The 54,823-nt window shown below is 54.4% G+C and carries 62 protein-coding genes, 1 pseudogene and 2 other annotated features (1 of these 65 cut by a window edge); of the genes and pseudogenes, 19 read left to right on the forward strand and 44 right to left on the reverse strand.

The window, feature by feature from the left end:
- Positions 1-162: 162 nt before the first annotated feature.
- The 16 genes and pseudogenes from AC3WJN_RS16505 to AC3WJN_RS16580 form a co-directional block, all read right to left on the reverse strand.
- Positions 163-582, reverse strand: coding sequence for a hypothetical protein (locus tag AC3WJN_RS16505; RefSeq protein WP_007785265.1), 420 nt, complete (start codon positions 580-582; stop codon positions 163-165).
- 108 nt (positions 583-690) lie between these two features.
- The gene (locus AC3WJN_RS16510) at positions 691-1,038 is read right to left on the reverse strand and encodes a hypothetical protein (protein ID WP_007785263.1); all 348 of its coding nucleotides are present in this window, start codon (positions 1,036-1,038) and stop codon (positions 691-693) included.
- A 225-nt stretch (positions 1,039-1,263) separates the two neighbouring features.
- Positions 1,264-1,833 (reverse strand): manganese catalase family protein, encoded by a 570-nt coding sequence (locus AC3WJN_RS16515; RefSeq protein ID WP_005827166.1) that lies wholly within the window; start codon positions 1,831-1,833, stop codon positions 1,264-1,266.
- Between the two features lie 20 nt (positions 1,834-1,853).
- The gene (locus AC3WJN_RS16520; protein ID WP_007785261.1) at positions 1,854-2,120 is read right to left on the reverse strand and encodes a spore coat protein CotJB; all 267 of its coding nucleotides are present in this window, start codon (positions 2,118-2,120) and stop codon (positions 1,854-1,856) included.
- Positions 2,110-2,352 (reverse strand): spore coat associated protein CotJA, encoded by a 243-nt coding sequence (locus AC3WJN_RS16525; RefSeq protein WP_007785259.1) that lies wholly within the window; start codon positions 2,350-2,352, stop codon positions 2,110-2,112. The genes AC3WJN_RS16520 and AC3WJN_RS16525 overlap by 11 nt, the downstream gene beginning before the upstream one ends.
- 150 nt (positions 2,353-2,502) lie before the next feature.
- Positions 2,503-4,056 (reverse strand): hydantoinase/oxoprolinase N-terminal domain-containing protein, encoded by a 1,554-nt coding sequence (locus AC3WJN_RS16530; protein WP_007785257.1) that lies wholly within the window; start codon positions 4,054-4,056, stop codon positions 2,503-2,505.
- Positions 4,053-5,150 (reverse strand): S-methyl thiohydantoin desulfurase family protein, encoded by a 1,098-nt coding sequence (locus AC3WJN_RS16535; protein WP_007785255.1) that lies wholly within the window; start codon positions 5,148-5,150, stop codon positions 4,053-4,055. The genes AC3WJN_RS16530 and AC3WJN_RS16535 overlap by 4 nt, the downstream gene beginning before the upstream one ends.
- A 31-nt stretch (positions 5,151-5,181) precedes the next feature.
- Positions 5,182-6,498, reverse strand: coding sequence for a cytosine permease (locus tag AC3WJN_RS16540; protein ID WP_007785252.1), 1,317 nt, complete (start codon positions 6,496-6,498; stop codon positions 5,182-5,184).
- Between the two features lie 33 nt (positions 6,499-6,531).
- On the reverse strand, positions 6,532-7,116 hold the full coding sequence (locus AC3WJN_RS16545) for a TetR/AcrR family transcriptional regulator (RefSeq protein ID WP_173595748.1): 585 nt from the start codon (positions 7,114-7,116) through the stop codon (positions 6,532-6,534).
- A gap of 157 nt (positions 7,117-7,273) precedes the next feature.
- A complete protein-coding gene (locus AC3WJN_RS16550) occupies positions 7,274-8,314 on the reverse strand; it encodes a 2-hydroxyacid dehydrogenase (protein WP_007785246.1) in 1,041 nt (346 codons plus the stop codon).
- Between the two features lie 20 nt (positions 8,315-8,334).
- Positions 8,335-9,189 carry a class II fructose-bisphosphate aldolase gene (locus tag AC3WJN_RS16555; RefSeq protein ID WP_007785244.1) on the reverse strand — a complete coding sequence of 285 codons (855 nt, stop codon included), beginning with the start codon at positions 9,187-9,189 and terminating at the stop codon, positions 8,335-8,337.
- 29 nt (positions 9,190-9,218) lie between these two features.
- Positions 9,219-9,977 carry an SDR family NAD(P)-dependent oxidoreductase gene (locus AC3WJN_RS16560; RefSeq protein WP_007785242.1) on the reverse strand — a complete coding sequence of 253 codons (759 nt, stop codon included), beginning with the start codon at positions 9,975-9,977 and terminating at the stop codon, positions 9,219-9,221.
- A gap of 14 nt (positions 9,978-9,991) precedes the next feature.
- Positions 9,992-11,506: an FGGY-family carbohydrate kinase gene (locus AC3WJN_RS16565; protein WP_007785239.1), complete on the reverse strand. Its 1,515-nt coding sequence runs from the start codon at positions 11,504-11,506 to the stop codon at positions 9,992-9,994.
- A gap of 21 nt (positions 11,507-11,527) precedes the next feature.
- Entirely contained in the window at positions 11,528-12,790 is a 1,263-nt protein-coding gene (locus tag AC3WJN_RS16570; RefSeq protein WP_007785236.1) for a PTS galactitol transporter subunit IIC, read from the reverse strand.
- Between the two features lie 146 nt (positions 12,791-12,936).
- The gene (locus AC3WJN_RS16575) at positions 12,937-13,515 is read right to left on the reverse strand and encodes a glycerol-3-phosphate responsive antiterminator (protein WP_007785234.1); all 579 of its coding nucleotides are present in this window, start codon (positions 13,513-13,515) and stop codon (positions 12,937-12,939) included.
- Between the two features lie 240 nt (positions 13,516-13,755).
- Positions 13,756-14,006, reverse strand: a pseudogene (locus tag AC3WJN_RS16580) (EAL domain-containing protein); the annotation flags it as partial.
- Positions 14,007-14,266: 260 nt separating this feature from the next.
- On the opposite strand from AC3WJN_RS16580, the gene AC3WJN_RS16585 reads away from it, so the two are divergent.
- On the forward strand, positions 14,267-14,836 hold the full coding sequence (locus AC3WJN_RS16585) for a hypothetical protein (RefSeq protein ID WP_327953536.1): 570 nt from the start codon (positions 14,267-14,269) through the stop codon (positions 14,834-14,836).
- Here AC3WJN_RS16585 and AC3WJN_RS16590 read toward each other — a convergent pair.
- The 6 genes from AC3WJN_RS16590 to AC3WJN_RS16615 all read right to left on the reverse strand — a co-directional run bounded on the left by AC3WJN_RS16590 (position 14,807) and on the right by AC3WJN_RS16615 (position 19,388).
- Positions 14,807-15,133 (reverse strand): LytR/AlgR family response regulator transcription factor, encoded by a 327-nt coding sequence (locus tag AC3WJN_RS16590; RefSeq protein WP_007785227.1) that lies wholly within the window; start codon positions 15,131-15,133, stop codon positions 14,807-14,809. The genes AC3WJN_RS16585 and AC3WJN_RS16590 overlap by 30 nt on opposite strands.
- 167 nt (positions 15,134-15,300) lie before the next feature.
- On the reverse strand, positions 15,301-16,044 hold the full coding sequence (locus tag AC3WJN_RS16595) for a thermonuclease family protein (protein ID WP_005827149.1): 744 nt from the start codon (positions 16,042-16,044) through the stop codon (positions 15,301-15,303).
- Between the two features lie 191 nt (positions 16,045-16,235).
- Positions 16,236-16,517 carry a zinc ribbon domain-containing protein gene (locus AC3WJN_RS16600; RefSeq protein ID WP_338136633.1) on the reverse strand — a complete coding sequence of 94 codons (282 nt, stop codon included), beginning with the start codon at positions 16,515-16,517 and terminating at the stop codon, positions 16,236-16,238.
- A gap of 398 nt (positions 16,518-16,915) precedes the next feature.
- On the reverse strand, positions 16,916-17,314 hold the full coding sequence (gene tnpA / locus AC3WJN_RS16605) for an IS200/IS605 family transposase (protein ID WP_025843694.1): 399 nt from the start codon (positions 17,312-17,314) through the stop codon (positions 16,916-16,918).
- Positions 17,315-17,762: 448 nt separating this feature from the next.
- Positions 17,763-18,812 carry a MerR family transcriptional regulator gene (locus AC3WJN_RS16610; RefSeq protein ID WP_007785224.1) on the reverse strand — a complete coding sequence of 350 codons (1,050 nt, stop codon included), beginning with the start codon at positions 18,810-18,812 and terminating at the stop codon, positions 17,763-17,765.
- A gap of 135 nt (positions 18,813-18,947) precedes the next feature.
- Complete coding sequence (locus AC3WJN_RS16615; protein WP_005827142.1) at positions 18,948-19,388, reverse strand: CBS domain-containing protein; 441 nt, start codon at positions 19,386-19,388, stop codon at positions 18,948-18,950.
- A 176-nt stretch (positions 19,389-19,564) separates the two neighbouring features.
- Between AC3WJN_RS16615 and AC3WJN_RS16620 the strand changes: the two genes are divergently transcribed.
- Both AC3WJN_RS16620 and ftsW read left to right on the forward strand, forming a co-directional pair.
- On the forward strand, positions 19,565-19,909 hold the full coding sequence (locus tag AC3WJN_RS16620) for a YugN family protein (RefSeq protein ID WP_005827140.1): 345 nt from the start codon (positions 19,565-19,567) through the stop codon (positions 19,907-19,909).
- A 70-nt stretch (positions 19,910-19,979) separates the two neighbouring features.
- Positions 19,980-21,149 carry a putative lipid II flippase FtsW gene (gene ftsW, locus AC3WJN_RS16625; RefSeq protein WP_007785222.1) on the forward strand — a complete coding sequence of 390 codons (1,170 nt, stop codon included), beginning with the start codon at positions 19,980-19,982 and terminating at the stop codon, positions 21,147-21,149.
- 53 nt (positions 21,150-21,202) lie between these two features.
- Here the strand turns inward: ftsW and AC3WJN_RS16630 are convergent, their stop codons facing one another.
- On the reverse strand, positions 21,203-21,538 hold the full coding sequence (locus AC3WJN_RS16630; protein WP_005827135.1) for an Asp23/Gls24 family envelope stress response protein: 336 nt from the start codon (positions 21,536-21,538) through the stop codon (positions 21,203-21,205).
- 74 nt (positions 21,539-21,612) lie between these two features.
- Positions 21,613-23,241: a thiamine pyrophosphate-binding protein gene (locus AC3WJN_RS16635; protein WP_007785220.1), complete on the reverse strand. Its 1,629-nt coding sequence runs from the start codon at positions 23,239-23,241 to the stop codon at positions 21,613-21,615.
- Positions 23,242-23,389: 148 nt separating this feature from the next.
- Between AC3WJN_RS16635 and sleB the strand changes: the two genes are divergently transcribed.
- Positions 23,390-24,157, forward strand: coding sequence for a spore cortex-lytic enzyme (gene sleB, locus AC3WJN_RS16640; RefSeq protein WP_007785218.1), 768 nt, complete (start codon positions 23,390-23,392; stop codon positions 24,155-24,157).
- Positions 24,158-24,225: 68 nt separating this feature from the next.
- On the opposite strand, the gene AC3WJN_RS16645 is transcribed toward sleB, so the two are convergent.
- Positions 24,226-24,486 (reverse strand): hypothetical protein, encoded by a 261-nt coding sequence (locus AC3WJN_RS16645; protein WP_005827129.1) that lies wholly within the window; start codon positions 24,484-24,486, stop codon positions 24,226-24,228.
- Positions 24,487-24,657: 171 nt separating this feature from the next.
- On the opposite strand from AC3WJN_RS16645, the gene cax reads away from it, so the two are divergent.
- Positions 24,658-25,701 (forward strand): calcium/proton exchanger, encoded by a 1,044-nt coding sequence (gene cax, locus AC3WJN_RS16650; RefSeq protein WP_005827127.1) that lies wholly within the window; start codon positions 24,658-24,660, stop codon positions 25,699-25,701.
- Between the two features lie 87 nt (positions 25,702-25,788).
- On the opposite strand, the gene AC3WJN_RS16655 is transcribed toward cax, so the two are convergent.
- The 5 genes from AC3WJN_RS16655 to AC3WJN_RS16675 form a co-directional block, all read right to left on the reverse strand.
- Complete coding sequence (locus AC3WJN_RS16655; protein WP_035317422.1) at positions 25,789-27,129, reverse strand: sodium-dependent transporter; 1,341 nt, start codon at positions 27,127-27,129, stop codon at positions 25,789-25,791.
- Between the two features lie 56 nt (positions 27,130-27,185).
- Positions 27,186-27,435 (reverse strand) — a binding site (T-box leader).
- A 39-nt stretch (positions 27,436-27,474) separates the two neighbouring features.
- Positions 27,475-27,715 (reverse strand) — a binding site (T-box leader).
- 103 nt (positions 27,716-27,818) lie between these two features.
- Positions 27,819-28,100, reverse strand: a complete 282-nt coding sequence (locus AC3WJN_RS16660; protein WP_005827123.1) for an Fpa/YlaN family protein — start codon at positions 28,098-28,100, stop codon at positions 27,819-27,821.
- 93 nt (positions 28,101-28,193) lie between these two features.
- Positions 28,194-29,126 carry a glutaminase A gene (gene glsA / locus AC3WJN_RS16665; RefSeq protein WP_005827121.1) on the reverse strand — a complete coding sequence of 311 codons (933 nt, stop codon included), beginning with the start codon at positions 29,124-29,126 and terminating at the stop codon, positions 28,194-28,196.
- A gap of 107 nt (positions 29,127-29,233) precedes the next feature.
- The gene (locus AC3WJN_RS16670) at positions 29,234-30,403 is read right to left on the reverse strand and encodes a MalY/PatB family protein (RefSeq protein WP_007785210.1); all 1,170 of its coding nucleotides are present in this window, start codon (positions 30,401-30,403) and stop codon (positions 29,234-29,236) included.
- A 203-nt stretch (positions 30,404-30,606) separates the two neighbouring features.
- Positions 30,607-32,136 (reverse strand): AbgT family transporter, encoded by a 1,530-nt coding sequence (locus tag AC3WJN_RS16675; protein ID WP_005827117.1) that lies wholly within the window; start codon positions 32,134-32,136, stop codon positions 30,607-30,609.
- A gap of 277 nt (positions 32,137-32,413) precedes the next feature.
- Here AC3WJN_RS16675 and AC3WJN_RS16680 point away from each other — a divergent pair, with 277 nt between their 5' ends.
- Positions 32,414-32,917, forward strand: a complete 504-nt coding sequence (locus AC3WJN_RS16680; RefSeq protein ID WP_005827115.1) for a hypothetical protein — start codon at positions 32,414-32,416, stop codon at positions 32,915-32,917.
- Between the two features lie 161 nt (positions 32,918-33,078).
- Here the strand turns inward: AC3WJN_RS16680 and AC3WJN_RS16685 are convergent, their stop codons facing one another.
- Together AC3WJN_RS16685 and AC3WJN_RS16690 are read right to left on the reverse strand one after the other, a co-directional pair.
- On the reverse strand, positions 33,079-33,216 hold the full coding sequence (locus AC3WJN_RS16685; protein WP_005827113.1) for a sporulation histidine kinase inhibitor Sda: 138 nt from the start codon (positions 33,214-33,216) through the stop codon (positions 33,079-33,081).
- A 275-nt stretch (positions 33,217-33,491) separates the two neighbouring features.
- Positions 33,492-34,703 (reverse strand): ornithine--oxo-acid transaminase, encoded by a 1,212-nt coding sequence (locus AC3WJN_RS16690; protein WP_007785208.1) that lies wholly within the window; start codon positions 34,701-34,703, stop codon positions 33,492-33,494.
- 278 nt (positions 34,704-34,981) lie between these two features.
- Here AC3WJN_RS16690 and AC3WJN_RS16695 point away from each other — a divergent pair, with 278 nt between their 5' ends.
- Both AC3WJN_RS16695 and AC3WJN_RS16700 read left to right on the forward strand, forming a co-directional pair.
- Positions 34,982-36,322 (forward strand): sigma-54 interaction domain-containing protein, encoded by a 1,341-nt coding sequence (locus AC3WJN_RS16695; RefSeq protein WP_237716668.1) that lies wholly within the window; start codon positions 34,982-34,984, stop codon positions 36,320-36,322.
- Between the two features lie 216 nt (positions 36,323-36,538).
- The gene (locus AC3WJN_RS16700) at positions 36,539-37,972 is read left to right on the forward strand and encodes an amino acid permease (protein ID WP_007785204.1); all 1,434 of its coding nucleotides are present in this window, start codon (positions 36,539-36,541) and stop codon (positions 37,970-37,972) included.
- Between the two features lie 307 nt (positions 37,973-38,279).
- Here the strand turns inward: AC3WJN_RS16700 and AC3WJN_RS16705 are convergent, their stop codons facing one another.
- The gene (locus AC3WJN_RS16705) at positions 38,280-39,497 is read right to left on the reverse strand and encodes an MDR family MFS transporter (protein WP_007785202.1); all 1,218 of its coding nucleotides are present in this window, start codon (positions 39,495-39,497) and stop codon (positions 38,280-38,282) included.
- A 133-nt stretch (positions 39,498-39,630) separates the two neighbouring features.
- Between AC3WJN_RS16705 and AC3WJN_RS16710 the strand changes: the two genes are divergently transcribed.
- A complete protein-coding gene (locus tag AC3WJN_RS16710; protein WP_005827103.1) occupies positions 39,631-40,515 on the forward strand; it encodes a LysR family transcriptional regulator in 885 nt (294 codons plus the stop codon).
- A gap of 5 nt (positions 40,516-40,520) precedes the next feature.
- On the opposite strand, the gene AC3WJN_RS16715 is transcribed toward AC3WJN_RS16710, so the two are convergent.
- Positions 40,521-41,189 (reverse strand): phosphatase PAP2 family protein, encoded by a 669-nt coding sequence (locus tag AC3WJN_RS16715; protein ID WP_005827100.1) that lies wholly within the window; start codon positions 41,187-41,189, stop codon positions 40,521-40,523.
- Positions 41,173-41,637: a YaiI/YqxD family protein gene (locus AC3WJN_RS16720; RefSeq protein WP_005827098.1), complete on the reverse strand. Its 465-nt coding sequence runs from the start codon at positions 41,635-41,637 to the stop codon at positions 41,173-41,175. Before AC3WJN_RS16720 ends, AC3WJN_RS16715 begins: the two co-directional genes overlap by 17 nt.
- A gap of 73 nt (positions 41,638-41,710) precedes the next feature.
- Between AC3WJN_RS16720 and AC3WJN_RS16725 the strand changes: the two genes are divergently transcribed.
- Positions 41,711-42,037, forward strand: coding sequence for a hypothetical protein (locus AC3WJN_RS16725; protein ID WP_026557037.1), 327 nt, complete (start codon positions 41,711-41,713; stop codon positions 42,035-42,037).
- 76 nt (positions 42,038-42,113) lie between these two features.
- On the opposite strand, the gene AC3WJN_RS16730 is transcribed toward AC3WJN_RS16725, so the two are convergent.
- Positions 42,114-43,043, reverse strand: a complete 930-nt coding sequence (locus AC3WJN_RS16730) for a S8 family peptidase (protein WP_007785198.1) — start codon at positions 43,041-43,043, stop codon at positions 42,114-42,116.
- A gap of 191 nt (positions 43,044-43,234) precedes the next feature.
- On the opposite strand from AC3WJN_RS16730, the gene AC3WJN_RS16735 reads away from it, so the two are divergent.
- On the forward strand, positions 43,235-43,474 hold the full coding sequence (locus tag AC3WJN_RS16735; RefSeq protein ID WP_007785196.1) for a stage VI sporulation protein F: 240 nt from the start codon (positions 43,235-43,237) through the stop codon (positions 43,472-43,474).
- 89 nt (positions 43,475-43,563) lie between these two features.
- On the opposite strand, the gene AC3WJN_RS16740 is transcribed toward AC3WJN_RS16735, so the two are convergent.
- The 3 genes from AC3WJN_RS16740 to rnz form a co-directional block, all read right to left on the reverse strand.
- Positions 43,564-43,653 (reverse strand): YjcZ family sporulation protein, encoded by a 90-nt coding sequence (locus AC3WJN_RS16740; RefSeq protein ID WP_007785194.1) that lies wholly within the window; start codon positions 43,651-43,653, stop codon positions 43,564-43,566.
- Between the two features lie 130 nt (positions 43,654-43,783).
- The gene (locus tag AC3WJN_RS16745; protein ID WP_025848460.1) at positions 43,784-44,440 is read right to left on the reverse strand and encodes a YczE/YyaS/YitT family protein; all 657 of its coding nucleotides are present in this window, start codon (positions 44,438-44,440) and stop codon (positions 43,784-43,786) included.
- A 327-nt stretch (positions 44,441-44,767) separates the two neighbouring features.
- Complete coding sequence (gene rnz / locus AC3WJN_RS16750) at positions 44,768-45,727, reverse strand: ribonuclease Z (RefSeq protein ID WP_007785190.1); 960 nt, start codon at positions 45,725-45,727, stop codon at positions 44,768-44,770.
- A 126-nt stretch (positions 45,728-45,853) separates the two neighbouring features.
- Between rnz and AC3WJN_RS16755 the strand changes: the two genes are divergently transcribed.
- Genes AC3WJN_RS16755 through AC3WJN_RS16765 form a run of 3 tightly spaced genes read left to right on the forward strand, consistent with a single transcriptional unit; the run spans position 45,854 to position 48,442 of the window.
- The gene (locus AC3WJN_RS16755; protein WP_005827085.1) at positions 45,854-46,846 is read left to right on the forward strand and encodes an ABC transporter substrate-binding protein; all 993 of its coding nucleotides are present in this window, start codon (positions 45,854-45,856) and stop codon (positions 46,844-46,846) included.
- A gap of 5 nt (positions 46,847-46,851) precedes the next feature.
- The gene (locus tag AC3WJN_RS16760) at positions 46,852-47,655 is read left to right on the forward strand and encodes an ABC transporter ATP-binding protein (RefSeq protein WP_005827083.1); all 804 of its coding nucleotides are present in this window, start codon (positions 46,852-46,854) and stop codon (positions 47,653-47,655) included.
- Positions 47,636-48,442, forward strand: a complete 807-nt coding sequence (locus tag AC3WJN_RS16765) for an ABC transporter permease (protein WP_005827080.1) — start codon at positions 47,636-47,638, stop codon at positions 48,440-48,442. Before AC3WJN_RS16760 ends, AC3WJN_RS16765 begins: the two co-directional genes overlap by 20 nt.
- Before the next feature lie 90 nt (positions 48,443-48,532).
- On the opposite strand, the gene AC3WJN_RS16770 is transcribed toward AC3WJN_RS16765, so the two are convergent.
- The 3 genes from AC3WJN_RS16770 to AC3WJN_RS16780 form a co-directional block, all read right to left on the reverse strand.
- A complete protein-coding gene (locus AC3WJN_RS16770; protein WP_007785186.1) occupies positions 48,533-48,922 on the reverse strand; it encodes a VOC family protein in 390 nt (129 codons plus the stop codon).
- A gap of 170 nt (positions 48,923-49,092) precedes the next feature.
- Positions 49,093-50,055, reverse strand: a complete 963-nt coding sequence (locus tag AC3WJN_RS16775) for a tetratricopeptide repeat protein (RefSeq protein WP_007785184.1) — start codon at positions 50,053-50,055, stop codon at positions 49,093-49,095.
- A 98-nt stretch (positions 50,056-50,153) separates the two neighbouring features.
- Positions 50,154-50,528, reverse strand: coding sequence for a hypothetical protein (locus AC3WJN_RS16780; protein ID WP_005827074.1), 375 nt, complete (start codon positions 50,526-50,528; stop codon positions 50,154-50,156).
- A gap of 174 nt (positions 50,529-50,702) precedes the next feature.
- Between AC3WJN_RS16780 and AC3WJN_RS16785 the strand changes: the two genes are divergently transcribed.
- Positions 50,703-51,140, forward strand: coding sequence for a DUF2621 domain-containing protein (locus tag AC3WJN_RS16785; RefSeq protein ID WP_007785178.1), 438 nt, complete (start codon positions 50,703-50,705; stop codon positions 51,138-51,140).
- Between the two features lie 152 nt (positions 51,141-51,292).
- Entirely contained in the window at positions 51,293-51,538 is a 246-nt protein-coding gene (locus AC3WJN_RS16790) for a hypothetical protein (RefSeq protein ID WP_005827069.1), read from the forward strand.
- Between the two features lie 90 nt (positions 51,539-51,628).
- On the opposite strand, the gene AC3WJN_RS16795 is transcribed toward AC3WJN_RS16790, so the two are convergent.
- On the reverse strand, positions 51,629-52,237 hold the full coding sequence (locus AC3WJN_RS16795) for a DUF502 domain-containing protein (RefSeq protein ID WP_025848451.1): 609 nt from the start codon (positions 52,235-52,237) through the stop codon (positions 51,629-51,631).
- Positions 52,238-52,334: 97 nt separating this feature from the next.
- Between AC3WJN_RS16795 and AC3WJN_RS16800 the strand changes: the two genes are divergently transcribed.
- The 3 genes from AC3WJN_RS16800 to AC3WJN_RS16810 are packed head-to-tail and all read left to right on the forward strand — an operon-like array spanning position 52,335 to position 54,134.
- Positions 52,335-53,180: a sulfurtransferase gene (locus AC3WJN_RS16800; protein WP_025848449.1), complete on the forward strand. Its 846-nt coding sequence runs from the start codon at positions 52,335-52,337 to the stop codon at positions 53,178-53,180.
- Positions 53,177-53,968, forward strand: coding sequence for a DUF817 domain-containing protein (locus tag AC3WJN_RS16805; protein ID WP_005827063.1), 792 nt, complete (start codon positions 53,177-53,179; stop codon positions 53,966-53,968). The genes AC3WJN_RS16800 and AC3WJN_RS16805 overlap by 4 nt, the downstream gene beginning before the upstream one ends.
- On the forward strand, positions 53,955-54,134 hold the full coding sequence (locus AC3WJN_RS16810; protein WP_129552215.1) for a hypothetical protein: 180 nt from the start codon (positions 53,955-53,957) through the stop codon (positions 54,132-54,134). Before AC3WJN_RS16805 ends, AC3WJN_RS16810 begins: the two co-directional genes overlap by 14 nt.
- Positions 54,135-54,389: 255 nt before the next feature.
- Here AC3WJN_RS16810 and AC3WJN_RS16815 read toward each other — a convergent pair whose 3' ends face one another.
- Positions 54,390-54,823, reverse strand: the 3' portion of a protein-coding gene (locus tag AC3WJN_RS16815) for an AraC family transcriptional regulator (RefSeq protein ID WP_081414681.1). The gene runs 1,510 nt beyond the window's last position; only the last 434 of its 1,944 coding nucleotides appear in the window; its start codon lies off the right edge, out of view — the gene reads right to left on this strand; the stop codon is at positions 54,390-54,392.

Here is a 54,823-nt window from a genome sequence, read left to right on the forward strand (position 1 = left end):
GCAAGCGATCTCGTATCCGACGCTCGTCATTGCCTTGCCTGACCAACAGGCGCAAGTCAAAGTGCAAATGCGCTAATGAAAAAAGCCGACAAATCGAGTGCCATTGGCGCTTTTCTGTCGGCTTTTTTCTATGGAGTCTGACCACTTAGGCTTGGACGCGAATCAAGGCTTGACCTCGATGTTGAAGCGCTCGGATACTCCATACGACTCGTGGTTGTTGTGGGCCAATTCGACCGTAATCTCGTGCTTGCCACTCGGGATGTCTTTCAAGACATAGCTTGCTTCAAACACTTTTGCGATTTTTTTCCCATCCAGGTACAGATGGACATGGCCTTCTCCCTGCTTGTTTTCTTTTCCCATGTTCTCCAGAGAAAAGGTAAAGTTGGTGACAGCCAGCTTGAGTTCCAGGTCATCTTGCGTGAGCGTATGCGTAACCTGGAGCGTAGGCGCAGCCTGGTGAGCCTGCGGCTGTTCTACCATGACATTCGTCTGTGCATCGTTTTTCGCATAGACGAACCACTCGACGAGCGCCGCGATGGCAATCAGCAGGAACAAGCGGAAAATCAATCGTTTGGTTTTCACCGAAAACGGCTCCTTTCCAAATTCAGTCATCCCACATTGTGCCCTGAAACAGGCCATTTATTCGCCGCGCTCTGAACCCGGTGCTCTTGAGGGGATTGACCGCAGCGATTAATGTTGCGGCTGGCTTCCGTATCCTTGTGTTTGTTGCTGCAAAGACAGCGGGACATTTGAGACGGATTGATGGACAGACAAACCCGCCTGCCTGCAAATGTTGGCGATTTGCTGCATTTGTTGAATGGCGATGTCATGTCCTTGAAGTGCTGTCTGAATCATATGTGCCGCTTGATGCTCTCTTTGCGCAATTTGTTCGAGCGCCATTGCATTTTTTTGTTCTTGCTGCAAAAGCTGTTGATACTGGGCTGATGCTTGTTGTGTCTGCTGGATCAGTTGCGCAATGAGCTGCTCGCATTTGGCCAATTGTTGTGCGATTTGATTATTGTTTGCAAAGGGATTCATTGGAAGCCTCCATTCCACTGCTTTTGTTTATGGACAAACTTATCATGTTTTCCCTGGTCGATGTTTATTCTCCAAAATTGGCTTGATCCGGTACATAATCACTTTCCCCTTCGTGAAAAGGAAAGATGCGATGTTGACCTTGCCCGTTATCGTGGATGTTTAACAAAAAAAGAGAGCTTTTCGCTCTCTTTTGCGTTCTTAGTCGTCTTCCCGCTGGCTGTTTGCTTAAAAAATCGTCTTGCGGCCTTGTTCTTCCTTCAAAATCTCCACGGCTTCACGGAAGCGCAAGGAGTGGACGATTTCTCTTTCGCGCAAAAATTTCAGACTGTCCTGCAAATCCACATCGTCTGTCATGTCGATCAGCCATTGGTACGTGGCCCGCGCTTTTTCCTCTGCGGCGATATCTTCATACAGGTCGGCGATCGGATCGCCCTTGGCCGCGATGTAGGTTGCCGTCCACGGCACGCCTGCCGCATTGTTGTAAAACAGCGCTCTGTCGTGGTTGGCGTAATGGGCGCCAAGCCCGGCTTCTTCCAACTGCTCGACAGTCGCGTCTTTGGTCAGCTTATACACCATCGTCGCAATCATTTCCAGGTGGGCAAACTCTTCCGTGGCAATGTCTGTCAAGAGACCGATTACTTTGTTCGGGATCGTGTAGCGCTGGTTCATGTAGCGCAGCGCTGCTGCCAGCTCTCCGTCTGCCCCGCCGTACTGCTCGGTCAAATATTTTGCCATTTTCACGTCGCACTTGCTGACGCGAACCGGATATTGCAGCTTTTTCTCATAAATCCACATCGGTTATTTTCCCCTCATTTCTACACTTGCCATGGCCAAGGCTCGTCATTCCACTGCCACGGATATCCGGAATAGCTGCGTCCGAACCCTTGCAAGGGGCCGTACAACTTTTCATACTCATTCGCCAGCGCCCAGCGCTTTTCCGTGAGCTGGTTGAACTGCTCTATCGCGTTCATATCGGTAGGATGCGTATCGAGATACAGATTCAGCTCGACCAGGACGAAATCGATCTCTTGCAGCCTTTGCAACAGAGCGTAGTATTCTTTTCCTCGTTGTTCAGGTGCCATGGGAACCCCCTCCCCCTCTTCCTAAGTGATCCATCCTCGGGTCGTACGGGCTGTACAGAGACGGCCACAATACACCCGTGCGCAAAGCTTCGGCTGGAGAATTTTGGGGCAAATCAGGGGGCTGGAATGTGATAAACAATTGTGGCGGCACCGAGTATGTTTTCACCCGAATCGGCGGGCAAGGATCGTATGGACTTACGTAGGGAAACCAGTTACGTGTTTGCGGGTACAAGCAGGATGCCCTCCTCCATGTGATTTTTCCGGTTTGTCATGAATACGATATGCCACCTACCCAGAAGGCGTGATAAATGTCCCGGAATGCAAAAAAACAGGAGCCTGTTGTCAGCTCCTGTTTTTGCTCGTCATGCGATCAGCTTTGTGGTCATGCCTGCAAAAGCCCTGCCGCTTTTACGCGAATCAACAAGGCATTCCCCGGCAAATACGCCAACGGGATGTCTTCCATATGAACGATTTCCAATGACTGCGGATCAGCTCCTGCGGCAATTGCCTCGCGAATCGCTCCGGCTTTTGCATCCGCCAGTGCTGCTTCTCTCGTCTGCTCGTCCAGCGCGTATATTTTTTCGATTTGCCCGCTGACTTGACCGAGCGCCGCTCCGATCGCATTCGCTGCGCCAAAATGTTTCGGCCTGATCACTTCCGAGACGCCTTTCATCTGATCAGGCAGCAAGACGCTGCCGCCGCCGACGAGAATGACAGGGACCGGAGTCGGGCTCGTCTTCATCCGATCAATCGCATCCTCCACGGCTGCGACCAATTGAGCGTCTACCTGCTGGCAAAAAGCCCGGTCGATGCCTGCTACTTTCGCCCCCGGCCAGTCCAAGCGGCCCATGACGACTGCTACATCTGTCGCGGTCATCGTATCCCCGCCGACGATCAATGCCCGATTGCGCAACTGGTAGCCTACGCTGTCCGGACCAAGCTTGATTTCCTCGCCGGATCGGCGAACAATCGTGCCGCCTCCGATTGCGACGGAGAGAATGTCCGGCATGCGGAAATTGGTACGAATCCCCCCGATGTCGACGGCAAGCGAAGACTGACGTGGGAAACCGTTGATCAGAACGCCGATATCCGTCGTAGTTCCGCCGACATCGACGACCAGCCCGTCTTTTCGCCCGGACAGATGAGCCGCGCCGCGGATCGAGTTCGTCGGACCGCAAGCGATCGTCAAAATCGGGTAGCGAATCGCATACACGAGCGACATCAATGTCCCGTCATTTTGTCCGAAAAAGATTCCCGCATGTTCAATCCCGTTTTTGCCGAGCGCCTCGCGGAAACCTTCTGCCACCATTTTTGCCGTCTGGATGAGGGCTGCGTTCAAGATCGTCGCATTTTCCCGTTCCAACAGGCCGATGCTGCCGATCTCATGCGACACGGAGATCGAGATAGATTCGCCCAGCTCTTCGCGGACGATGTGCGCCACCCGCTTTTCCTGATCCGCATTGGCCGGAGAAAAGACGCCGGAAATCGCAATCGTCTCCACGTCGCCTTTCATCGAGCGGCAGGCGCTGCGGATTTCTTCCTCGTCCAAAGGAACGATTGTCCGACCGTCGTATTCGTATCCGCCAGACACCATATGCCAGTTCTCGCCTACGGCGGCCCGCAAGTCTTCCGGCCAGCCCATCATCGGCCGAACGGCTGTCGTGGCTGGCTTTCCGATGCGGATGGTGCCCACGCGGTTTAAGCGCTTGCGTTCTACAATCGCATTGGTGCAATGCGTCGTTCCGAGCATGGCGTACCGAACATGCTGCGGATTGACTCCGCTTTCGGCCACAACGCGGCGCAGCGCTTCGTAAATACCCGAGCTGACATCTGCTGTGGTCGGCGATTTCACCTCGTGGACGACTTGCAGCTGTTCATCCAGCAGCACCGCGTCTGTATTCGTCCCGCCTACGTCAATTCCAATCCGGTAGCTCATGCCTTTTCCCCTCTCTTTGCAACCAGTTGTTCCACAGGCACATAGTCAAAATCGTACCCGAAGTAGCGCGGCCCCACTGTCTCGATGCCTTTGGCCGTCCGCCATTTGGCATGGCACGGGAATGCCACAATCGAGACGCGCGCGCCGTATTTCAAGCCTTCTGTCGTGATCGGCATGCCTGTCTCTTTGTCCAGGACAGCGAGCAAGTCAGGCGTGGTCGCAAGCGGTTGACCGTTTTCCAGCGCGACGAGGTGCTCGTTTTGAAAGCCGAGAATCATTTGGCGTCCGCGATCGTGGTCGATCCCGTCAAAAGTCGCCTGGCCTTTTGTAAAGCCGCTGTCTGTCCGGCGGCTAATGTCGACGGTTTTGCCCGCAAACAATTCAAATCCGCCAAGCTTGTCCAGAAGCATACGCACCGGGCTCGTCTCCTGGCTGCGCGCGGTGCGCAACAGGGCGCCGATCTCCTGCGCCAAGGTCAGCGTGCCTGGAATGGCGCTTTGTTTCACCTGTTTGCCCGACAGCGGATAGTCGCACATCGCCGCAGAGCCGCCCATCTGGATGGTCACGCTGCGCGCGAACCTCTCCGACATGACGCCGTCTACCGGATACATCACGATCCCGTTGCCGCGCTCATCTGTCATCGCGGTTGGAGCCGGAGCCAGTCCGTCCAGGTAAAAGGTGACCATTTGCGCCTCCGGAAAAGCTCTGCCCATCGCATCTGCATCGAGGACGGGGATGCCTTTTTCCGCCGCAACGACCAGCGGAATGATCGAGTTGACCCCGCCGACCTCAATCGGCATCGTTACCGCCACCTTTTTCCCCAACGCTTGCTCGATAAATTCGAGGGCTTGCGTCACCATGCCTTCCGCCGGAATTTTCTCCACCATGACCGTAGGTGCCCCGATCATGCTGGAAGGCACGACGAGCGCGTCGTCGTCCAGCTCATCTACCGTCATGAGCGGAATCGGGCCGTACTTTTCAATCGCCTGCAACGCCATCATTTTGCCGATGTACGGATCGCCGCCCCCTCCTGTTCCCAAAACGGCTGCGCCTGCTGCAATGTCCTCGATCGCTTGTGCGTCAATGTATCTCATGCGTATCTTCCTTTCTGCGTGTACGTGTGCATTATCCTTTTGTGGCTGCTTCCTCGGCTTGTTGCTTCCTGCGGCTGGCTACTCCAAAAGCAACCTGGAACAACACGCCGCACAAAAAGCCGTCGAGCGCCGGAACCGTCGTCAAATGAAACAACCCCAAGCCATCGGGAGCCGCCGTTGTGCAGTAAGCGATGAACGAAGCGAGCAGCCACGACACCAGCGAGCGGGCAATCAACATGCGATGCGCTTTGTCAAAAGCAAAAGCCGCACGGTTGACGAAGTAATATTCGGCGATGCAAATTCCCCCGACGGGCGCAATCAGCATCGTGATGAACGACAGGAACGTAATAAACCGATCGTAAATGCCCATGTAGGCAAGAGCCGTGGCAAACAGGCCGGCAATCAGCGTAATCCATACCTTGGGCGTTTTGCTGAAGACGACGGAAAAGCCGAGCGATGAGGAATACAGGTTGCTCGTATTCGTCGTCCACTGCGCGAGCGTGATGACCAAAATCGCGGGGATGCCCAACCCGAGCGCCAAAAAGATCGTCGTCAGGTCGCTCGTGCCCATCGCTTTCGACAAAATGATCGCCACGACGATCATGAAGCTGTTGCCGACAAAAAAACCGACGAACGAGGCGAGCATCGCATCTTTTCGCGTCCGCGCCCATCTGGCAACGTCAGGCGTGATAATCGTCCCGACGACGAAGATGCCGATTACGAGCGAGACAGCCATCCCGAAGGACAGCGGCTCTCCGGACAACCCAGTCTGCGCCATTTGCGAAAACGGATGATTTTGAATAGTCAAAACAATAGAAGTAACAATTAAGATGACCATTAGCGGAACAGCCCAGGAGCTGAGCTTTTCCAATGCTCGATAGCCGTATATGGCGGTAGACATCATGAGCAGTCCGCCAATGACCGAGAGAACTGCCTGGTCCATTTCAATGCCCAAAACGGAAGAAAGCGCTGTCTGGGCATTTTGGGCAAAAAATCCGGCCTGTACGCCAAACCAGCCCAGCAAGGAAATGCCGATGATGGCGGAAATCAGGCGCGCCCCGTACTCCCCGAAGGCGTAGCGGGTAATCATCGCAGTCGACAAGCCAGTGGCTGCGCCCATGTAAGCACATACGGCCCCCATGATCCCCAAAAGCAAGGAGCCGAGCATAACCGCCCAGATGGCGTCCCAAAAATTCATTCCAGAGCCAAGCTGCGCGCCGAGCAGCATTGATGAGATATCAATGCCGATGGCGATCCAGACGAGGCTGAGCGGAACCCACCCTTTTCGCAAGGCGAGTGGGACCGGCTCGCGTTCGTAGTCGTTTTTCTTGTTGTTCGCCTCTTCCATGTCATCTAACCCCCAGGTTCGGTATCTGTCTTTTTATGATCCGGCGATTCCACTCCAGAACAGCTTCCAGATGTTTTGCAGCTTGTGCTCAAACTTCGACTCGTCATAGTAGAGCAATTGCAAAAACAGTCCATCCATCAGGCACAAAAAGCCGTCCAACAGATCGTCAAGCGGACGGTCTGCGATTGCGCCCGCCGCGATTCCTTCCGCAAGCAAAGCGCGGATTTCCTGCGTCAGCATCTCCTCTGTCGCGCCGAAGCGTTCTTTCAGCTTGTCCTCAAGCGACGCAGGCGGAAACATCATCGCGCGTTTGTAAAAAATCGTCTCTTCTTCCTGGCTGACGTGATACGTAAAGGCGCCGCGCAAAATCTGGTACAGCCGCTCTTCCACGGTGCCGTCCTGCGCTTGTTCAATCGCGCTTTTGACCGAGTGGTAATGGTTGGACAAAACATCTTCGAAAATCGATAAAAACAAGTCTTCCTTGCTGCCAAAAAACGCGTACACGGCCGGAGTTGTCACCCCGACTTCTTTTGTAATGGCCGACAGCGGCGTCCCTTCATACCCGCCCTTGGCAAACTGGGTCAGGGCAACTGCCTTGATTTTGTCTCTCGTCGTCATGGATACCCCCCTTTTGTTTGTGTGACACTTTTACTTAATGATCGTTAATTAAGTTAATCTTATAGCGAATCGTCTGACAAGTCAATCCTTTTTCTCGGTGAAAAAACAAAGCCTTTGCTCGCGGCGAAACCGATGAGCAAAGGCTTTTGGAAGCTTGTTACAGTTGAGGTAATACTTCGTTTACAACAGGGACGTTCCGCTCTTTGCGGACGATGTTGGCCAAGTAGCCCGCCATCTGTTTCGGACTGTTCGTGAAGGCATCGCGCGTACTGCCCGCCATGTGCGGTGTAATGGTCACATTGTCGAGATGCAACAACGGATCATCCGCTGCCAGCGGCTCATTGTCAAACACGTCCAAAGCGGCTCCGGCAATCCGGCCTGCTTGCAGGTATGCCACCAATGCTTTTTCATCAATCAGCCCGGAGCGCGCCGTATTGATCAGAACTGCGTTCGGCTTCATTTGCGCAAGCTCGTGCTCCCCGATAAAATGCTGAGTCTTTTCTGTCAGCCGCAAATGCAAGGAAACGATATCGGCTTGCTGCAACAGTTCGTCGAGCGCCACTTTGCGATACGGAGCCGGCACTTGCTCGATGTACTCATCGTACACGAGAATCTCGCAGCCCATGGCGGTGAGAAATCCGGCGATCAACTGACCGACATTGCCGTATCCGATCAGGCCGACTTTTTTTGCAAACAGCTCGGGAATCGCTTCGCTGTTCGGAAAAGACTTTCGCCATTCCGCTTGCTTGAGCGCAGCGTGGGAACGGGCGATGTTGCGCACCTCGGAAAGAATCAGGCCAAGCGTAAACTCCGCTACGGCGCGGGCATTTCGGCCTGGCGTATTCAGGACGCTAACGCCGCGCTCTTTGGCAGCCTCAATCGCGACGTTCTCGGTGCCGCCGCGCAAAATTCCGATGACTTTCAGCTTGCTTGCCGCCGCGATCACTTTCGCAGAGACGGGGGCAAATTGAACGACAAGCACGTCATATTGCTCGATTCCGGCAAAGACGCTGTCTGGCATGGTCACCGCTTCCGGCCCGTGCAGCTCCACCGCCAGATTGTCTTTTTGCAATTCTTCCAGCGAGTTGTGCTGCCATTCCCGCACCTCTACCTGAAAACCGAGCTTTTCCAACTCTTGCAGTCCTTCTCCCATCTCGCGGGAAGGAATAAACCGATCGGCAATCGCCAAAACTTTCATCTCTCTCACTCCTATATCTCTTACGCTCTGCCCAGAGAACCTAGCATGCGAATTTTGTGTTCTACCGTTTGCTCCAGCTCCTGCTTGATCGGAAGGAACATCTCTTCCGGCAACGGGTCGATTCTGGTCATTTCAGCGGCAGCCCGCTTCACGCCTTTTGCCATCGCAATCCGGCAATCGGCGTACAAGTTTACTTTGCTGATCCCGTGTTTGACCACTGCTTGCACTTGGGCATCCGGCGTTCCCGAACCGCCGTGCAGGACGAGCGGAACCGGGCTTGCTTGGTTGATTTCCTGCATTCTTTCCACGTTCAGGTTCGGCTCTGCCGTGTAGACACCGTGCGCCGTCCCGATGGAGACAGCCAAGGCATCGACACCTGTTCGCTCGACAAACTCAGCCACCTGATACGGCTCTGTCAGTTTCGACTCTGTGCCGTACGCGCCGCCCAGCTCGTTTCCGCCCACATGTCCCAGCTCAGCCTCTACACTGATTCCGTGCGGGCGAGCCAAGTCTGTCACTTGCCTGGTCAGCGCGACATTGTCGGCAAACGGCAGACTCGACCCATCGATCATCACCGAAGTAAAGCCGTAGCGGATCGCTTCCTGGACGAGATCGACGTCCATCGCGTGATCCAGGTGCAAAACGATCGGGATGTTGTAAAAAGGGGCGACTGCCTTGATGTATTCCGCCAGGTAGACGAACCCTTTCGGCTCTCGCAGGTTGTGCTCCAGGCACATCAGGATGACGGGCGATTGCAGCCGCTCCGCCGTATCGAGAATGGTACGCACCATAATATCGCCTACGCAGTCAAAAGCCGGAACGGCGTATTGATTTTTTCGTGCATCGTTTGCTACTTCACGCAGTGTGGTCAACATCTTGCTTCCTCCTATCCTCTCTCGTGCTTCTATCTCATCAACATGCCGCCAGTGGCGTCCATCGTGGCTCCGGTGATGTAGTTCGCTTTCTCGGAGACGAGGAAAGCGGCGATATCCGCGATTTCTTCCGGTTTGGCCACCCGTCCCAGCGGAATCCGGCTGACGTAGTAGTCTTTTTTCTGTTCCAGATCGGCCTTGATCATATCCGTCTCCACAATGCCGAGCGCGAGCGCATTGACATTGATTCCTTGCTTCGCCACCTCGCGGGCAAGCGAAATCGTGAACGCAACCACTCCTGCTTTGCTGGCGGCGTAGTGCGCATGACCTGTCGTCGAGCCGTGGAAAGCAGCCTGCGAAGTCACATTCAAAATTTTTCCTCGGCGGTTTTCAGCGAGCAAATGATTGACGAAGCTTTGGCAGGTGAGAAACACCGACGTCAAATTGACATCCATCGTGTGATTCCATTCTTCCAGGGAAATGTCGGTCACCCAGTTTTTCGGCCATACGCCTGCATTGTTGATCAAAATATCCACGCTGCCAAATGCGGCGGTCGCTTCAGTCATCAGTCGGTCGCAGTCTGCCTTTTGGCCGAGATCGGCCTGGATGGCGATGCACTCGCCGCCTTGTTCCCGGATCAGTTCGACTACTTCATTTGCACTGTCTGCGCTGCGGTTGTAATTGATGATGACTTTTGCGCCCTCTTCCGCCAACGCCAAGGCAATCGCCCGGCCTACGCCCCTTGAGGCTCCGGTAATAATCGCGCTTTTTCCTTTGATGCCAAAATCCATGTCTGCTCCATCCTTCACGAAAGTTTTTTCCACAACGGCTGCAATGCTTCCAGCACTTCCAAATACGCCTGGTACTTTTGCTCGTAGATGTCTCTATGTTGTTCTTGTGGCGTGTACGTTTTGCTGACTTTCACCATCGACTCTGCCGCTTGCGAGAACGAATCGAAGTGCTTCGTTGCCACCCCGGCGCAGATGGAAGCGCCAAGCGTTCCCTGCTCTGTGCCTTCGACCACCTCGACAGGCAGCTGCAAAACGTCAGCGAACATTTGCATCCACTCTTCCGACCTCGTGGCCCCTCCCGCCAGGCGCACCGCCTTTGGCCGGGAGCGGTGGACGAGCAGCTTGTCGATATGCTGGCGGTGACCGAACACGACTCCTTCGTACAAGGCTCTGACCATATGCGCTTTGGTGTGCCAGCCATTCAGGCCGATAAAGCACGCTTTGGCGTTGGCGTCCACGTTGGAGCCGAACAAAAACGGAAAGAAGACGATGTGGGAATCTTCCGGCTTCGTGCTTGCTACCATCTGGTTGCACAGCTCATACACGGTAATGCCCTGCTTGAGCGCCGCGTCGTGTTCCTGGCTGAAAAATTCGTTGGTGAACCACTCCAGATTGCTCGCCGAAGTCGGACTGCCCTCCAGCGTCAGCCAATAGCCGGGGATGCAATAGATGGACGTCATGAACAACGCTTTGTCGACGACTGGCTCTTTCGTGATGTATTCGTTGATGCTCCATGTGCCAGCTACGACGCACAATTTATCCTCATCGGTGACGCCAGAGGCAATCGCCGACGCATCGATGTCGAACAATCCCCCCGCTACAGGTGTCCCTACCGCCAGCCCGGTTTCTTTCGCCGCCTGCTCCGTCACATAGCCGCAAATGTCAGCGGAGTATTTGACGGGCGGCAGCTTTTCCGCGATGCCTTGCAAACCAAATTCGGCGAGCAGTTCATCGTCGTAGGATACATCCTTGATGTTGAACAGGTTGGTGCCGGAGATGTCCGTCACCTCTGCATACGCTTCGCCTGTCAGCCGATAGCGGATAAAGTCTTTGCACATCAAAATCCAGCGTGCCCTTTCCAGCGCTTCGCGTCTGTTCGCTTGCAGCCAACCCAAGAGCGCCACAGGCTGGCCTGTCCAGATCGATTGCATCGTCTTCGGCAGGACGCGTTCCGCCGTTCCGTCCTGATACCACTGCTCGACAAGGTGCTTGGCGCGGGTATCCGTCGAGACGATGCCGTTGCCAACCGGCTTTCCTGCTGCGTCGACGAGGTACAGTCCGTTGCCGTGTCCCGTGACAGCCACGCCCGCCACTTCTTTAGGATCGATGCCCGACTTTGCCAGCACCTCTTTTATGACGGACACATTCGCTTTCCACAGTTCTTCCATGTCTCTCTCGGTATGGCCAGGCTGTGGCATGATCATGACGGTCTTTCTGCTGGAAACCGCCAGCTCCCGTCCGTCCACCGTGTAGACAGCTGCTTTCGTGACTGTTCCTCCGTTGTCAATCCCAATCAAAAATGGTGCCACGTTCTCTCCCCCTTACTGGTTTCATGCAAAAATTGAAGCTAGTTTGATGAGAATCCAGCCGAGCGGAGTCGTTGCTCCCCCGACCAGGTTGGCCAACTCGGTTGTGGCGCTGACACCCTCAGGCAGCGAAACATGGACGAGATTCGCAGCGGTTGTGTACAGCGGCGCAATGCTTGTTCCCGCGTACAGCACGAACGCGACCATGACCAGCCCTGAGACGAACAGACGAACGAGATTCTTTTTCAAATACGGTGCCGCCATCGGGATCAAGAACACGAGCGAAGCCAGATCGACAAAAGGCAGCACTTTGTTGCCAGGCAACAAAATCGCGAGGACCAGCGCCCCGGGAATGAGCAGCAGCCCAGTAGCCAGCACAGCCGGATTGCCGATCAAGAGAGCCGTATCCAAGCCGATGTAAAACTCGCGGTCCGGGAAACGCTGTTTCAAAAACTGTTCCGCCGCCTGCCGCACGATCTCCAGCCCTTCGACCAGCACGTTGATCATCGCAGGCAAGAGAACCATCACCGCCGCTACTTGAATGCCGAGTGTCAAAATTTCCGCAATTCCGAACCCGGCAAGGATGCCGAGCAACACCCCGAGAATCGTACCAAGCGTGAGCGGTTCGCCCATCACGCCGTATTTTTTGGTGATTTCCTCCGGATCGGCCTTGATGTCCCGCAAACCGGGAATTTTCTCGATGATCCAGTTCACCGCGATGCCGATGGGCACGTAAATCGCCGATGTGGCATGAGCAAAGGAGACGCCTTTCAAGTCGAACTCTTTCTGGATTTTCGGCGCCGTAATGTCCGCAATCACAATCGCGATCAGGAAGTGAATGAGTGCAGCGATCGTGCCAACTGCGATGCTGTTAGTTGCCGCATACACGACACCGCCTGTCAGCATGAAATGCCAATAGTTGAAAATGTCGATGTTGACTGTCTTTGTCCATTTCAACATTAGCAACAAAATATTCAAGAGAACAGCACTGAAAACAACGATCGGGACAATCGGCGTCCCCCAGCCAATTGTCGCACCGACAGGCCAGCCCGGGTCAACGACCGTCAGCGACAGGCCAAAGCGACTTACCATCGCTTCTGCTGCCGGGCCCAGCGTTCCCAATAACAGGCCGATTACGAGGTTGATGCCGACAAACCCGATCCCTACCAGCATCGCTGCCTTGAAGCCTTGCCCGACTTTCACCCGAAAGATCATCGCCAAAATAAAGAAAATAATCGGCATCATAACAGATGGGCCCAACTGGATCAAAAACTGAATGACCGCCATTCGGTTGCCTCCTTTGATTTGTTTTTCGCTTTGCCCTTGCACGCTCGTTCGCTGCACCACCCCCTTTCCAAAACAAAAAACCCTACACAGAGTTAGCGCCTTTTCGCACTAACTCTCTGTAGGGTTTCGCATCTACACATAACCCGTTAACGTATTTTGTTGTCGCGTATGTTCCAAAGTTCACGCTTGCTTGTTGTCACACCGTTGATTCCGGCTGCGAACAGCTCGTGAACGACTTCTGCCGAATCGATAAAGCCACCTGCGAGAATCGGGACATTTTTCACGGCGCGGAACTGGTTCACAAACTGCTTGGCAAAAGGACCCGGGAGAATCTCAATCGCATCGAGTTCGCTCATTTCAAGACCCTTCAAGCCGTTTTCCAGCGAGCGCGAGTCGAGCAAAAAGAAGCGATGAATCCCGATCAGGCCGACATCTTTTGCCCGATTGACGATCTTGGCATTCGGGGAGATGAGTCCGTCCACCTGAAACAAATCTTTGAGCAGCTTGATGCCGATTTGGTCTTTGTTCAACCCGCCGATCAAGTCTACGTGCACAATCACTTTTTTCCGCGCTTCGTGGCACTTTTGCGTCAAGCTCTTCAGATTGCCGATATGGACATCCGAGAGCAGGATGATGGGCGCCTCACTCTGCAATGCAAACTGAAAATGGCGCAGGTCCCTGACAGAAGGAATTGTGACGTGATTAGAAAAAAATGCATTCGCCATCTGGGAGGCCCTCTTTTGACATTTCGTTGTTGATTGTTAATTAAAGCGCTTTCGCCATTATTTAATAACAGAATTTTTGGTTTGTCAACCGTCTGTAATAAAAATCTTCCCACTTTTCTGCCCACAACCTTCGCCCCGTAAAAATCGAGGCCAACCCGAAATCACAGGTTGGCCCAAAGCGCACGGCAAACGCCCTCGTCGAAGTTTTTGCCGCTGAAAAGAAGCCGCCTGCCAGCCCAGCTACTTGCGACTGTCCAGAAGGCGCGAAGGCATGAAAAACATTTTCTCCACATCGTCCGCTGACAGGGGGCAGGCGAAGTAGTAGCCCTGGATTTTTTGCAGTCATTCTCCGTCAAAATGTCCAGTTGGTCTTTCGTCTCGATCCCTTCCGCAATGACGTCGAGCTTGAGGTTTTGCGCCATGGCGATGATCGTGGACACGATTGCCCGGTCGTTTTGGCTTTGCGAAATATCGGTAATGAACGAGCGGTCATTTTCTTCCGTGATGTCTTTGATGATGATGTGCGTCCCCATCAATTCTCCCGCGATGTCGACGGGAACCTTCATGACGCTCAGCTCGATGCTTCTCCCGTCCGGATGCAGCCAACGCGTTTCAAAGCTGTTCGGCAAGTCGCCGGAAGCCTCGTAAAACAGCTTTTTTGTTTTCTCCCGCTCTTCTTTTGGAATGTGCAAGCCGATCTGGGCAATATGCCGATGGATATAGTGCTTCGGCACCGGGCGAGGCGATGGGCATGCTGCAAAATTTTTCCGCGAAGCCGGCTTCGTTCTGTTTCCGCCCATCGGTAATGGTGGTCCGCCAAATAGTCTCCCCTGTATTGCTGCGACAGCCGCAAATGCCCGTCCACGGTTTCGCCAGTCAGCTCCGGCGCGCCGTCGAGCGCTGCTTCCCATTCAGACACGTCCAGCCTCGTTCCGTTCATCTCCAACAAATATCCTTCATCACAATTTACAATCTGGATCGCCAGTCCTTCTTCATTCAATATTTTTCTGATTGGGTACACGGTCGTATAGAGCTGCGTAATGCCTTTCTTCCAGTCGATGTCCGGCCAGAGCTGGTCGAGCAGCACCTGCTTTTTGACGACCGTTCCCCTGTGATGCAGCAAAAAGGCGAATACTTCCTGCCCCTTGACCGTTTTCCAGCGAATCGTCACCTGCTCTCTTCCAGCCTGCTCCATTTGCAAGGAGCGAAAACAGCGAAGGAAGCCAGTCCCAGCCTGCAGGACGCTCGCTGGCTGAGGCGGCCTGCTTTTGAAAAGCCGCTCGATCGTTTTTTACAGGCGGTCGTACTGAATCGGCTTTAACAAATAGTCCAAGGCGTTCAGCTCGAATGCCTTGATCGCGTATTCATCGTAGGCGGTGACGAAGATGATCGCGGTATCCGGATGCTCCTGCAAGATTCGTTCGGCCAATTCGATTCCGTTTCGCTCAGGCATCTGGATGTCGAGAAACACGGCCTGCGGGGGTGCTTGGACGATTTTATCCAGAGCCATCCGCGGCTCCCGGTTCTGCCCCTGAATGTTCAGACCGCCCACGCGCGCGAGCATCCGGGCCATATGGCGAAGAGCAAGCGGCTCGTCATCCACAATAATCACGTTCATAAAAATTCCCCACCTTCCCTGTCGGCAAACGAATCAGAAATGCGCTTCATCCAGCGCCCCGCTCATGCGGTATGTCGGCGAACTGCTCTTGCCTCTCTTCGGGCGCCTTGCTGGATGGTCGGGGACATCCGCTCGCTCCGGCAGCCCCTCGCAGACAGCAAACCCGCCTAGCGTTTGGGAGCGCGAAACCCGGCAGCTTGCGCCTCTTCTTCTGTTGCGAACCACATCTCGGCCTTCGTCTGCTCGTAGCTGGCGGAGCCGGGGACGTGATAAATTTTTTCGCCCTTGGCGTTGATGTTGCCTTTGATCGCTTTGCCTTCTGGCGGCGTATCGCGGTCACTGTCCGTTGGTTTGCCAGGCTTCGCGGCGGACTTGCCCGTTTCTTTGTCTGCTGATTTTTTGTCCGCTGGCTTTTTGCCCGCGTCCTTGCCGTCAGGATCTAGGCCCCACAGCCCGCGATTGGCTTCCCGCGCCTCGCGCTCCGCTGCCAGAAACACATCGGCCTTGGCGACATTCGGCGGAATCGTCATGATGCGCGCGTAGCCGTCCCGCACCAGCTTTTCATTGACGAACGTCCCGTCTTCCATATACACATAAGCGAGCAGCCGCTGATATTTGTCGTACGGCTCCACGTCAAACTTGAGCGTCACTTTTTTCCCTGTCAAAAGCTCTTTGGTGTAGTTGCTGGCTTCCTTGCCATATGGCTCGACCGGATGGTTAGGCTTGACCGTCTCCGGCGTGTCGACTCCAATCATTCTCACCTTTTCCCCGCTCGCCAGCTCAAACGTGTCGCCGTCCACCACCCGTTTGACCGTAGCGGTCATCTCCCCGTTTGCCTCGGGCTGTCCCGAAGCGGAACAGGCGGCCAAGAGAAGCGCCAGAGCGAACAAGTAAAGTACGATTCGTTTCATTGATTCTTCTCCTCTTCTTTGCTGCATTGATTCTCAGATTATTGAGATTCCCACTCCTAAAAGGGCAAGCTGACACCTTTGGTACCAGTGGGATTCTTGGGTGGTAGTCGGAAGTGCATTTCTGCTATCCGTAGTTCCCCCAAGTTCAGGGCTGTCTCATCAGCCCGTCCTAAGACAGTGCGTCTAGCATCTTAGGCTGACAGACTGTTACCATCTGCCACAGGTTGACGCATGATATTGATGGCTCCAACCCGATCACGATGCGTGTTGAATCCGCATGAACATTCGTACTTTCTGTCTCTCGCTTTGTTCTTCTCCCCACAGACAGGAAAGAGTTGAGAAGTATAGGCTGGATTCACTTCCACAACTTGTATCCCAACAAGATTTGCTTTGCAGGAGATGAATTGCTGAAGCCTACCGAAATTTGAGCGTACCATTTCCCTGACTTTTCCATGATACGCATCAACCCACATTTTCCTTTGCGTAACCGTTCCCGATCTCGGCTCGTCATCCTAGCATCAAACGCTGTTTTCTTCGTCTTTCCATCTACCACGATCGGGAAAGCAACTGTATTTTCGGATACCGTGTAGTTTTGATTGTTGACGAAATAGACAGGTTTTTTCAGAATGGGGCGAGTACCCAACTTCTTGATTTTTCGGTATACACTCTTGGCATCACGTATGGCTTGATTACAGACGGCTGATGGTAGAATGGTTTCTACATTTTTCGTCGTTGTCTTTGGAAACGTACCAAGTTGTTCAGCTTGTTCCGTTAGCTGATTGACTACACGAATATATTCCTTTCCTAAATGACGAAGAAGATCTGGTGATCAGGAGATAGGCGAACCGTAACCGTTAAAGCTTGCATGTGTTCACCCCCTTTTCTTTTGTTCTTCCACATAACGCTTTACGGTTTCGCTTGATACGTTTCCTGCTGTACTTACGAAAAAAGAGCGTGTCCACAGACTCGGCAAATGAGCAAGATGCTTGAACTCCTGCCTTATGATTCGAGAGGTCACTCCTTTCACTTTTGCCATGATGTCTGATGGAGAATCGGTGGGAAGACAGTTCAGGAGCAGATAGACATGATCTGGCATCACTTCCATGGCTACTATATGCCAGTCATTCTCTTGACATATTTTTTCAAGTAGTTCCTTGAATCGAATTTCCACCTGGTTCACTAATACTTTTCTTCGATAACGAGGGCAGAAAACAAAATGATAGTGGATGAGAGATACTGTGGTAGCTGTACGTCTATATTCTTGTCCCATAGGGTCATTGTATCAGTATAAAAAACAAACTTCAACGATGAATAACAAAAGAAAAACACTCGCACATGTGCTATGTGTTTCGTAAGTCCGCCGCTGCCTGCGCAGCTTGACGGCCTCGTCTTTTCGCTCGTTCCGCACGCGGCTTTGCGTGAAGCCCCGCCAAAAGAACAGATTCTGGCGACAGAAGTTTTTTTCGCCTAAACCGAAAAAACGACCTTCCACAAGGTCGTTTTGTCTATACGTACAGACTTAGTCACGATCGGCGCTAAACAAGAACAGCAGAACGACCACGACAATGATAATCCACAGAAACTCCTCGTTATCGCGATCAAAAAAGCTATCGAACAGACCCATAGTGGAGTCCTCCTTTCCTTCTCGCTACAGCCTATGCAGAAGGCTAGGCACGTGTCAGCGTTTGGAAGAGCCCAAAAGTAAAGGAATGTTCTTCTTATTTCAGCCTCGCGACGATCAGATGCGTGTACGTGGTGAGCTGTCGCGCCTCTGCGGCGAATCCGAGCGCCGCAAGCTCCCGGAGCAGCCGCGAGCGGTCGGCGTAAAAGCGGTCCTCGATTTGCGCAATCGCCTCGTTCTTCCCGTCTCGGGCCAATGCAGCGAGATGCGCCTGTCTGGCAGCCTCGTCCACAAACATCAAATCCGCGATCGCCAGGCGTCCCCCCGGCTTCAGCACCCGGCGGCATTCGGCGAGCGCGAGCAGCTTCTGGTCGTCATCGAGAAGGTGCAGCGCATAGCTCGTCGCCACAAAGTCAAAGCGATCCTCGAGAAACGGAAAGGCGAAAAAGGTTCCGAGCTTCGTCTCCATCCCGGGCAGCTTGCTCCGGCAGCGCTTCAACATTTGCGGCGACTGGTCGAAGCCGCTCATGCTCGCCCCCTGGCGGACGAGACGGCTCGCCAGGTTGCCCGTGCCTGTGCCTGCGTCCAGCCCGCTCTCGCCTTTCACGGGACCGAGCGCGGCGACGACTTCATCCAGCACCCGCTCGTACGCTTGATGGGCGTTCGTGCTTTGCGACTCTCGCTGCACCCACTCGTCGTAACTGTCTGCCATCTGGTTGAAATTCCAGCGATCCACCCAGTTGTCGCGCGTTTGCCGCAGCCGTTTGTTCGCTTCTGCCAGCTCGAACAGCTCGCCCGGGTCGATCGTCTGGCTGTTGCCGATGCGCTCGATCATCGCCTCCGTCGTCTGGATGACTTTGGCCATCTCCACCCATCTCGTGTACATGAAAGAGCGCTGCAGTTCCAGGTAATGCAGCAAGGTACCTTCGTGCTCCTTCATCTGCGCCAGCAGCTCGCGAATATCGTCAATCGACATTCCGACCTCGCGCAGCGTCATGATCGTTTGCAGCCGCCAAACATCTTCTTCGGTAAACTGGCGATATCCGGAATCACCTGCCTTCGCCGGCCGGATCAGCCCTTTTTCCTCATAATAGCGAATGGCTCGCGGCGTGATTTGCAGCCTGCGCGCCATGTCCTTAATCAGCATGCGTGTCTCTCCCTGTCAGCTTCTTTATCGGTATCATATACCTTACCGCTGCGTCAATGTACAGAGAAAAAACGAAAAAGCTGCCCGGCGTTGCTTCCGGCAGCTTTTCATGCGTGCTTTTGGTTCAGGCAGCCATTAGTGATGAGCAGGCTCGGAAATTTCTTGGAGCGCGTCGCTCGCCTCGTCGTGGTGCACTTGCCGGATCGCCATGTCTGCGAGGGCGACAATGCCGACGAGCTTGCCGTTTTCCACCACAGGCAGGCGGCGGATTTGGTGCTGGGCCATGATCTTCGCCGCTTCATCGACTGTCATGCCCGGCTGGCCGAGAATGATGTCCTTGGTCATGACTACTTCTGTCGCCGTGGAGCCTTCATGCTTTTCCGCAAGTCCGCGAATGACGATATCGCGGTCGGTGATGATCCCGATGACGTCGTTCTTTTCGTCGACGACAGGGATGACGCCTACGTTCCAGTCACGCATTTTGCAAGCTACTTCGTACACATTATCCTTAAGCGTCACGGTTGCGACATCTTTGGTCATAATTTCGCGCAGGGTACGGTTTTCCACTTTGGCCATTTCGTTCTCCTCCTTTTGCTAATTGAACGATTGTAGTTTGTCCTCTCCGCTATCCTTTCATTCGCGAGAAAGGGCAAGCTAAGATCGCGGCCGAAATGGAGTTATGCATTGCGCTTCTTCCAAAAACAGACTATCATTAATAAGTGAAAATCTCACCATTTGTAGGAGGAAAAAGAATGGTTATCAAGGACACTGGGCTTAGCACGAAAGAAGTCTTTTTCGCCGATCTGGAGCATTACATGAGCGAGCTTGGCTTTGATCGTGGCGCCTGGGATTACAAGCACGCTACATACGATTATAAGATCCAAGATAAAGGAAACGTCTTCTACCTGCGCATCGAAGCAAACGTGATCGAAGGCAAGCTGGAAGACACCCATGCCGTCCTGAAGCTGGAAGATCCGTACATGGGCAAACACCTTTTCCCGCACGGACTGGATTACGACTATCCGATGCCTGAATCCGTTGTCAAAACGGCGAAGCTCAAGCTGCAAATGCTTGGCGAAAAGCTTTCCTCGCACTAATTCCAAATGAAAACGCACTGCGGTACAGAGAGGTATCCCCTCTCTGTTTCACGTAGAAGGGGGTATTACCGTGAAGACTAGGGGCGTACCTGACTTCCTGCTCCTGTTTTTAACCGCCCTGATCGTCGGGTTTGGTATTACCATGGTGCTTAGTGCAAGCTCCATTTTCGCCCTGACCAGCTTCACTAGCAATGGCTGCTCTTATTGCAACGGGGACGAGCTGTATTTCGTGAAGCGGCAAATCCGCTTCCTGCTGATCGGAATCGTCGGCATGTTGGTCGCCATGAATATTCCCTTCTCCTTTTACAAGCGCAATTTCTTGCTGATTGCGTTAGGAAGCTTCATCATGCTTGTGCTCGTGCTGATTCCGGGAATCGGGGAGGATGTGAAAGGAGCGCGTTCGTGGTTCAGGATCGGATCATCCAGCCTGCAGCCCGCAGAGTTCGCCAAGCTAGGTCTGATCTTGTACCTGGCGGCGATTCTCGCGAAAAAAGGAGAGGGGGTACGCAAACTCCAGTCTGGTTTGCTTCCCCCGCTCATGGTTACCGGTTTGTTTTTCCTCCTGATTGTCGTGCAGCCCGATCTTGGGTCAGCCGCCATTCTTCTGGGCAGCGCCTTGATCGTGATGATCTGCGGCGGAGCGAGACTTCGTCACCTGATTGGCCTCGGCGGCCCGGTTGTGACCGTGGCTTTTCTCGGATACATCACGTTGAAGCCGCATGCCTTGAATCGCATTAACTCCTACATCAATCCATGGAACGATCCGAGCGGAACCGGGTACAACATCATTCAGTCGTGGATTGCCATCGCCCACGGAGGACTGTCCGGGACGGGCTTCGGGAAGAGCATCCAAAAGTATTTGTACTTGCCGGAGATGCACACCGACTTCATTTTCTCCATCATTACGGAGGAGCTTGGGTTTATCGGTTCTTCTCTGTTCCTGCTGGTCTACCTGCTGTTCCTGTTGCGCGGCATCCACATATGTCTGCGCGTCAAGGACACCTTTGCCAGCCTGGCCGGGATCGGGGTCGTCAGCATGATTGCCCTGCAAGCGATCTTAAACATCGGCGGCGTGACAGGACTGATTCCGCTCACGGGCGTACCGCTTCCTTTCATCAGCTACGGGGGCTCTTCCTTGCTCGTTTGCTTGATCTCGACAGGCTTTTTGCTGAGCGTGTCGCGCGAGGTCAGCCGCCAGAAGCTGGAGGAGCAGCTCAAGAAGCAGCCTTATTCAATGTAGCATCTCGCTTTGCCCAGAAGCAAAAAAACGGCCTGCCGATGCGCAGGTCGTTTTCATTTGCCAAGCTCGATTGTCTCTACACGCACATTGACCGCTTCCACAAACAGTCCGGTCAAGCTCTCGACGGCTTCCTTCACCTTTTCCTGCAACGTGTGGCACACGCGATGAATTTGCGCGCCATAGCGGACTGACACGCGCATGTCGACGATGACTCTGTCCTCTGTGACCGCCACGGTGATTCCTTTCGCCCCGCCATTCAGCTTTTTCGCCAAGTCCTGATACAGCCCACCCGACCGCACCGTAACGTCCAGCACTTCCTCCACGGCTACGGCAGCAATGATCGCGATTACTTGATCGGCCACTCTGATCTCGCCAAGTCTGTCAGCCATCAGGATGCCCTCCTCTTCGACCGAATGATATCTGCTCCCCCGTTTTATCTGAGTTTTCTTTCATTATAAACAACTCATGCTTGGGCTTGGAAGGGAATTTGTTTTTTTCTCTCGGATAATGTCGGCGCTGTGCAATGGATGTCAAGCAATGTCAAGCGCTCGCCCGTGAGCGCTTGCCGCAAGACAGGCTCCAAGGCCGCACCCGTGCGCACCACCTGGGAGTCCACCCCGCACGCCTTGGCCCACAGGGCAAAATCCGGGTTGTGCAGTTGCACGCCAAACGGGCGAAACCCTTCCTGCTGCATTTTCAGTTCTTCCAAACCGAGCGTCCGGTTGTTCACGACCACGACCGTGATCGCGAGTTGCTGTTCGGCTGCCGTCATCAGCTCCGCGAGATTCATTTGCAGGCCGCCGTCTCCGGTTATGCAGACCACTTGCCTGCCCGGAAAAGCGAGCTTGGCCGCAATCGCCGCTGGCAAACCGAAGCCCATCGTGCGCCACTTCCCGGAAAAGAGCGGCTGCTGTCTGCTTGCGCGAAACGCGCGATTGAACCAGATCGTATGCTCGCCGGTATCGAGCGCGACAATCGCATCGTCTGCCACCACCTCGCCCAATGTGTGCATCAAGCTTTCCGGCCTCACTGCCTCGTCAGGCGACTGCGCCTGACTGCGCTTTGCGTTTTCCGCCCAAAACCGAGCATGCCAGCTCTCTACGCTCTTCTCCCAAGCATCGCCTGGCGGACGGGTTTTTAAACGGTGGCTCCACATCGGCAGGACGTCCAGCAGATCGGCCGTGACAGGCAGAAGCTGCGAATGCGCATGCATGGATGCCGCCGCGTGATCGACCTGGATGATCGGCAACTGCTTCGGAATGAACTCCTTCGGAAACCAGCTTGCGCCCAAAATGACGAGCAAATCTGCCTTTTCCAGCGCTTGCAGGGAAGCCTCGCTGCCGCCTTCGCCCAAGCCGCCGAGCACCAGGCGATGCGACTCGTCGATGGCCCCTTTTGCCCCGAGCGACAACAAAATTCCCGCGCCCAACTGCTCCACGAACCGTAAACACAAAGCTGCCGCCGGACGCGCTCCTGTGCCAAGCAGGATGAGCGGCGCTTTCGCACGCATGATCTGTTCTGCGGCGGATTCGATCTCCACCCGGTCGCCGAGCACGCGCGGGATGCGCGGCAGTTGCGGCAGCACGACCGCTTTCGTTTTTTGCGCAAACACGTCCTTGCAAATCGCCAGATGCGCCACGCCTTTTTGCTGGGCAGCCGTCACGAAGGCGCGGTGCAAAGCTTCGCCCACGGCGTCCGGGTGACTGACGGTCGTCTGGTAGGCGCTGATCGGCCGAATCATGTCTTCCTGGGCGACAAACTGCTTGTAGCCCCCGCCCAGCTTGTGCGTCTCGACCTGTCCGGCGATAGCGATGACGGGAACGCGATCTGTATGCGCATCCGCCAGCCCGTTCAGCAGGTTGACGAAGCCCGGTCCCATCGTCGCTGCGCACACGGCCGGCTTGCCCGTCAGCTTCGCTTCGGCGCTCGCCATCATCGCCGCCGCAGACTCGTGCCGGCACGAAATGTACTGAATCTCCGACTGTTTCCCCAGCGCGTCCAGCCAGGCGAAAATGCCGTCCCCGGCCACGCCGTAGACGCGTTTTACGCCCCACTCTGCCAGTTGTTTCGTCACGTATTGCGCCACTCTCATTTGCTACTCCTCCATTCAATCTACAGCCATGAAAAAGTCAATGGTAGTGTACGCATTCTCCAGTATTTTACTAGGGCGTTGTGTAGAAAGTTGGAGAACCTAACAATTATCATCAGTTGATTAGCACATTTCCAAAGGAGGAGCAAAAATGAAGCAGCCTGTGAAATGGCTGATAGCACTGGCAGCAATAGCGCTCGTTGTCACAACCGCGATCATGATCTCTCCCATGCGCTCCGATGCGTTCAGCCAGCAAATCGTCAAAGTGGGCGCAGAAGGGAGCGACGTCCGGGAAATGCAGTATCGCCTGAAGCACCTCGGATTTTATACCGGGACGGTAGACGGGATCTTCGGCTGGCGTTCGTACTGGGCACTGCGCAACTTCCAGTACGAGTTCGGACTGCCTGTTGACGGCGTGCTCGGAGCGAAAACGAAATTGAAGCTGTACAACGCTACGAAAAACTACAAGCCGACCGCGGCAGACTTGGGCGTGTCGCCATCAACTCCGAGCGCACCTGCGGCGCCGAGCAGTCCGAAAAAAGAGACGTACCACGCCGCCAACATCTCGGCCAACGACCTGCGCCTGATGGCAAATGCGGTTTACGGGGAAGCCCGCGGTGAGCCGTACATCGGGCAGGTAGCGGTGGCAGCGGTCATTTTGAACCGGACGAAAAACCCCGCCTTCCCGAACACACCTGCCGGGGTGATCTTCGAGCCGCGCGCTTTCACCGCTGTAGCAGACGGGCAAATTTGGCTGACGCCAAACGAGCAGTCGAAAAAAGCGGTCAACGACGCCTTGAAAGGTTGGGACCCGACCGGAGGGGCAATCTACTACTTCAACCCGGATACGGCTACGTCCGGTTGGATTTGGAGCCGTCCGCAAATCAAAAAGATCGGCCGCCACATCTTCTGCCGATAAGCTTTGCAAAAAAAGAACAGGCACAACAGTCGAGCAGACTGCGTGCCTGTTTACGTTTTCCCGTCCTGTCAGGTGGAGCGCTGGGACTGCATATGCTGCGCCATCTTGACGAACCGCTCTTCCGATTCGGTCGTGCCGCATACTCCGCACTGAATCATGTAGGATTCGCCCTTGTACGGCTGATGAAACAAGTCCAGTTCCTCGCTGCCCATCTGCTGGACGACTTCTCCCGTTTGCGGGTCCAGCCGTATGTAGCGCGGGATTTGTTCGATAATGGTAAAGCGCATCCGGTTTGACTTGCACGTGGGACACAACAAAGGCTTGGTCATAGTAGCACCTCCCTGTCTTCTTTCATCGTTTAGTTTCTGCCAGAAGAGGAACTCTATACCTATCGTCCTGGTTTCCAGGAGAGCATCAATTTTTTGGTACAAAAAGGAAGACTTTGCTGGTATGATTCAATAGGTAGGTAACTAATGGATATTTGCAATTGAGGTGATCGCATGAATTTACGACTCTTTTTTTCTCTCGTCGGGGCCTCTGTGCTCTTGGCGGCTTTTGCGCACTACTTTACTGATAACGAATTTTTCCAGTTCGCGACCTCTGCCCTGGCCATCATCTTTCTCGCGGCCTGGCTCGGCAAATCGACGGAAAGCGTGGCTCATTATGCGGGAGACCGGATTGGCGGCTTTTTGAATGCCACCTTCGGCAACGCCGCCGAGCTGATTATCGCGTTTTTCCTCGTCAAGGAAGGCTTGTTCGACATGGTCAAGGCGTCGATCACCGGGGCGATCATCGGCAACATGCTTCTCGTGCTCGGGCTAAGCGTGCTCTTGGGCGGACTGAAGTACAGGGAGCAAAACTTCAACAGCCGACTGGCTGGGCACAACGCCTCGCTGATGACACTCGCGATCGTCGCCCTGTTTATTCCGGCTGTCTTCATGAGGGAGCTGCCGCCAGTCAAAATTGAGACGCTGAGCATCGTCATCGCGATTTTGCTGATCGTCGCCTACATCCTCTGGCTGATTTTCTCCATGATTACGCACAGCGACTTTTTGTCCGACATCGAGCCTCACGGAAGCGACGCTGTCTGGTCGAAAGGCGTCTCGATCCTGATGCTCGCCGTCTCGACCGTGTTTGTCGCGGTCGTCTCGGAATGGCTCGTGCACGGCGTCCAGCATGTGTCGCACTCGCTCGGCTGGTCCGAGCTGTTCGTCGGTGCGTTCGTCATCGCCATCATCGGGAACGCCGCCGAGCACAGCGCAGCGCTTTTGCTCGCGATGAAAGGGCGGATCGGCGCTGCCGTGGAAATCGCCATCGGCTCGAGCTTGCAAATTGCGCTGTTCGTCGCTCCTACGCTCGTCTTGGTCAGCCTGCTGCTCGGCAATCCGATGGACATCGTGTTCACGCCTTTTGAGCTGGCAGCGATCGGGGTTGCGACCTTCATTACGATCTCGATCACGAAGGACGGGGCGACCAACTGGTTTGAAGGGGTTCTTCTGCTCACGGTCTACATCATTCTCGGAACCGCCTTCTTCTTCGCCTGATCCCCGCTGCTTTGGGAAAAAGCAAAAAGGAGCGCCGCGGCAGTCGTTGCCGTTGCACTCCTTTTTTAGTTGGCCGGCTCGCTGCCGCTACCAGATTCCGAGCATCTGCATGAAGACGAGCACGATCGCCAGGGGCGACACATATTTCAGCAGCAACAACCAGACGACGAACAGACGCTTGGCGAGCGGCGATTGGTCGGCGCGCAGTTCTTCGATCAGCACTTCCCGCTTCATTTTCAGCGGCACAAAAATGGCAATCAGCAAAGCTCCGAGCGGCATCAAAATGTTGCTGACGAGATAATCGAATGCATCGAAGATCGACTTTCCAAACACGGTCACCTCGCTCCAGACGCCAAACGACAAAGCAGACGGCACGCCGACGACGAAAATGAGCAGGCCGACGATCCACGACAGGCACTTGCGCTTTCCTTCCCCTCCTTTGGCCAAGGAAGCGACGATGATTTCCAGCATGGAAAAAGCAGAGGTCAGCGTGGCAAACAGGAACAAGGCCAGGAAGATGAACAGGAACAGTCCGCCGAGCGCAATTTTTTCAAAGACAGACGGCAGGACGATAAACAGCAGGCCAGGACCAGCCGTTGGCTCCAAGCCGAGCGAGAAGACCGCCGGGAAGATGGCCAGTCCGGCGAACAGGGAAACGAGCAGATTCAGGCTGACAATCGAGCCTGCGGAGCGCACCAGGCTTTCGTTTTTCGCCAAATACGAGCTGTACGTAACCATGACCGATACGCCGACGCTGAGCGAGAAGAACGACTGGCCGAGCGCGTACAGGATCGCTTCTGCACTCAGTGCGGAAAAGTCGGGCCGGAGGAAGAACGCGACGCCTTCCATCGCCCCAGGCAACGTCAAGGAACGGAACATCAACACGAGAAACAGAATGAACAAGGCCGGCATCATGTATTTGTTCGCCGATTCGATCCCGCTCTGCACACCGCGGGCCACCACCCAGGCCGTAATCAGCATGAACACAAACTGGGCAGCGACTGCGCCTACCGGAGCGGAGATGACCTCTCCGAAAAGCTGCTCATACTGCGCACCGATCAACTGTCCCAACAGGCCACGCATCAGGTAAGTGAGAATCCAGCCTCCGACCACACTGTAAAACGACAACAGCAAAAAGCAGGTCACGACGCCAAGGCGGCCGATCCAGTGCCACATCGTCCCCGGTGCAATCGCCCGGTAGGCGCTGATCGCTTCTTTTTGCGTGCTGCGGCCAATCGTAAACTCGCCTAGCAACAGCGGCAGCCCGATGACGAGCGTAAAGATCAGGAACAGGCAAAAAAACGCGCCGCCCCCGCTCGTCCCTACCATATACGGAAATTTCCAGATCGCTCCCAAGCCAATGGCGGAACCTGCTGCGGCCAAAATAAAGCCGAGCCGGCTCGTCCACTGTTCTGCTTGATTTTTCATCATGATTCACTCCTCAACTATACAGATTGCTGCCACACATAAAAAAACTCGCCCCAAAAAGGGACGAGTTGTTCGTTTCTCGCGGTACCACCCTAGTTAGACATCGCCTTTGCTTATAAAGACATGTCTCTCCTCGTCATTGATAACGGGTATGACCCGGACTCTCTTACTTGCGGCGCCTTGCGTTCAGAGGTCAGCTCCAGAGGGAATTCGACGAAGGCTGTCCTGCGGCTGCTCTCAGTCTATGGCAGCGGCTTCCCTGTCAGGCAGCACATTTCGTTTACTGGTCTCTTTCGTAGCTATTTTCCTATGCAGGGAGGCAGGCGAATAAAAAAACCCGTCCAAAAAAGGGACGAGTCTGTTCGCGGTACCACCCTGATTAAGCACCAGGAACATTCGCGCTCCCGGCACTTCACTTGCTCATCGTTAACGGAAATGACCCGTTTCCTCCTAGTTGGCTCTGCCGTTCAGAGGGCTGCTCCGGAGGGAATTCCACGGTTCGCGCTTCAAAGCTGCTTGCAGTCTGGGGCAGCTTCTCCCTGTCAAGCGGTGTCTTCCGTGTACTGGTCTCCGTCATCGCATTTTCGCTTATATCAAATACTTGTGTATAAATTTAATATATACAACACAAATAGGCAAGACCTTTTTCAAAAAAACGAAAAGCGAGGATAATCGCCGCTCTCCTCGCCTTACTTTTGATTGAACAGTTCATGGAGAGTCGCCAGTTTGCGTTCCAATGAACCCATGATTTCACGACCAATTTCTTCCGCAATCAGTCCAAGGCGAACTGCATACTCTACTTCCCGAGAAAGCCCGAACATTTGGGTATCAAGCACTTCTTCATACAGTGGGCACTGCGGCATGGTCAGGTTTTCCATCTGTACGTCGATGAGCTTGTAAATCTTGTCTGCGTCTGCTTTGAGCAGTGCTAGCGCTTTCTGTTCCAGATCAGGAACTTTAATTTCTGTCAAAACCTATCCCTCCGTTTGCCTCCATCCTTATCATACATAGTACGCGATTCTGGGCCATTTGAAAAGGGGAGAAGCTGGATCAACTGCAAGAAGCTAAAAGATAGCAAGATTCCATTCCTTTGCGAGAAGCTCAAGCAGCTTGACTCCGGCGACCGAATTTCCTTTTTCGTCCAGGGCAGGACCGAAGACCCCGATCCCCATCCGCTGCGGGACCGCAGCCATGATCCCTCCGGCTACGCCGCTTTTCGCAGGAATCCCGACGTCAATGGCAAACTCTCCGGAAGCGTTGTACATGCCACAGGTCACCATAAAAGTTTTACAGATGCGGGCGACCTCTTGCGGGATCACTCTCTCGCCCGTCTCGGGAATCACGCCGTCGGCGGCAAGCACCATGCCCAATCTCGCTACCTCTTTGGCTGTGACCTCAATCGCGCAATGCCGGAAGTACAAATCAAGCGTCTCTTCCACGTCTGTCGCAAGAACCCCGCTGTCTTTCAAAAACCAGGCGAGCGCCCGGTTGCGGGCAGCCGTTCGCTTTTCCGAGCAGTAAACCGCTTCATTGATGGACAGCGCGGGATTTCCTGTCATTTTGCGCAGCAGGCTAAGCACTGCGTCCAGGCGCTGCTCCACTCCATTGCCCTGAATCATCCCCGCGACGGCAATCGCCCCGGCGTTAATCATCGGGTTCAGAGGCTTGTGCGGCTTGATCGTCTCCAGCTTGATAATCGAATTGAACGGGTCCCCTGTCGGCTCCTTGCCTACCCGCTCAAACACATGCTTCTGTCCGTTTTGGCACAACGCGACGATCAGCGAGCATATTTTGGAGATGCTTTGCAATGTAAACGGAACATCTGCATCTCCCGCCGACAAAATCGTCCCGTCGGGCAGGCAAACAGCGGCCCCGAGCATGCGCGAATCTACTTTTGCCAGCTCGGGAATATACGCCGCCACCTTGCCTTGTCCTGTATAATCGCTGGCCGCTTTCACTGCTTCGGCCAGTTGAATCGACGCTCGCTCGATCTCCATCTGCTATCCCCTCTATCCATATTCACGATGTATATGAATAGATTGTAGATTTGAATACGGTGGCTGTCAAATTGTGGGACGCATCGCCACTCTTTTTGCCACCCGCCCTACTCCGTAATGGCCCGCTTCAAACGCTCCATCGCTTCTTCGACGACAGCGCGCGGGCAGGCAAAATTGATCCGCTGGAAGCCTTCCCCTTCCTGTCCGAACACGACGCCGTCCTGAAACCCGAGCTTTGCTTTTTCGCGAAGCAGGCGATTCAGCTCCGGCTGTTTCAGGCCCAGACGGCGAAAATCCATCCAGCCCAAATAGGTTGCTTGCGGCACAGGCATACAGACGCCCGGTACATGCTCAGACAAATAGCGCTGGATGTACGTCGCGTTTTGCTGCAAGTACATAAGCAGTTCGTTGAGCCATGGCTCCCCGTGCCGATAGGCCGCGATGGTGGCTTCCATGCCGAACAGGTTCATGTTTTCGTAGCCCATCCGGGAAGCGGTCGCGGTAAAATCGCGCAGCAGTTGCCTGTTTTCCGTCAGCAGATAAGACGTGAACAGCCCTGCCAGATTGAACGTCTTCGAAGCCGCCAAAAACGTCACGCTCTGTCTGGCCAGCTCCGGGGGAAGCGAATAGTACGGGGTGTGGCTGCCTTGCTCGTAGACGAGGTCGGCGTGGATTTCGTCAGCCACGACGATTACGCCATGCTCTAGGCACAAGGCTCCGAGCCGCTCCAGCTCCTGCCTGGTCCATACTCTGCCGACAGGATTGTGCGGGCTGCACAAAAGCATCAGCTTCACTGCGGGGTCGCTCAGCTTTTTGGTCAGGTCGTCCCAGTCCATCTCATAATGGCCGTCTTGCTCGCGCAACGAGCTGCGCACGACTTGCCGTCCCCGGTTTTCAACCGCATGGAAAAACGGATGGTACACCGGCGTCTGAATCAGGACGCGCTCCCCTGGTGATGTATATGCCTCAATCGCGACATGGATGCCAGGAACTACACCTGGAATGCCCGCCATCCAGCTCGTTTCCACCTCGACTCCAAACCGTTTGCGAATCCACTCCTGCAAGCTCGCAAAAAAAGCGGCGCTCTTCAGCGAATAGCCGTAGATCGGGTGCGCCGCCCGCTGCACAATCGCTTCCGTCACTTCCGGCGGGCAGGCAAAATCCATGTCGGCCACCCACATCGGCAGCATGCCCTCTCCGTTCACCTTCGGATTGTCAATGTCCCATTTTACGCTGTCCGTTCCTCTGCGCTCGATTCTCGTCTCAAAGTCGTACATGGTTTTCCCTCCCGCGATTTCCAAAGCTTCCGGCAGCCTGTCCGCCCTGTTCCCGCTCGCTCCTGTTGTCCGTCTCCAGGCCAAGCCAAGCTTTCCTCTCTATCGTTCAGCATAACCGCTTCGTCGGCAATTGTCCAAGGCTGCGCCTGCTTTTTGACGCACAAAAAGCCGCGACGAAGTCAGCGGCTCTTTGGCACCGTTTGTTAACGCGGATAGACACCTGGCCCGACTGGCAAGCCTGCGTAATACCAGATCGCCATCTGAATGAGCCAGATGACCAAAAAGACGATCGCATACGGCATCATGGTGGAGAAAATCGTCCCCATCCCCGCGTTCTTGTTGTACTTCTGGTAAAAAGCGAGGATGAGCGGCAAATAAGGGTTCACCGGAGAGATCGTGTTCGTGGCCGAATCGGCAATCCGGTAGGCCACCTGAATGAACGCCGGGTGGTAGTCAAGCAGCATCAGCATCGGCATGAACACGGGAGCCAGGATCGCCCACAGCGCGGAGCCGCTCGTGATGAACAGGCTGCAAATGCCTGTAAACAGGCTGAAGGCAATCACAACAGGCAGCCCGGTCAGCCCGACGCTTTTCATGAACTCTGCGCCGTTTACCGCCATCAGGATGCCGATGTTGCTCCAGTTGAAAAAGGCAATGAACTGAGCGGCTGTGAACGCGAGCACGATGAAGCCGGACATGTCCTTGATCGCCTCTGACATGTAGTGCGGCATGTCCTTCGACGTCTTCATTAGCCCCATGGCTCGTCCGTACACATACGAGACGGTGACGAAGAACAGCAAAATGATCGGAATGATTCCTTTTAAAAACGGCGAGGTCAGAAAATCGCCTGTCTTCGGATCGCGCAACAGCGCTCCTTCCGGTACCACGAGCAGGGCGAGAATGACGACAAAGACGAGCGCGGCGATCCCCGCGTGACGCAGCGCCTTGTTTTCCTGCAAAGTCAGCTCGTCGAACTGGACGTTCCGATCCCCCTGGTATGTGCCGAGGCGCGGCTCGATGATTTTGTCGGTAATCCAGCCTCCGGCAAAGGCGAGGAAAAAGACGGACGCCGACATGAAAAACCAGTTGTCCACCGGAGTGACGACGGCATTCGGATCAATCGTCCGCGCTACCTCTGTACTGATCCCCGACAGGAGAGCATCGGTTCCCGCGATAAACAGGTTCGCGGTAAAGCCCGAGGATACACCCGCCATCCCGGCGGCAAATCCTGCGATCGGATGGCGCCCCATCGCCAGAAAAACAAGCCCGCCAAGCGGCGGAATGATGACCATCGCCGCATCAGACGCGAGATTGCCGAGAACGCCCACGAATACGACCGCGTAGCTGACAATCGCCTTTGGCACACGGGCCATCATTTTTCGCAACACGGAGGTCAACAGCCCGACTTTTTCCGCAAGGCCGATCCCGAGCGTCATCGCCAGCACCAGTCCGAGAGCCGGAAACTCGATGAAGTTTTTCAGCATGCTCGTCAAAATCCAGTGAATGCCTTCGACGCTGAGCAGGCTTTTGACCGCGACTGCCTCTCCTTTTCCGGGATGCACGACGGACAAGTTCATCGCGGACAAAATCGCCGAGATGACCATGAGTGCCAAACAGAGGATGACAAAGAGCATGAACGGATGCGGCAGCTTGTTGCCGACGGTTTCGATCCATTTGAGAATGCCTCTTTGCTGCTCCAGTTGCGGTTTCAGATTTGTTGCCCCATTTGCCATAGTATGCCCCCTCATGATGTCCAAGTTTTTTGACCTGAACGTGTTAGCGCGTCCAGTCAGGCGTCCGTTCAAAACCGCGGCTCGTTCCTTCCCCTGCCGTCCTGCGCCAAATATCTTACTTATAAGAATATTTTAATATAATTATATAAATTCAAAAATGTGTGTCAATAATTTTCAGACTGATTTATGAAATTTTCGTTATTTTCATTGTTTGCCCTTTCGCGAACAGGTATAGTAAAATGCTAGATGATGTTGAAAGATTACGGAGGTATGCTTCATGTCTGATGTTATCGTGTTCAAAGGGGCTGTCACGTACCCGATCACTTTGGACCCGACTGTCTGGGTTTTCGACGAGCGCAAGTTTGATTTGAACACGTATGCGGGCGAAGAAGACCCGTCCTTGTCCAAACAGATGCAATATTTGCAAGGAACAGGAACGCAGTGGGACAAGGAGCTGAAGGAAGGCGCGCAACTGCCGTCCGAGCGCAAAAGCCTGGCAGAGGAGCGCAAAGTGCTGGACGGCGACTACGGGATTCGGCTGGATCCGTTTATTACGAATGCGGCACCGCTGCCAGAGGCGACACACGTCCGGCTGCATCGCGAGAACGCGGACCCGGTCGTCCTCCCTATTTCCGAAGCGAGACGGGCCATCCTGCAGTTTTCCAAAGCCGGCAAGCCGATCAAGGAAGACGGACCTGTCTACTTTTACTTGCCGGAAACTTTGCTGAAAAAAGAAGCGCCGATTACGGGAATCACGGCGTTGGAGTTTTTCACGGCCTGATCTATGGATTTGGGCAGCATGGAAAGCAGTCAAACAAACGAACGACAGAAAAAGCCATCCTCTAACTGAGCGGCCCCTTCCCATTGTCAGGAGAATCTGACAATCCGGAGCTGTTCGTCGCCAAGGATGGCTTTTGTCGTTGGTTCTTATGTGTGTTGCTCTTAGGCGCTGGCCTGTGTGATGCGAATGTTGCGTGTCTGCAGCTCTGCGCGAAGCAATTCAATAAAAGCGGAATCTAGCTGAAGGTCGACAGCACGATGATATACTTCTATCAGCATCTGGTCACTCAAGTATTTCACCCTTGCTCACCTCCATCCTCTCGTATGCGTTCATTGTACCAGATGATAGAGTATCGAACAACCGTTCTGATATCCACAAACGATGTGGAAATGCTGTGAGTAACTTGTGGGCAATCTGTGTGTAACAACAGAAAACGCCGCTATACGTATGTGGATATTTATTCCACTTTTATCCACAGACAATCGAAATTTGTCGAACGATTGCGACTGCTCTTTCCTTTTTCCCTTTCAAACAAAGAAACAGCCCTCCTGAATCGGAAGGCTGTTTGTGTTTGTTACGCGTTTGCTGTTTCGGAAACGTGCAGTACTTGCTTGATGCGCTCGATCGCCCAGTCGAGGTCTTCCTTGCTAATTACGAGCGGCGGTGCAAAGCGGATGGTCGTTTCGTGCGTTTCCTTGCACAGAAGACCCAGCTCTTTCAGCTTCTCGCAGTAAGGACGGGCAGCAGTCGTCAGCTCCAGGCCGATGAACAGGCCGCGGCCGCGAATTTCCTTGATGATCGGGTTGTTGATTTCCTTCAGTTTTTCCATGAAGTACTCTCCCATCTCCAGGGAACGTTGGACAAGACCTTCGTCAGCGAGAACGTCCATCGCCGCTACGGCTACAGCGCAGCCGAGCGGGTTTCCACCGAAGGTAGAGCCGTGGGAGCCTGGTTCGAACACGCTGAGAATTTCTTTGTCCGCTGCAACGGCAGAGATCGGGAATACCCCGCCGCCAAGCGCTTTCCCCATAATGTACATGTCTGGCTTGACGTCTTCCCAGTCGCTTGCGAACAGTTTGCCTGTACGTCCGAAGCCGGTCTGGATTTCGTCGCAGACGAGCAGGACGTTGTTTGCTTTACATACTTCTTGCGCTTGTTTCAGGAAGCCCTCTTGCGGAATGATGATCCCCGCTTCGCCCTGGATCGGCTCGAGCATGAACGCGGCTGTATTTGGCGTGATCGCTTGCTTCAGCGCCTCGATGTCGCCGTAAGGGATGATTTTGAAGCCAGGCGTGAACGGTCCGAAGCCGCGTCTGTACTCTTCTGCGGAAGAGAAGGACGTGATGGTCACGGTGCGGCCGTGGAAGTTGCCTTCACAGACGATGATTTCCGCCTGGTTTTCCGGTACTTTTTTCACGTCGTAAGCCCAGCGGCGAACAGCTTTGAGAGCGGTTTCCACTGCTTCCGCGCCTGTGTTCATCGGCAAGATCATCTCTTTGCCTGTCAGTGCGGACAGCTTCTCGTAAAATTCGCCCAACTGATCGTTGTAAAAAGCGCGGGAGGTCAGCGTTACTTTGTCTGCCTGATCTTTCAGCGCCTGGATGATGCGCGGATGGCGGTGTCCCTGGTTCAGAGCGGAGTACGCGCTCAGCATATCCAAATATTTATTGCCTTCCGGGTCTTCTACCCATACGCCTTCTGCCTTGGAGATGACGATCGGTAGTGGATGGTAGTTGTGTGCGCCGTATTTTTCGGTTTGTTCAATGACAACTTTTGTTTTCGTCATGCTGATAGCCTCCTTCGATTTCACTTGCTAATCTTATCCAAGCAAGAATGATGCCAATTTAAAAAACAAAGGAAATGACGGGGAACGGGCCGTTTTTAGCAAAAAAATTTTGCAGGTCCTTCCCGTATTATTTTGCAGGTGCATAATCATTTTGCACGCAGTCGTTTGTATGATATGATACTGTCACGAAGAAAGGCTGGTGAACCATTGTGTCGTCTTCAAGGCAAGAAAACTCCCTCGAAACGCTACTTCGCATCTACGAGCATATCCTAGACAGAATGAATGAGGGCGTCCACGTGATTGACGCCACCGGAACGACGATCGTGTACAACCAGAAAATGACCGAGCTGGAGTCGATGGCACGCCAGGACGTCCTGCACAAGCCTCTGTCAGAGGTGTTCCAGTTCCACAGCGGACAGGAGAGCACGCTGCTCACCTGCTTGCGGACAGGAAATAGCATACGCAATACGCGGCAAACGTATTTCAACGACAAGCAAAAAGAAATTACGACCATCAACAATACATACCCGATCATCGAAAACGGGCAAATCATCGGCGCGATGGAGATCGCCAACGATGTGACAAAGATGGAGCGGCTCATCCGCGAAAACTTGCTTGCGAAAAACGGCTCCCGCTACACGTTTGACCAGATTATCGGAAAAAGCGGAGCGATTCTCGACGTGATCGAAAACGCCAAGCGGGCAGCGCGCACCTCCTCCTCCGTGCTCGTCGTCGGCGAAACCGGAGCAGGCAAAGAACTGTTCGTGCAAAGCATCCACAATGCCAGCCTGCGCTCATCCGGCCCGCTCATCTCGCAAAACTGCGCGGCGCTTCCCGACAGCCTGATTGAAGGCTTGCTGTTTGGCACGGCCCGCGGCGCTTTTACCGGAGCAGTGGAAAGACCGGGCTTGTTCGAGCAGGCAGAAGGCGGCACGTTGTTTCTTGATGAAATCAACTCGCTTAGTATGCCTCTCCAAGCCAAATTGTTGCGCGCCCTGCAGGAGAAGTCGATCAGGCGCATCGGCGACACGAAGGATCGGGCGATTGACGTGCGCATCATCGCCGCTATCAACGAAGACCCGGTAGAGGCGATCGCCAATTCTCATTTGCGAAAAGACTTGTACTACCGCCTTGGCGTCGTCACCCTGTTCCTGCCTCCGCTGCGCGAGCGCAAGGAAGACATCCCGATGCTCGTTTCGCATTTTATTGAAAAGTACAATGAGCTGTTTCAAATGGAAGTGACAGGTGTCGCGAGCGACGTCCTGCAATTTTTTCAGGAGCACGACTGGCCCGGCAACGTCCGGGAACTGCAGCATCTCATCGAAGGGGCGATGAACTTGATGGTGGACGAGACGACGATCCGCTACGAGCACTTGCCGCTGCACTTTTTGCGCCGCTCCCCTGCCAGCGCGACCGCAAGCGAGCAAGCGTCTCCCCGCTCTCTTCCGTTTATTGAGGAAGGCAAATCGCTGAAGGAAACGATGCAGGAGTTTGAAACCGCCTATATTCATCACGTCGTAGACCGCTACAACGGCAACATCTCGCGCGCGGCCAAGGAACTGCACATCAGTCGGCAAAGCTTGCAGTACCGCCTGCGCAAATTGGGAATCAGAGGATAAGCGGCTTGCTTCTTCATTTTACGACGCCAAAATTTTTGGCGTTTTTTTATTTTTTTTGCACAGAAACGCCCATTTTCTTTGCACTTTCGTCCATAAACTACCTGACAAAGATGATTTGCTTGCGCTGATACTTTTGGTATCATTCTTGCAAAACATATAGCACGCCTGAAAACGCATTCATCAAATCAATATTTCTCGCGTGAAGGAGAGGGTTTTATGACACCAAGCAGCAACGAACAGCACAATGAACTAAAACGCAGTATGAGCAGTAGGCACCTCTTCATGATTTCTCTTGGAGGCGTGATCGGGACCGGACTGTTTCTCGGTTCTGGCTATACGTTAAGCCAGGCTGGACCCGTTGGCACGATCCTTTCTTTTCTGGTCGGCGGCTTTATCATGTATTTGACCATGCTCTGCCTTGGCGAGCTGACTGTAGCGATGCCGGTAGCTGGTTCGTTCCAAACGTACATGACCCGGTTCGTCAGTCCGTCCCTTGGCTTCGGCGTAGGCTGGCTGTACTGGCTCGGCTGGGCCGTAACCGTTGCCCTCGAGCTTTTGTCTTCCGGTCTGTTGATGCAGCGCTGGTTCCCTGACTCTCCGGTCTGGATGTGGTGCGCCATCTTCGGTGTCCTTCTGTTCCTGTTGAATGCGCTTTCTGCCCGTGCGTTCGGTGAGTCCGAATTCTGGTTTTCCAGCATTAAAGTAAGCGCTATCATCCTGTTTATCATCTTGGGTGGAGCGGCTATGTTCGGCTTGATTGACATGAAAAATGGACAACCTGCTCCGATGTTCTCCAACTTCACCAGCAGTCCGCTGCTTCCGTTTGGCATTACCGGCCTGTTGATGACGATGATTACGGTGAACTTCTCCTTCCAAGGTACCGAACTGATCGGTATCGCGGCCGGCGAGAGCAAGGAACCGGAGAAAACGATTCCGAAGTCCATTCGCGCTACCGTGTGGCGCACGCTCGTCTTCTTCATTTTGGCGATTGCCATCGTGGCCGGGATGATTCCGTACCAACAGGCTGGCGTGATCGAAAGCCCGTTTGTCGTCGTGTTTGACAGCATCGGTATCCCTTATGCAGCAGACATCATGAACTTCGTCGTCCTGACTGCGCTGTTGTCTGTAGCCAACTCCGGCTTGTACGCCGCTACGCGGATGCTCTACTCCTTGTCCAATGAGCGAATGGCTTCCCGCAAGCTTGCGATCGTCAACCGCAAAGGCATTCCGATGAATGCGTTGATTATTACTTTTTCCATCTCTCTGCTCTCGCTTCTGTCCGGCTTTTTTGCAGAAGATACCGTGTTCATGGTGCTTCTGTCCATCGCTGGCCTGGGTGCTCAGGTAGGCTGGATCTCGATTTCCGCGTCCCAGCTCGCTTTTCGTCGCCACTACCTGAAAAATGGCGGCAAGCTGGAAGACCTGAAGTTCCGTACGCCGCTGTACCCTGTACTTCCATTGGTTTCGCTGATTTTGAACCTGAGCGTCCTCGTCAGCCTGGCCTTTGATCCGGAGCAGCGCATCGCTCTCTACTGTGGCATTCCGTTCATGCTCATTGCGATTCTGATCTACCAGCTTCGCTTCAAAAACAAGCTGGAGCCGCAGCCAGACACTGAACTGGGCTCCTATCGCAAAGCGAACAATCTGTAAGCAAATATAAAAGAAAAGCTTGCACTCCTGTTCAAAGGAGGCAAGCTTTTCGCTTTATGGTCATGATTTTTTGGCCATGCTACAGGGAGATTCGCACAATTTCCGTTATGACTACCATGGCAAAGACGGCAAATCCAAGGGAACTCGTCACCAGCAACATCCGTTTCAGCTTTTTCATATCTTCCATATCAGATTCCCTCACTTTCCTAACGCCCATCGTTTTCGTTTCTATCGTTATATACGCACCACCCATGGAAAATGTTTCAATGGGCGCCCAATAACATTTCGTGTTTTCTCGTCAAAAAGCTTACGGTTGCGCGATTTTTGTCAAATCGTTGCCGAGCTTGAACGTGTCTTGCTCCATCAAATGGAGCATCCAGGCAACCAACAAGCCTACGGCGAGACAGATCGTCCACGGAAGCCACGCCGCCTGCAGCTTCAGCCCGACATCGTACACCCAGCCGCCTGCGACCTGGCCGAGCGAGCCGCCGATGGCAATCGAGTATCCGTTGAAGCCGTAATAGGCTCCTACCAAATCTTTTGGCGCAAAACGCGGAACGACATCTACCAGATTCGGCACGGCGATCATCGTGCCCAGCGCGAACAGGAAGACGTCGATGAGCAGCATCCACAGCGAATCGGCAAAGGTAAACAGGAACAGCCCCACGCCCATGACCAGCGTGCCGATGCCGATCAAGGTCAGCCGATGCGGATATCCTTCCAGCCATTGCGTCACCTTCATCTGGAAAAGAATGACGAACAGCGACATCGCCGACAGGACAATCCCGACAGAAGTTTTGCTGTGTGTCACATGCTCCACGAGCAGCGGTATGGTCAAAAATACTTGCATATTCAAGTAATAATAGCCCATCAGGATGAACGTGAAGCGGACAAAACGCTTGTCCCGGATCACCGTGAACATGCTCTCCCAAATACTGTGCCGTGTATTGGTGGCACTGATCGGGGACAGAAAAAAGAAGGAGACAAGCGCGTTCACGCCAAAAATCGCTCCGGCAAACAGCGACAAGTACGTAAAATCAACGGCCGAGAGTGCGGTGCCGACGATTTGCGAGCCGACTACCGCAATATTGCCGAGTACATTGCGAAAGGCAAACACTTCTTTGCGAATGGAATCCGGCGTCAAAATCGCAAACGCAGCCGAGCCAGCCGGGTCAAACAGCGCCCCGCCGAGGCCAGACAAAATCGCTGCGATAAAAAAATGCCACGTCTCTGTACAGAATGCGAACATCGCAAACCCGACAGCCCGCACGGCCATGCCGAGAACCATCGCACCTTTGTAGCCAAAGGCGTCGGCCATCACTCCGCCCAAAAACGCAAAGCCTTGCTGGGAAAACTGCCGCACGCTGAGCACGAGTCCCGCCATCGCCAGCGTCCATCCAATACTGCCCGTCAAGTACAAGGTCAGATACGGAATCAGGGCATAAAAACCAAGGTTCATCATAAAGGATGTCGTCAAGAGCAGCTTGACAGAAAACGGTGTTTCTTTCCACATTTCCCTCTTCATTTGATACCCCTCGCTCTCCCGCTATCTCTCATGATTTGGGGATATCCCCAGCTTAAAGAACAGGGTATAATTTGGGAAACGAACGTTTTTGTATATGGTTATCAAATATTTAGATAAGAGGGAAACACACGCTATGGACTTCGAACAACTGCGCGCCTTCTACACGTTGGCACAGACGAAAAACTTCACCAAGGCTGCGGAAATGCTCCATCTCGTTCAGTCTACGGTGACGATGCGAATCAAGCAACTGGAAGAAAAAGTCGGGAAGCCGCTGTTTATCCGCGACAAGCGGAGTGTGGAAATTACCCAGGCTGGCTTGACGCTTTTGCCCTATGCCGAAAGAATCCTCAAGCTGTCTCACGAGGCACTGAGCGAAGTCGCTTCTCTCCAGCCATATGAAGATTACTTGTCCATCGGCAGTCTGAACGCCATCTGGACCTCTACCCTCGAACCGATCTTGAAAGAGTATCATTACCGTTATCCGCAAATTGCCATCAGCACCAAAACCGGGCATTCCTCCGACGTCATCCAGTATTTGCTCGACAACGTCATTCAGATCGGAATCGTATATGTGCCGCCGTCTTTGCCGAACTTTGAGGTCATTCCCACCTGGGACGATGAAATCGTCCTCGTCTGCTGTCCGCAGAGCAGCTTCGCCCAGTCGACTCATGTGGACTCGCGCGAGCTTCGCAACCTGCCGCTGCTCTACATGAACTGGGGACCGCCCTTCAACGAATGGATCAGACAGACGCTGCCGCGCAACTACGTGCCCAAGCTGACCGTCGACAAGGCGGAGCTGGCCATTGATTTGATTAAGGAAGGGCTGGGCGTCAGCCTGCTGACCCGCTCCGCCGTCAAGTCGGAGCTGGCTGCCGGAACGCTCAAGGAACTGCCGATTACAGGAAACAAGCCTCCGAAGCGCTCCGCCTACATCGTCCTGCCGAAAGACAAAAAAAATAAACCCAGCGTGGAAAAATGGCTGAGTCTCATGAGTGAATTAGGTTATTCTACCACTTAGCGAATCTAGCGCGATTGCGGTATGGGGTCGACGACGGAATCTCGTCTCCCCAGCCTTCTTTCATAGCCCCAGCGGACGAGAAAATACCAGCACAGCGACAGGCAAAATCCCGTAAGCACGTCGCTCAAATAATGCACACCGAGGTAGACGCGGCTTGCCGCGAGCAACACCACGACGACGAGCGCAATCGGCTGTATGTACGCCGACCAGCTTTTCTCCTGATACCAGCGCGCAATCAAAAGGGCGAGCATGAGGTAAAAGCAAGGAGCGATCATGGCGTGGCCGCTCGGGAACGAAAACGAATCCGGTAGCTCGATCAGATTAAAGCCACTAGGCCGGGGACGGGCAAACATCAGCTTCAACAGTTCATTGGCGACCTCGCTTACCCCCAATGTCAGCAGGACGACGACCGCCTCCAGCTTGTGCCCTTTGAAGAAAAAGGCTGCAACCAGCACGACGCCGAGCGGCGCTAAGGTCGTTGCGTTCCCCAAAAGCGTAAGCATCTGAAAAAAGGTCGTTGCCGCCTCCGAGCGAACGTCTGCGAAAAACGCAAAGGCCGCCTGATCCATCCCCGCTACCTCACCTGCTATGTACTGTCGAAGCATCCATGCTCCAAGCACCGCAAAGACGATGCCGCACACAATCAATCCACTTTCCTTAGCCGTCCACTTCATACGTTTCTCCTCTCTCCAACAGCGAGCGCAGCGCAGCCGCAAAGCGCTGGTCATCTTCGCGCGTACGCGCCGCCGGGCCTCGCGTTCTTCCTCCCCCGCGACGATAGCGGGCTTTTTCGTTTCGCTCCTCCAGATGAAAAGCAATTCGCTCCGGCTCAAAAACAAGACCGTGCGGCGTCAGCGGCCGCGCCTTTTTGCCGAGGATGAGCGCAGCCAGTCCAATATCTTGCGTCACGACCACATCACCCGGACGGGTTTCGTTGGCGAGCTTCATATCGACCGCCTGTGGCCCTGCATCTACCGTTACGTGATGTTCAGAGCCGATCTGATGATTGTAGCTGGCAAAAGTCAGGCAAAGCCACCCGAATTCCTTGCACAGCTCCTGTGCGATGACGAGAGCCTGTCGTGGGCAGGCATCGGCATCGATGAGAACGCGTCCTTTTTCCATTCGCCACTTCCTTTCGTGCGCTTTTCTCTCTCCCCGCGCTGCTCCGTTTTTGGTATGATGGAAGTGGAGAGGAGTGAGATCACCTTTGCGCAATTATTTTATTTTCGATGAACGATTAGGTATTCGCCTTCCTGCATTGGATATGCCATGGGAGGAGTATTCACATACGGAACGAGCCGACATTTTGATGGAGTGGGAGGAAATCCGCGCGACCATCCCGGATCAGATCCAACGGGTGGAAGCTGTCATCATCGAAAAAACAAGGCAGATGTCGGAAGAGGAAAATTTCGCCCGTTCTTGTGAGCTGAACAGCGAGATCCATGAATTAGCAAGCGTCATTAATGATCTTAATATATGGTTTCGCGTCCAGCAAGACCATGACACCAAAGTCCATCAATAATTTTCCGATGGAAGGAACACGAAAAAAGCTCCGCGGCTACCTCGCTGCCATGGAGCTTTTTTTCGTCCTCTTCGGACTATTTCTTTTTGTTTCGCTTTCGCTCGATTTCGAGCGCCATCAGACCAGAAACGTGCGGGGCAGCCATGGAGGTTCCGTTCAACTTTTTGAACTGGTTTCCGGGCCATGTTGACAAAATTTCCACGCCAGGCGCTTTCATGTTGGCACCTTTGCCGCGCGCGCTAAACGACGCCAGTTTGCCCGACTGATCGATCGCGCTTACCCCCATCACGCCTTTGTACCTGGCCGGATACTCTACTTCTCCCCCGCTATTTCCCGCAGAAGCTACCAGGACGATGCCGTGCTCGTTCGCCTTTTCCACCGCTCGCGCCAGCGCCTCACTGTACTGCGGCATGCCGAAGCTCATGTTGATGACATCCATTTGATTGGCGATCGACCACTGCAAAGCCTGCAAAATCGTCGACAGCGACGATTTGCCTTCGTGGTCAAAAGCACGCACGTCGTACAAGTGGGCTTCGGGAGACACACCGACAATCCCGCGCTGGTTCATCTCCGCGACGATGATCCCGGCCACGTGCGTGCCATGCCCGTTTTGCTTGCCGCGCACAAAATTGACGCCGCCTTTGATCCGTCCCTTCAAATCAAAATGATTGCGGGAGATTCCCGTGTCAATGACAGCGACCTTCACGCCCTCGCCCCTGCCTTTTCGCCACAGTCGCTCTGCTCCGACGTAGCGGACACCCCACGGGATTTCGTCCTCGTTCTCGGTCTGTGCATGCACGCTTACCGTCACGTTCTCCTCTACCATCGCCTCATACCTGCGAAAATGTTCGCAGTGCTGCTCGTATATGTTTTCCTTGATGCACAGGCAAGACCAGTCGTCGTAACAACGCCAAGGAAGTCTCTCCGTTTTGGTCATTACTTTTTTCTGCAAATCGGTCAGGATTTCGTGAAACGGCATCCCCCGCTGAAAGCTGATGATTTTCAACCCGCTAGCCTCCTGTCATGCATGGCGTTGCCACATCCTATGTCACATCCGCCTGTGTCTGCTTGGGCATTCGCACATCGCCCGGCAAAATAGGCGAATAGCCCGGTCGATCTGTCCAAGCGAACAGAAGGCTTCTCCCATATATTTGCAAGGGGCAGGCGTAAATACATTTGGAGAGGAGCGAGTGCTGCATGGCAAAAGCAAAAGGAAAGAAAACGAGCGATCTTCTGAAAAAAATCAACCAAAAGAGCAAGAAGAAATGGAAAATGGACGATATCAAGTCACTGGCGAAAGGGATTACGAAAAAGGACCTGAAAGATGACAAAAAGCTTGCCGACCTGATTAAAAAGGTCAGCAAAGCGGTCGGGGTCAAACTGTCCGACAAGCAAATGGCAAGCGTCAAAAAGCAGGTGCATGAAAAGCTCGGCTGACGCCGCTGACAAAACAAAAACAGCAAAAAGGGAGAGCAGCTACGCTCTCCCTCTTGCTATTGCCAACCTATGCAGCCGGTGTTACCTCGTTAGTCGCAAGAGCAAGCAACGATTGTCAGCAATACGAACAACACCAGAATCAAAGCAAAATCGTCGAATCCTCCGTTGAACAGACTCATTCGCTTTCCCTCCTTTGTCAGCAACTAATCATACTGTATGTGCGAATAGCCAATCTTGATTGGACGCTCGCCCAGTCCGTGCCCATTTCTGGTTACGTGTGTAGTTGCTGTGAGGAAAAACAGCGGCAGATCAACTCGCCCGCCGCTCGATCGGCTCCATCATGCCGTACTGCTTTTTCATGACCGATTGCCAAAACGGAATGGTCCTCTGGATCATCGGCCCCGTCAGCAGGGCGATCAGCACCGTCCCGATGGAAACGGGTCCGCCCAATGCTGCCCCGGCAATCAGGACCGCGACTTCAATAATCAGCCGAACCTTCTGAATGCTCCAGCCCAGCCGCTCGTTCATCGCCAGCATGAAGCTGTCGCGCGGCCCGGCTCCCAGCCGAGGCGACAAGTACATCCCGATCCCGATGTTCATCACCACAAGGCCCAGCAAAAACATCGCCAATCGCGACCAAACGGACGACAGCTCCGGCACGATATCGAGCCACAAAATCAGATCGAGAAAGCTCCCGAAACAGACCATGTTCAAAAACATGCCAAAGGTCGGCTTGATTTTGGCAACCAGATACGATGACAAAATCACGGCCAAGCCGACGATCTGCGACCAGATGCCAATCGTTAAGCCAAACGTTTTTTGCAAGCCGATGTGGAACGTATCCCACGGCGCCACTCCCAGGTTTGCCTTGATCGCGAGCACACAGCCAAATGCCCCGATAAACAGCCCGAGAACAAACATGGCGTAGCGCACGACAATCGACCTGCTGACCCGTCTACCGGACACAGTCTTTCACCTTTCCTCTCCCGTTGCGCTCTCTCTTTTTTCCCGGCGAAAACGCCGCCCTGGCGAACAAAATGCCAGGGCTTGCCGCGACGAGCCGGTTACTCTCTTTCCAGCAATCCGTTCTTTGCAGTCATGCCTCTTAGGCTTTGCAAAAGTTACATGCAGCTTCCTGCCTCGGCAAGCTGCCGTCTCGTCCCGATCCGCTGACGCTTTCCCGGCTGACTGCTTCTGCCTCCCAGGGACAACCGCCTTCCCGTGAGAGGGGCAACGTCATTCGCTGCATGCTCCTCCTCTTTCCTAAGTAATAATTTATTCATTATAGCAGGGTTACTCGGTTTCTCCCACCGTTTTTCGCACTCGCTTTACCGCGATACTGCCCAAATCCTCCGCGAGCTGCGTCTCCGGAAAAATCGCCTGCGCTTCCGCCAGCAGGTCGGCCATGGAAAAATCGCCATCCTCGTCTTCATAGCGCGGGCTGAAGTGCGTCAGACAGAGCGCCTTCACGCCTGCCCGCTTCGCCAGCTCGGCGGCCTCCTTCGCCGTGGAATGCCCGCTGCGCACAGCCAGCTCCTTGTCGCGATCCGCGTAAGTAGCCTCGTGTACCAACAAGTCAGCCCCTGCTGCCAGCTCCTCGACACTTTGGCACGGCTCCGTATCGCCGCTGAAGACGATTTTGCGGCCAGGCTGCGGAGCGCCGACGAAGTCTTTGCCATCCAGCACGCGCCCGTCTGGCAGCATGACCTGCTCGCCCCGCTTCAACGCGCCGAACAGCGGTCCGGACGGCACCCCCGCTGCTTTCGCCCGCTCGACCAGAAACGCCCCCGGCTTGTCTTTTTCCAGGACGCTGTACGCGAACGAAGGCACCCGGTGCTTCGCCTTGCGACATGTGACGATCACGTCCTCGTCTTCGTACACGACGCCTTCGCTGACGATGCACAGATCCAGCGGGTATTGCAAATGCACCGGGCTTATGTCCATGATCGCGCGAAAATAGCGGTCCAGCCCCGGCGGCCCGTACAGCGCAAGCGGAGGCGCCTCCCCGTTACGCAGCGATCTGGAAGCGAGCAAGCCGATCAGTCCGTACAGGTGATCGCCGTGCAAATGCGTAATGAAAATTTTGTCCAACTGGCTGATTTTCATCGGAGAGCGCAGCAGTTGATGCTGTGTCCCTTCCCCGCAGTCAAACAGCCACCATTTTCCTGCTTGTAAAAAGCGAAGCCCGATTCCGCTCACATTGCGGCGGGTAGTGGGCGCACCTGATCCAGTCCCTAAAAATGTCACGATCACGACTATTGCACCTCTCCTTTGGCGGAGCTTCCCACAAGCCTGTCACGGTCTGTAAGCATTCACCCTTTTTTGTCTGGGCGCATAACTTACAACAAACAACAGCCTAGCAAGGAGGGACTCCCGATAATGAAACGATTTTTTGCGCTGGGGCTGGCTGCCTGTCTGGCTCTGTTCGCCGCTTTGACCGGCTGCTCCAGCACTTCTGAAAAAATAAGAATTGGCGAAGTAACCCGCTCCCTTTTTTACGCTCCCCAATACGTTGCGCTGGAAAAGGGATTTTTTAAGGAAGAAGGCCTGGACGTGGAGCTGTCCACGATTCCCGGCGGCGACAAGGTGATGTCTGCGCTCCTGTCCGGCGGGATCGAGGTCGCTCTGGTCGGTTCGGAAACGAGCATCTACGTCTCGCAGCAAGGGGCGGCAGACGTCGTCGTCAACTTCGCCCAGTTGACCCAGACAGACGGTACTTTCCTCGTCGCGCGCAACAAAACGGACTCGTTTTCGTTTGAACAGCTCAAAGGCAGCGTCTTCCTCGGTCAACGCAAGGGCGGCATGCCGCAAATGGTCGGAGAGTACGTGCTGGGAAAGCACAATATCAATCCACAAAGCGATCTGGAGCTGATCCAGAATATCGAGTTCAAAAACATTGCCTCTTCCTTTGCTTCCGGAACCGGCGAGTTTGTACAGTTGTTCGAGCCGGAAGCGTCCCGCTTCGAACAGGAAGGGATCGGCCACGTCGTCGCCTCATTCGGCAAGGAGAGCGGCACCGTCCCTTACACCGTCTACATGACGAAGCAAAGCTATATCGACAGCAATCCTTCGGCTATCCAAAAGTTTACCAATGCGGTCTACAAAGGGCAACAGTGGGTTGCCAGCCACAGCGCCAAGGAAACGGCTGAAGTCATCGGAAAATACTTCGAGCAGATCGACCCGCAAATTTTGGAGAACGCCGTACAGCGCTATTTGGAGCAAGGTTCCTACGCCGCCGATCCAGTGTTGGACGAACAGGAATGGAACCAGCTTCAAGAAATTATGGATGCGGCAGGTGAGTTGAAGCAACGGGCGGATTACACCAAGCTGGTCAACACCACCTTCGCCAAACAATCCAAGGAAGGGAATTAATCGTCATGAACCAGATTCCTTCTACGCCGGCCAAGATTGAACTTTCCCACGTGACCCATCTCTATTTATCTACGACCAGGGCGTTCATGGCGGTGCAGGACATCAACCTGCGCGTGGAGGAAGGCGAGTTCATCTGTATGGTTGGCCCTAGTGGTTGTGGCAAAACGACACTGCTCTCCCTCGTTGCCGGACTGGAGACGCCGACTGCCGGAAACGTGCTGATCGATGGAAAACCCGTTCGCGGAACGTCCCGGCAGGTCGGCTACATGCTCCAGCAAGACTATTTGTTCAACTGGCGCTCGATTGAAGACAACGTTTTTCTCGGACTGGACATCCAGGGAATCCGCACCAGGGAGACGGAACAATACGCCTTGCATCTGCTCGATGAAATGGAGCTTGCCGACGTGCGCAAAGCTTCCCCGCAGCAGTTGTCCGGCGGCATGAGACAGCGGGTCGCCCTCGTCCGCACCCTTGCCTGTCAACCGGATGTGCTGCTTCTCGATGAACCGTTTTCCGCTCTGGACTATCAGACGAAGCTGAAGCTGGAAGACCTGATTTTTTCCACCTTGCGCAAGCATAAAAAAACCGCCATCCTGGTGACGCACGACCTGTCCGAATCAATTGCCATGGGCGACCGCATCTACATTTTTTCGCGCAACCCGGGCCGGGTCAGCAGCGAGCTGGCCGTCCCTGCCGCGATTCGCGACTCTCTGCCATTCGACGCCCGCAACCAGGATGGCTTCCAAGACTTGTTCCATCGCGTCTGGAAGGAGATGGAGGTGGTATCCGATGCAGCGAAAGGACATTGAAGCCATCCACCGCAACTACTTGAAGCAGGAGGCGACGGGCCGCTACTGGGTGTTTTCCACGCAATGCCTGCTGTTTCTCGCCTTCCTCGGCTTGTGGGAGCTGCTTGCGCGCACGAACACGATCAATGCGCTCATTTTCAGCTACCCTTCCAAAATCTGGGCACAGTTTTGGTCCCAGCTACTGGACGGCAGCCTGCTTCCCCACGTAGGCATGACGGTATGGGAAACGGTCATCGGCTTTCTTTTGGGCACGCTGCTCGGGGCGGTCATCGCGACCGTCATCTGGTGGTCCCCGTTTCTGTCGCGCGTGCTGGAGCCGTATCTCGTGATCGCCAACAGCATGCCGAAAGTCGCGCTCGGCCCGGTCTTCATCGTCGGCTTCGGGCCGGGGCTGATGTCTGTCATCGCCATGGGCTGCGCGATCTCGATCATCATCACCACGATCAACGTCTACTCCGGCTTTCGCGAGGTCAACCAAAACTACGTCAAGGTCGTCCAGACGCTCGGCGGCAACAAACGGCAAATTTTCCGCCTCGTCATTCTCCCTGCGACGATTCCGACCTTGCTTGCCACGTTGAAGGTAAATGTCGGCCTTTCCTGGGTGGGCGTCATCGTCGGCGAGTTTCTCGTTTCCCAGCAAGGGTTGGGCTATCTGATTATTTACGGATTCCAAGTGTTTAATTTTACCATGGTCATGATGAGCCTCGCCATCATCGCGGTCGTCGCCACGCTGATGTACCAGGGCGTCGCCTTTCTCGAGCGGCGGCTCACCAGCCAGTTTAAATAGATGGAGGTACGAAACAGCGCGATCATCATCCGGGGATGGTCGCGCTGTTTCGCTGGTTGTGTGTCTTGCCGGGGCGCTTTCGCCACTCTCTTACTCCGGCGCTACGATCTCCACCTTGATCCGATCCGGGTCTTCGCAAAACAGCGCGTAATGCTCCCGGCCGCCCGCGTGTGGATAGCGGTCCTCGTAGAGCAGCGGCACGCCTCGCCGCCACAGCTCCTCGCGAATCGCCTCCACCTGCTCCCGGCTGCGCGCGTGAAAAGCCAGATGGTTCAATCCGACGCGACAGCGGTGATACGGCACATCGAGAAACCGTTCCTCTGCCTGCACGAACACCAGATACGTGTTGCCGTGCTTCCAACTGATCCCGCTCGCCCATTGCTGGTAGCGCTCATAGCCGAGCTGTTCCTCCAAGAGCCACCCCCAAAACTCCGCGGATCGCTTCAAATCCGCTACATACAACTCCAGATGGTGCAGCATGCTTCGTCCTCCTTTTTGCTCGCGGTCTTTTGGCGCGGGCGGCCCCGTTCGCTCGCGGCTTTTGCGCCAAGCGCGCGTGGCTGTCCCCTGCCGTTCGCCGCACAGGCTGTTGCAACCGCATAGAAAAACGCCCGACAGCCAGATGTCGGGCGCTATGTACGCGTTTTCGGCTACTTCCAAAACTTCCACCAGCTCTTTTTCGCCGCCTGATCGCCAGGCTGGCTGTTGGCTGCCACTTTTTGCTGCGCCGCCGCTTCCACTTCCAGCGCACCGGGAACCCGGGCGAGGAAATGGTCGACCATCGGCTTGTAGTTGTCCGGCAGATGCTCCTGCATCGTGCGCAGAATCGCAATCGCCTTTTCCTTCTGGTCGGTCGCCAGCAAGGCGTTGGCATAGTTGAAGCCGGCATACGGATACGGAAACTCCGGCGTCCAAAACTTCTCACAGATTTGGATCAGTTGATACACATAGCCTGCCTGTCCCAGCTCGCCCGTTACCGTCATGACCACTTCGAAGCGGTCTTTGGCTCCTTCGATAGCCACCGTGTACCATTTCATCGCGTTCAGCAGATCGTTTTCGGTCAGAGCGAGGCGGGCCAGATGCAACTGCGGCCTCCAGGCGCCTTCCTTGACACAGAGCGCTTCCAGGCGAGAGCGCAACTCCTCGCGCTTGCCGCTCTGCAAAAAGCTCTCGACGTACATGTTCAGGCCGTTTTCCTGGTTCGGGTCTTTGTGCAGGCCCGTATTCAAGATTTCGAACGCTTTGTCTTCTTCTCCCTCATACGCGTAAATCTTCGCCAGATTGGTGCAGGCCGTCCCCGACGAAGGGAAGCGCTCCAGGCAATCGGTCAGGATCGTTTTCGCCCGCTCAAATTCTCTCGCCTGCATGTGAACAACCGCGCGGAAAATGAGCGCAGACTCAATTGGCCCGTACAGCTCAAGCAGCCTGTCCGCCGCAACAGCCGCCTGCTCATGAAATTGCTCCTTCACCAACTCCATCGCAAAGTCACGAAGCTTTTCTTTTTGGTCCCAATACATATCCAGATTGTGCGGAATCACTTTTTTCTGGTAGTCCTCCCGGGACATCTCGATGGTTTGACCAAATTCATTGGTAAACGTCACAAATTCAGACATGAAACAGCCTCGCTTTCATTTCCTTCACAATAGTATCAAGGGACAAGCCCCGTCCTGCAAAGAAGAACGATTTTCCCCAAAAGGAAAACCGCAGATCGTTATATCCAGGCTTTCAGATTTACTTTACGGATAAAATCCTCCATTGATTCCTTCGCTGGTTCGTCATTTGCCTCTTCTGCATCCGACATGCCCATCAGTTGCCTGAAGAGGGCTTCGTTGCGCGTCGCCAGAGCGTAATCAAGCAAAGCTTCCTGCGAGACACGCTGCGCTTCCTCCTCCAGCAGTTTTTCTTCCAGGGCGATGTCTTCTTCTACCACTGGAATATGCTTATCTATCTTGGGTATGCGAATGACCCATGCAAACGCACTGTCCGGGTTGCGGTCGCGTGCGATCAAATACCCGTATTCGCCTATCGGCAAGCCTTGCTCGAAGGAGTCGGCAACAATGACGACGCGTTGTCCAAGCTTGAACATGAGCGTCCACTCCCAATAAAGATTAATTCTAATCATACTAAATTGTATGTGTACTTGGGAAGAGAAAACCAGCAGGATGGGCAAAAGCACAAAAAGTTTGTTGCTCGACTGAAAATAAGGTACACTTTACCTATATGCGCATTTTTATGGATTACGGTTACGAGGTGTACGCACATGAGTGAAATGTCGACAGGGTTTTCCCTGTTTATTGTCGGGTGGACGTTTGTGCTTGTCGGGTTGATGGGGATCGGCGGCTACTTCATGTTTCGCAAATTCCTCAAGTCCATGCCGAAACAGGACGGGAAGTCCGATCTCGACTGGCAGGACTACTACATCGAGCAGACGCGCTCGCTGTGGACAGAAGAAGGCCTGACGCTGCTCAACGAGCTGGTTGAGCCTGTTCCGCAGCTATTCCGCGATGTGGCAAGACGCTCGATCGCAGCCAAAATCGGGCAGATCGCCCTGGAAGAGAAAGCGACCTCGATTACGACAGAGCTGATCGTCAAAGGATACATCGTCGCTACTCCCAAGCGCGACCACAAATGGCTCATCGCCCACTTGCAATCCAAGCAAATCGACTACACCCCTTACGAGAAATATTTGAACGCGTAAAGGCAGCAGGCACTGCCCCGCCTGCCCGAAAGCCGGCTTGCTCCGTCTGAAACTTCCTCTCTGCCCATCCGTAAGAATACTTATACGGATCACTGGCCTGCGCAAAAAGCTTTTTCAACGCGAAACGGGCTGGGCAAAAGGAGACGATGCAGATGTCAGTCATACTGACCATTTTGGGGATCGGGTTCGTGCTGTTTGTTGTCGCGGTCATCATTGTCGTGGCTCTGTTGAAAAAAGGCGCGCGGTTTTTTTGGAAAATGGGCGGGCGCGGCTACCGCAAATACAGCAGCAGCGATTATCGCCATCGCGGACCGCTGTGGAAGCTCGGTCACAAAACGTATGGCCATCGCTACTATCGTCGCAAGCATTCCAGCCACAGCGGTTTTTTCAGCAGTTAATGGACGCGAAAAAAGAGCAGGGCAGCTACCGGTCGCAAAGCCGGAAGCTGCCCTTTGTATGTTCCATAGAAAAAAAGACGAAAAGCTGCCTCATGCCTGGCAGCTTTGTTCGTTTTCGGCCTTGGGGGTCGCCTTTTTGCCGGATACCCCGCCCGAGACGAGAAACGCCATCACCTCGGCGCTGTCCATGTCGAGCGGCTGCACCTGCTCGCTCGGAAAGAGCAGCAAATTGCCCGCAAAGTTGTACGACTGCGGGAGATAAACGGCGACGTGATCGGCAAGCCCGTATGTATCCATGCTTTCTTTTGTGATGAAGCCGATGACTTTGGCTCCCGAATCCTTCGACAGCGTCACCAGAACCGGCTTGTCGAAGCTTTTTTTGTCGCCGACGAACGCCCCGATCAAGTCCTTGATCGCGGTATAAATCAGCTTGATGAACGGCACTTTTTCAAAAATGCTGTCCACGACGGCCAACAGGCCGCGCGTCAGCACGTTGGAGGCCAAAAAGCCGACAATCGTAATCCCCACAATTGTAATCAGCACTCCGACGCCGGGAAAATGGAGATGGAACCGGTTGCTGGCCAGATTGTAAAACCAACTGTCCACCGTCGTAAAAATGGTGTATAAAATGTAAATCGTCACAGCCAGTGGAATCACGTACAGCAAGCCTTCCAAAAAGTATCGGATCACACGCTTCATCCCGTTGCTCCTCTCTTCCGCCACTTTTTAGAAATATTGTACCCCATCGGATAGTCATCTGCTATGATGAAGAAAAAATCAGAAAGCAGGGTGAACCATGCAAGCACTTGTCACACCACAATGGCTCCGCGATCATTTGCACGACGAGCGGATCGTCATCGCCGATTGCCGCTTTGCGCTGTCCGCTTCCGAACAAGGCGCGCAAGAATACGAAGTCGATCATATTCCAGGGGCGCTCTACTTTCATCTGAATCGCGACCTGTCCGGTCCAAAGGGCGAGCATGGCGGACGCCATCCCCTCCCGGACATCACCGCTATCGCTGCCCTTTTTTCGCGCGCAGGAATTGATGAGCAGACGACCGTGATCGCCTACGATGACCAGGAAATGTCGATGGCTGGACGTCTCTGGTGGCTTTTGCGCTACCTCGGTCACGACCGCGTCGCCGTGCTCGATGGCGGATACGCCGCCTGGAAAAAGGCTGGCTACGAGGTGACCGCTGACGTGCCGACACCGCAGGCGCGTACGTTTGTCCCGCGCCCGCGCCCGGAGATGCTGGTCGGCATCGAAGACGTGCAAAAGCGCACGCCTGAAACCGTGCTGCTCGATTCGCGGGCAGGCGAGCGCTATCGCGGCGAACAGGAGCCGCTCGATCCGAAGGCCGGACACATCCCTGGCGCCCGCCATTTCTTTTACAAGGACAACCTGGCAGCGGACATGACCATGCTTCCGCCCGAGCAGCTCAAGGCTCGCATCGCCGACTTTGCAGACCGGGAAATCATCGTCTATTGCGGCTCGGGAGTCACAGCCTGCACCAACCTGCTCGCCTTGCACCAGGCAGGACGGGCTGACGCCAAGCTGTACGCAGGAAGCTGGAGCGACTGGAGCTCCTACGATTTGCCTGTCGCCAAAGGCCCTACTCCTGCCGAAGGAATCGAAGAATGATCCGCTTCATTCGCCTCCTGCTGCACTTCGGGTATCAGGAGGCCATGTCTTGCCTGTTTCCCGTCTTCATCTTCGCTTCGCTCGCGGTATCCAAATTCGTCGCGATCCCTGGCCTGCCCAGATACGACTTGCTTTTGCTGCTCTGTTTGGCTTTTCAGGTGTTCATGGTGAAAAGCGGGCTGGAGTCGCGGGACGAGTTGAAGGTAATCACGGTCTTTCACCTGATCGGACTGTGTCTGGAAATATACAAGGTGCACATGGGCTCCTGGAGCTATCCCGAGGCCGGGTACAGCAAGGTGTTTGGCGTTCCGCTCTACAGCGGCTTCATGTACGCGAGTGTCGCGAGCTATTTGTGCCAGGCGTGGCGTCGCCTGGACGTCAGCCTGACCAACTGGCCGAAGCCGATCTGGGTGACCTCGCTCGGTGCGGCGATCTACCTCAATTTTTTCACCCATCACTTCATCTGGGACCTGCGCTGGGTGTTAATGGTGCTCATGTTCATCGTGTTCTGGCGATCGAAAGTGTACTTTCGCGTCACCCACGAGCGCTTTTCCATGCCGATCCCGCTCGGCTACTTCCTGATCGGCTTTTTCATCTGGATCGCGGAAAATATCGCCACCTTTTTCGGCGCCTGGGCGTACCCGAACCAGCGCTCCGGCTGGGAGCTGGTGCATCTTAGCAAAATCAGCTCGTGGTTTTTGCTCGTCATCGTCAGCTTCATCATCGTGGCGGAGTTGAAGCATGTAAAAGCGCGACGGACAGGCGGCAAGTCGGTTGAGACAAAGTGAGCAGGCGGGCAATAGCAAAAAAGGCAACGGTAGGTTCGTTGCCTTTTTGCGCTGGGAATCTCTCTACTTTTTCGCTTCCGCGACCAGCCAATCCGCCAGAAGCTCTGCCTGCGACAGCACGGCGATCGGGTCCTGGAACCACGAGCTTTCCTCGCCCCAGATGTAGACCCGCCGTTTTGGACCGCCTGCAATCTGCCCCAGATCGGGTCTGCCTGGTAGTCCGCCAGCTTTTTCGAGTCGCTCGTCAACACTAGGTAATCGCCATCGTACTCGCCCAGCGTTTCCAGCGAGATCGGCTTGTGGGCTGCCAGAAACAACTGGCTATCATTATAAGTGATAATTATTCTAAATGACAGACGGCAATAAAAAATCCCAAACCGCCGCCCGCTTGCTGCGAACGATGGTTTGGGGTGTGAGTGACTTATTGTTTCAATACGTTTTCCAGCACGTTCTCGATCATCTGGCGGTTGGCGATCACGCCTGTGTACAACCAGCTTGATTCTGTCGTAAAGTCGTAGACATGTCCGTTTTTCACCGCAGGGATATTCGCCCAGACCGGCTCCTTCAGAAACTCGTCCTTGGACACGCCTTTGCTGTTTACGACAAACAGGTAGTCGGCGTCAAGCTGTGCCAGCTTTTCCAGAGACACGGAGTTCCAGTTGGCATCGCCCGACTTGGAAATTTCCTGGACGACAGCAGGCACTTTGAACCCAAGGTCTTTGTACAGCACGTCCCCGCTGGACAAGTCCTGACGCGCCATGTAGACGGCTTTCGCCGTTACCCACAGTGCCGCCGCCGATTTTTCGCCAATGCCCTGCTTCAGCTTTTCTTTGCTTTCGGCCACGTACGTATCGT

Source organism: Brevibacillus sp. FW306-2-1A-C05A (assembly GCF_058781555.1).

Bases quoted from the DNA above. Each gene is read 5' to 3' on its own strand.
- AC3WJN_RS16510 (WP_007785263.1), bottom strand. From the start codon at position 1,038: ATGAATCCCTTTGCAAACAATAATCAAATCGCACAACAATTGGCCAAA.
- AC3WJN_RS16515 (WP_005827166.1), bottom strand. From the start codon at position 1,833: ATGTGGATTTATGAGAAAAAGCTGCAATATCCGGTTCGCGTCAGCAAG.
- AC3WJN_RS16520 (WP_007785261.1), bottom strand. From the start codon at position 2,120: ATGGCACCTGAACAACGAGGAAAAGAATACTACGCTCTGTTGCAAAGG.
- AC3WJN_RS16530 (WP_007785257.1), bottom strand. From the start codon at position 4,056: ATGAGCTACCGGATTGGAATTGACGTAGGCGGGACGAATACAGACGCG.
- AC3WJN_RS16535 (WP_007785255.1), bottom strand. From the start codon at position 5,150: ATGAGATACATTGACGCACAAGCGATCGAGGACATTGCAGCAGGCGCA.
- AC3WJN_RS16540 (WP_007785252.1), bottom strand. From the start codon at position 6,498: ATGGAAGAGGCGAACAACAAGAAAAACGACTACGAACGCGAGCCGGTC.
- AC3WJN_RS16545 (WP_173595748.1), bottom strand. From the start codon at position 7,116: ATGACGACGAGAGACAAAATCAAGGCAGTTGCCCTGACCCAGTTTGCC.
- AC3WJN_RS16550 (WP_007785246.1), bottom strand. From the start codon at position 8,314: ATGAAAGTTTTGGCGATTGCCGATCGGTTTATTCCTTCCCGCGAGATG.
- AC3WJN_RS16555 (WP_007785244.1), bottom strand. From the start codon at position 9,189: ATGTTGACCACACTGCGTGAAGTAGCAAACGATGCACGAAAAAATCAA.
- AC3WJN_RS16560 (WP_007785242.1), bottom strand. From the start codon at position 9,977: ATGGATTTTGGCATCAAAGGAAAAAGCGCGATTATTACCGGAGCCTCA.
- AC3WJN_RS16570 (WP_007785236.1), bottom strand. From the start codon at position 12,790: ATGGCGGTCATTCAGTTTTTGATCCAGTTGGGCCCATCTGTTATGATG.
- AC3WJN_RS16575 (WP_007785234.1), bottom strand. From the start codon at position 13,515: ATGGCGAATGCATTTTTTTCTAATCACGTCACAATTCCTTCTGTCAGG.
- AC3WJN_RS16585 (WP_327953536.1), top strand. From the start codon at position 14,267: ATGCTGCAAAATTTTTCCGCGAAGCCGGCTTCGTTCTGTTTCCGCCCA.
- AC3WJN_RS16590 (WP_007785227.1), bottom strand. From the start codon at position 15,133: ATGAACGTGATTATTGTGGATGACGAGCCGCTTGCTCTTCGCCATATG.
- AC3WJN_RS16595 (WP_005827149.1), bottom strand. From the start codon at position 16,044: ATGAAACGAATCGTACTTTACTTGTTCGCTCTGGCGCTTCTCTTGGCC.
- AC3WJN_RS16600 (WP_338136633.1), bottom strand. From the start codon at position 16,517: ATGTGGGTTGATGCGTATCATGGAAAAGTCAGGGAAATGGTACGCTCA.
- tnpA (WP_025843694.1), bottom strand. From the start codon at position 17,314: ATGGGACAAGAATATAGACGTACAGCTACCACAGTATCTCTCATCCAC.
- AC3WJN_RS16610 (WP_007785224.1), bottom strand. From the start codon at position 18,812: ATGCTGATTAAGGACATGGCGCGCAGGCTGCAAATCACGCCGCGAGCC.
- AC3WJN_RS16615 (WP_005827142.1), bottom strand. From the start codon at position 19,388: ATGGCCAAAGTGGAAAACCGTACCCTGCGCGAAATTATGACCAAAGAT.
- AC3WJN_RS16620 (WP_005827140.1), top strand. From the start codon at position 19,565: ATGGTTATCAAGGACACTGGGCTTAGCACGAAAGAAGTCTTTTTCGCC.
- AC3WJN_RS16630 (WP_005827135.1), bottom strand. From the start codon at position 21,538: ATGGCTGACAGACTTGGCGAGATCAGAGTGGCCGATCAAGTAATCGCG.
- AC3WJN_RS16635 (WP_007785220.1), bottom strand. From the start codon at position 23,241: ATGAGAGTGGCGCAATACGTGACGAAACAACTGGCAGAGTGGGGCGTA.
- sleB (WP_007785218.1), top strand. From the start codon at position 23,390: ATGAAGCAGCCTGTGAAATGGCTGATAGCACTGGCAGCAATAGCGCTC.
- AC3WJN_RS16645 (WP_005827129.1), bottom strand. From the start codon at position 24,486: ATGACCAAGCCTTTGTTGTGTCCCACGTGCAAGTCAAACCGGATGCGC.
- cax (WP_005827127.1), top strand. From the start codon at position 24,658: ATGAATTTACGACTCTTTTTTTCTCTCGTCGGGGCCTCTGTGCTCTTG.
- AC3WJN_RS16655 (WP_035317422.1), bottom strand. From the start codon at position 27,129: ATGAAAAATCAAGCAGAACAGTGGACGAGCCGGCTCGGCTTTATTTTG.
- glsA (WP_005827121.1), bottom strand. From the start codon at position 29,126: ATGGAGATCGAGCGAGCGTCGATTCAACTGGCCGAAGCAGTGAAAGCG.
- AC3WJN_RS16670 (WP_007785210.1), bottom strand. From the start codon at position 30,403: ATGTACGACTTTGAGACGAGAATCGAGCGCAGAGGAACGGACAGCGTA.
- AC3WJN_RS16675 (WP_005827117.1), bottom strand. From the start codon at position 32,136: ATGGCAAATGGGGCAACAAATCTGAAACCGCAACTGGAGCAGCAAAGA.
- AC3WJN_RS16680 (WP_005827115.1), top strand. From the start codon at position 32,414: ATGTCTGATGTTATCGTGTTCAAAGGGGCTGTCACGTACCCGATCACT.
- AC3WJN_RS16690 (WP_007785208.1), bottom strand. From the start codon at position 34,703: ATGACGAAAACAAAAGTTGTCATTGAACAAACCGAAAAATACGGCGCA.
- AC3WJN_RS16695 (WP_237716668.1), top strand. From the start codon at position 34,982: ATGAATGAGGGCGTCCACGTGATTGACGCCACCGGAACGACGATCGTG.
- AC3WJN_RS16700 (WP_007785204.1), top strand. From the start codon at position 36,539: ATGACACCAAGCAGCAACGAACAGCACAATGAACTAAAACGCAGTATG.
- AC3WJN_RS16705 (WP_007785202.1), bottom strand. From the start codon at position 39,497: ATGAAGAGGGAAATGTGGAAAGAAACACCGTTTTCTGTCAAGCTGCTC.
- AC3WJN_RS16710 (WP_005827103.1), top strand. From the start codon at position 39,631: ATGGACTTCGAACAACTGCGCGCCTTCTACACGTTGGCACAGACGAAA.
- AC3WJN_RS16715 (WP_005827100.1), bottom strand. From the start codon at position 41,189: ATGAAGTGGACGGCTAAGGAAAGTGGATTGATTGTGTGCGGCATCGTC.
- AC3WJN_RS16720 (WP_005827098.1), bottom strand. From the start codon at position 41,637: ATGGAAAAAGGACGCGTTCTCATCGATGCCGATGCCTGCCCACGACAG.
- AC3WJN_RS16735 (WP_007785196.1), top strand. From the start codon at position 43,235: ATGGCAAAAGCAAAAGGAAAGAAAACGAGCGATCTTCTGAAAAAAATC.
- AC3WJN_RS16740 (WP_007785194.1), bottom strand. From the start codon at position 43,653: ATGAGTCTGTTCAACGGAGGATTCGACGATTTTGCTTTGATTCTGGTG.
- AC3WJN_RS16755 (WP_005827085.1), top strand. From the start codon at position 45,854: ATGAAACGATTTTTTGCGCTGGGGCTGGCTGCCTGTCTGGCTCTGTTC.
- AC3WJN_RS16760 (WP_005827083.1), top strand. From the start codon at position 46,852: ATGAACCAGATTCCTTCTACGCCGGCCAAGATTGAACTTTCCCACGTG.
- AC3WJN_RS16765 (WP_005827080.1), top strand. From the start codon at position 47,636: ATGCAGCGAAAGGACATTGAAGCCATCCACCGCAACTACTTGAAGCAG.
- AC3WJN_RS16770 (WP_007785186.1), bottom strand. From the start codon at position 48,922: ATGCTGCACCATCTGGAGTTGTATGTAGCGGATTTGAAGCGATCCGCG.
- AC3WJN_RS16775 (WP_007785184.1), bottom strand. From the start codon at position 50,055: ATGTCTGAATTTGTGACGTTTACCAATGAATTTGGTCAAACCATCGAG.
- AC3WJN_RS16780 (WP_005827074.1), bottom strand. From the start codon at position 50,528: ATGTTCAAGCTTGGACAACGCGTCGTCATTGTTGCCGACTCCTTCGAG.
- AC3WJN_RS16785 (WP_007785178.1), top strand. From the start codon at position 50,703: ATGAGTGAAATGTCGACAGGGTTTTCCCTGTTTATTGTCGGGTGGACG.
- AC3WJN_RS16790 (WP_005827069.1), top strand. From the start codon at position 51,293: ATGTCAGTCATACTGACCATTTTGGGGATCGGGTTCGTGCTGTTTGTT.
- AC3WJN_RS16795 (WP_025848451.1), bottom strand. From the start codon at position 52,237: ATGAAGCGTGTGATCCGATACTTTTTGGAAGGCTTGCTGTACGTGATT.
- AC3WJN_RS16800 (WP_025848449.1), top strand. From the start codon at position 52,335: ATGCAAGCACTTGTCACACCACAATGGCTCCGCGATCATTTGCACGAC.
- AC3WJN_RS16805 (WP_005827063.1), top strand. From the start codon at position 53,177: ATGATCCGCTTCATTCGCCTCCTGCTGCACTTCGGGTATCAGGAGGCC.